The following is a 57,671-nucleotide window of genomic DNA, read 5'->3' as shown; positions in this document are numbered from 1 at the left end:
GGTGACGACGGGCGTACGGCCCACGAACTCGGGGATCATGCCAAAGGCGTTGAGGTCCTGCGGGAGCACCTGACGCAGCAGGTCGTTCTCGTCGACCGAGGTGGGGCCGGCGATCTCGGAGTTAAAGCCCACGCCCTTGTTGCCCACGCGATCGGCGATGATCTTGTCCAGACCCACAAAGGCACCACCGCAGATGAACAGGATGTTGGTCGTATCGATCTGCAGCAGCTCCTGCTGGGGATGCTTGCGGCCGCCGGTGGGCGGAACGCTGGCCACCGTGCCCTCAAGGATCTTAAGCAGCGCCTGCTGAACGCCCTCGCCCGAAACATCGCGGGTAATGGAGAGGTTCTCGGCTTTGCGGGCGATCTTGTCGATCTCGTCCACGTAGATAATGCCCACCTGAGCGCGCTCAATGTCGCCATCGGCAGCATTGATGAGCTTGAGCAGGATGTTCTCCACGTCCTCGCCCACGTAGCCGGCCTCGGTAAGCGCGGTGGCATCGGCGATGGCAAACGGCACCTCGAGGATGCGCGCAAGCGTCTGGGCGAGCAGGGTCTTGCCGGTACCGGTGGGACCGAGCAGCAAAATGTTGGACTTGGCGAGCTCCACCTCGTCCATATCATCGTCGAACTGCGAGCCAACGCCGTCGTCAAAGGCAGACACCGCGGCGCCGCCCTCGATCACGCGGCGATAGTGGTTGTACACGGCCACCGACATGGCGCGCTTGGCGTCCTCCTGACCCATGACATAGGCAGAAAGCTCGTCATAGATCTCGTGCGGCGTCGGCACGCGTGTGATGACCTGGCGGTCGTCCTCGAGCTCAAAACCCTCGGTCTCGGGATCCACGGCGGGCTGGGATGCAGCCTGGCCGTGGTCGTTGAGGAAACCCGGCAGCTTGCCGTTGCGGGCGGCGTCCATAAAGTCCGAAGCCAGCGACTCCTCCAGAATCTCGGAACAGGCGGCGACGCACTCGTCACAGATAAAGATGTTGGTCGGGCCCTTTACGAGGCGACGGACCTGGCCCTGCTCTTTTCCGCAGAAGGAGCAGCGGATGGGGTTGCCGTTCTCGTCAAAGTTGTCCTGCATGTTTCCTGCCATCCTAGGCGTCCTTCGCGGCGAGATCGCGCGAGGTGACAATACGGTCGATCAGACCGTAGTCGAGGGCCTCGGCAGCGGTCAGGTAGTTGTCGCGCTCGGTGTCGGCCTGGACCTTCTCGATGGGCTGGCCCGAGGCGTCGGACAGGATCTGGTTGAGCTCGCGGCGAGTCTTCTTGATCTCCTCGGCAACAATCTCGATCTCGGTCTGCTGACCCTGGGCACCGCCGCTGGGCTGGTGAATCATGACCTTGGAGTGCGGCAGGCAGAAGCGCTTGCCCTTGGCGCCGGCCGAAAGCAGCACGGCGGCCATGGACGCGGCCATACCGACGCAGATGGTGGAGACCTGCGGCTTGATAAAGTTCATGGTGTCCAGAATCGCCAGGCCGGAGTAGACCTCGCCGCCGGGCGAATTGATGTAGAGCGAGATATCCTTCTCGGCATCCTGGCTCTCAAGATGCAACAGCTGGGCAACGACCAGGTTGGCGCTGACGGAGTTGATCTCCTCGCCCAAGAAGATGATGCGATCGTTGAGCAGGCGCGAATAGATATCGTAGCTGCGCTCGCCGCGCGGCGTCTGCTCGATAACGTATGGCACGAGGGCGGAATCGAACTTAGCGATCATACGCATCTCCATTTCTCTCTTGCGGACCAAATTGGTTCTAGATAAACGTACGGTGCCCGCATGCTATGCATTGGCTGGCACCGTACGAAGCAACCGGATAACCGGTGTATAACTTTACCCCATCACGGGCGCACCCATGCGCTCGCGGGCAAGGTGGCGAGAATTACTCGGCGTCCTTGGCGGTCTCGTCGACCTCGGTCACCTTGGCGTTCTCGACCAGGTGGTCGACGGCCTTGGAACGACGGATGGACTCGCGGACGGCAGGCATGCGGCCATCAGCGATGAACTCAGCCTTGGAAGCCTCGACGTCCTTGACGCCGGCCTTCTCGAACTCGGCGTTGATGTCGTCCTCGGTGACCTCAATCTTGAGCTCGCGGGCGAGGGCGTCGAGGGCCAGGGACTCACGGGCAACGTCGTTGGCCTGCTTGTGCAGGTCGCCGATGAACTGCTCCATGGTCAGGCCGGAAGCGGGCAGCCAGGTGTCCAGCGTCATGCCGCGGGCAGCGAGGTTGGACAGGAAGTTCTGGCCGAGCTCCTCAAAGACGGACTGCTCGTAGTCCGCGTCCATCTCGTCGAGCTGCAGACGCTCGGCGAGAGCGGAGACGCAACGGTTCTCCTTCTCGGCCGGCAGGCGGGAAGCCTTGTCCTGCTCGATCTCGATCTTGATGGCGTCGCGCATGGCGTCGATGCTGTCGAAGCCGAAGTCGGACTTGACAAGCTCGTCGGTGAGCTCGGGGGTGTTGCGGACCTTGATGCCCTTGACGGTGACCTCGACGGTGTGGGTCTCGGCCTCCTCGCCCTCCTCGACCTCGTCGGTCCAGGTGACGGACTTGACGTCGTCAACATTAGCGCCGATCAGGGCCTCGTTGAACTCCTTGGGGTTGCTGTCGCTACCGGCGATGAGCATGCGGCCCTCGGCGGCAAAGTTGTCGGCGTTCTCGACGGCCTTGAGGTCGACGGTGACGTAGTCCTCGGCCTCGACGGCGCGACCCTCGACGTCCTCGAAGGTGGCACGGTAGTTGAGAAGCATCTCAACCTGGTTGTTGATCTCGGACTCGGTGACCTCAGCGGGAGGCATCTCGATCTCGACGGCGTCGAAGGAGGAGAGCTCAGCGGCGGGACGCAGGGAGAACTCGACGGTGTAGGTGTAGTCCTCGTGATCCTTGGCGAGGTCGAGCTCCTTGTAGTCACCGCTCTTGGTGGGGACGATGTCCAGCTCGTTGAGGACGGCGGGCTCGTTGGCGGCGATCAGGTCGTTGGTGGCCTGAGCGAGGGTAGCCTCGGCGCCAAGAGCGGAGTCGATGACCGGACGGGGGGCCTTGCCGGCACGGAAGCCCGGGAAGCGGTACTTCTTGGCGGTGTCCTTGTAGGCCTTCTTGATCGCAGCGTCGACGTCGGCGGCCGGGATGGTGACCGTAGCGGTGAGCTTGGCGTCCTTGACGTCAGAAGCGGTGATGTTCAACACGTTCCTCCTCATACTGCCCAGCTTATCTGAGGTGCTGGTACCTTTATGCAACAAAGAGTCGCGACGGCCGAAGCCGACGCAGATGCGTTGGTGCGGGCGAAAGGACTCGAACCTTCACGGGAATCCCACCAGAACCTAAATCTGGCGCGTCTACCAATTCCGCCACGCCCGCATGAACGCACAGACTAGGAATGATAGCAGATACGAACGACAAGCGCACGCACACCTTTTACAAGCTCACGACCTCACCACGAGTGCAAAAGGCGGGACGAGTTGCCCCGCCCCGCCAATTACGACTTGTAAGACTTGTTCGCCGACCCGCTACTCCCCCAGCAGGGCCTTCTCGGGCGTGATCGGAAGCGAGCGGACCTGGTGTCCGGTGGCGTGCGCCACTGCCGAGGCCACGGCGGCGAGCGGCGTGTTGATGACGACCTCGCCGATCGACTTGGCACCAAACGGGCCCGTCGGCTCGTAGCTCGGCTCAAAGGCCACGCGAATGCTGCCGATATCCAGGCGCGTGGGTAGCTTGTAGCTCATAAAGTTGCCGGTGCGCAGGCGACCGCGGTCGTCGTGCTCGACGATCTCGTAGAGCGCATGGCCTATACCCTGGGCAATGCCGCCCTCGGCCTGGACGCGCGCGAGTGCCTCGTTGATCACGGTGCCGCAGTCCACAGCCGCCGCGTAGTCCACCACAGTCACCTTGCCGGTGGCCTTGTCGACCTCGACCTCGGCAATACCGGCCATAAACGGCGGAGGCGATACGGGCAGGCAGGCAGAGGCGTGCGAGGTCAGCGCGTCACCGCCCGCGATGTTCTTGACGCACAGGTTGGCAAAGTCGCGCAGCGTGAGGTAGCGGTTCTGCTCGCGCGCGGCGCGCTCGTCGGACAGGCGCACGTACTGACCATCAAAGACCACATCGGTGGCATCCACATCCCACATCTGGGCGGCCTTGGTGCAGATCTTCTCACGCAGCTCGGTCGCTGCGTTCTTGGCGGCAAGGCCCGTCACGTACGTGCCCGAGCTCGCGTACGAGCCGGCGTCGAACGGCGACACATCGGTGTCCACGCCGCGCACCACGATAAGCGAGCTCTCCACGCCCAGCTCCTCGGCGGCGACCTGCGCCAGAATCGTGTCGACGCCCATGCCGTTATCGGTGGCGCCGGTGCCGATGGTAATGAAGCCGTCCTCTTCCAGGCGCATGTCGATGCCGGCGATGTCGACATTGGAGATACCCGAGCCCTGCATGGTGAGCGCACAGCCCAGGGCGCGCACGCGGTCGCCCAGGTCCACGGCTAGCGGCTTGTCGCGCCAGCCGATCATGTCCATCGCGCGCAGCAGGCAGCGGTCGAGCGCGCAGGCGTTGAGCTTTTCGTTGTAGTACTGCGGCATGACCTCGCCCTCGCGCACAATGTTCTTAAGGCGCAGGTCGGCGGGGTCCATGTGCAGCATGTCGGCGAGCTCGTTGACGGCGCTCTCCACGGCAAACTGGCCCTGGGTGGCACCGTAGCCGCGATATGCGCCGCCGCGGTTGGTGTTGGTGTAGACGGCGTCCCACCTAAAGCGGCTCGCCTTCACGTGGTTGTAGATGGGCAGGCTCTTGTGACCCGAGAGGCCGATCGTCGTGGTGGCATGCTCGCCATAGGCCCCGGCGTTGGACAGCGTATGCAGATCGATGGCCGTGATGGTGCCGTCGTTCATGGCGCCCAGCTTAACGGTCATCTGCATCTGGTGGCGCGAGTTGCCCGCGGTGATGGTCTCCTCGCGGGTATAGCAGCAGTAGCTCGGACGGCCGGTCTGCTGGGTGACGAACGCCACGAAGATCTCGCAGCAGCCCGTCTGCTTGGAGCCAAAGCCGCCGCCGATGCGCGGCTTAATGACCTGCACCTGCGACTGCGGGATATCGAGCGACTGAGCGACCATGCGGCGCACGTGGAAGGGCACCTGCGTAGAGGTGGTCACCGAAATGCGGCCGAACGCGTCGGTGGTCGCGAAGGCACGGAAGGTCTCCATCGGCGCGGTCTGGGTAGCCTGGCTGGTGTAGGTGCGGGTGAAGACGATGTCGCTCTGGGCGAAGGCCTCGTCCAAGTCGCCAAAATCGCTGGTACCGCTGCATACCAGGTTACGCGGAACATCGCCGCCCTGCGGGAACATAAAGGTCACGTCGCCCTCGGGGTGGACCACGATGTCGTTATCGAGCGCCTTGGTAAAGTCGAGCAGGGGCTCGAGTACCTCGTAGTCGACCTTGATGAGCTTGAGCGCCTTGTCGGCGGCCTCCTCAGTCTCGGCGGCGACGATCGCCACCTCCTCGTTTTGGTAACGGACGAGGTTCTCGAGAATCAAGCGGTCGTAAGGACTCGGCTGCGGATAGCTCTGACCGGCGATGGTAAAGCGGCGCTGGGGCACGTCCTCGTAGGTGTAGACGCCCACCACGCCGGGCACCTTCAGTGCGCGCGACGTATCGATGGAGCGAATCTTGGCGCGGGCATAGGGGCTGCGCTTGAGTTTGACGATGAGCGCACCGGCAGGTACCAGGTCGCCCGTGTAGACGGGACGACCCTCGAGCAGTGCCTTCGAGTCCTTCTTGGGCTGCTTGTGGGTAATCTGCTTGTACGCGACACCGTCGGAGCTCGTGTCGTTGACGGGCAGCTCGGGCATCTCGAAGCCCACCTTCACGCCGGACTCGTTGAGAAAGCGGACGATGGCGCGCAGCTGACTCTCGTAGCCGCTGCAACGGCAGAGGTTGCCGGCAAGCTGGCGCGACAGCTCCTCGCGCGTGGCGACGAGGCTCGGGTCCTCCTTGGCGGCGCGGGCAAGCGCCAGCACGTTCATGATGAGGCCGGGGGCGCAAAAACCGCACTGCTCGGCGCCTTCGGCAGCCATCGCACGGGCCAGCGCCTCAGACTCGGCTTTGAGGCCCTCGAGCGTGGTGATGGTGTGGCCCTCGACGCGAGCGGCGGGAACCGAGCAGCTCAGCACCGGGTCGCCGTCGAGCCACACCGTGCACAGGCCGCAGTTGGTGGTCTCACAGGCGCAGCGCACCGACGCACAACCCTGCTCGCGCAACAGTGCAAAGAGCATGGTGTCGGGGGCAATCTGAACCTTGACCTTACGGCCGTTGAGCGTAAAGGAAAGATCGATGAGTTTGGCAGCCATTAGCGCACCTCGCTAGAATCGACGCCGGGCACGCGGCGGCAGGAATACTCGTCCGTGGCGAACTTAGGGATCTGCACGGTCTCGAGCTCGCGGGCAAGCGCGGCAGAAAGCTCGATGCCGGCGGCGCGGCGCACGGCCTGAATCGCCAACGGTGCCGAGATGCGGCGGCGGTAGTCGGCCGAGCCCCACAGGTTGGTGCCGTAGCCCAGCGAGCGCACGGATGCGGCCAGGGCGCGAAGCTCGTCCTCGGAAGGATGCTCGTTGGTAAGGCCGCACGCCTCGCCCTGCAGCAGGGTCGCGCGCAGCGGGCGAGCGCCCACGGTGACATGCCAGCTGTTGTCCCACCAGGCGGCAGTGACGTTTAAGGAGGGGAAGTCGGTCGCGGCCTTGCGCACGGCCTCGTAGCTTGCACGGTAATCGTGCTTAACGACTACGATGTGCTCGATCACGTCGCGCACATAGCCCATGTCCGCGAACTCGGCGAGCGGCACGCGGCCGGCGCCTGTCAGCTCAACATAGGAATCGAGCGCCAGGAAAGCCGAGAGCACGTCCGAGAAGCCAAAGCGGCCGTAGATGCTGCCGCCCACCGTGGCGGTATTGCGCAGCTGCACGCCCACGATATCGTGGACGGCGAACTCAAAGACGTTGTTGACAAGCGCGTTGAGCCCGGCATGGCGCTCGAGCTGGCGCAGGGTGCACATGGCGCCGATGCGAAACTCGGTCTCGGTCTCCTCGATCTGATCGAGTCCGCAGGCCGAAAGGTCAATCGCCGTCGCCACGCGACGCGAACCCAGGCGCATCCAGATGCCGCCGCCCACAATCTTGTTGTTGCGGTTCTTCTGTAAGAGCTCATAGGCTTCGGCCGCGTTTCCAACACGGACGTAGGTACCGAACTTGAGCACGTTCTCCCCCATCTCTTCACTTGTCCAGTACTTTTAAGTGTACCAAACGAGGGGCCGCACACCGTTTTAGGACAAAATCCACCCACCCATCCATAACTTGCGGTGATATACGGACTGATTAGCCGTTCTGGGACGCTTAACAGTCCGTATATCACCGCAAGTTATGAGGAGTCCTCCGGGATAGAAAAGGCTCCCAGCCGGAATGGCTGGGAGCCTCATCACATGCTATGTCGAGCGTAGATTTAGCAGACGCCCTGGGCGAGCATAGCGTCGGCGACCTTCAGGAAGCCGGCGATGTTGGCGCCCATGACAAAGTTGCCCTCCTGGCCGTACTCCTTGGCGGTGTCGTCCACGTTGTGGAACATGCCGCGCATGAGCTGCTCGAGCTTGCCGTCGACCTCATCGAAGGTCCAGGACAGGTGCTCGGCGTTCTGGCTCATCTCCAGGCCGGACACGAGCACGCCACCGGCGTTGGCAGCCTTACCGGGCATAAAGGCAACGCCGTTCTCCTGGAAGTAGGTCGTGGCCTCGATGGTCGTGGGCATGTTCGCGCCCTCACCGACCACCTTGCAGCCGTTGGCGACGAGCGCCTGGGCGTCCTCGAGCAGCAGCGTGTTCTCGCGAGCGCAGGGCAGCGCGATGTCGCAGGGCAGCTGCCACACGCCGCGGCCGTCGCCCTCGTGCCACACGGCGTTGGGCTTCTCGTCAACGTACATAGCGAGCGTAACGCCCTTGTCGTGGCCAGAGCGCTTCTTGTTGTAGATGTGCTCGAGCACGGTGTAGTCGATGCCGTCGGGATCCTCGACCCAGCCGTGGGTATCGGAGCAGGCGAGCACCTTGCCGCCGAGCTGAGTGACCTTCTGGACCGCGTAGATAGCGACGTTGCCGGAGCCGTGAACGACGACGTTCTTGCCCTCGAAGGAGTCGCCGCGGCTCTTAAGGTACTCGTCCACAAAGTAGGCCAGACCGTAACCGGTGGCCTCGGTACGGGCGAGCGAGCCACCAAAGGAGAGGCCCTTGCCGGTAAGAACGCCGGTCCACTCGTTGGTCAGGCGCTTGTACTGACCGAACAGGTAGGCAACCTCGCGGCCGCCAACGCCCAGGTCGCCGGCGGGAACGTCGGTGTTGGGGCCAATGTGGCGATAGAGCTCGGTCATGAAGGACTGGCAGAAGTGCATGATCTCGTTGTTGGACTTGCCCTTGGGGTCAAAGTCGGAGCCGCCCTTGCCGCCGCCCATGGGAAGGGTGGTCAGGCTGTTCTTGAGGATCTGCTCCAGACCCAGGAACTTGAGCATACCCAGGGTGACCGTCGGGTTAAAGCGCAGGCCGCCCTTGTAGGGTCCAATGGCAGAGTTGAACTCGACGCGGTAGCCGCGGTTGACCTGGACCTTGCCCTGGTCGTCGACCCAGGGGACACGGAACATGACGATGCGCTCGGGCTCGACGAGACGCTCCAGCAGGGCGGCCTCCTCGTACTCGGGGTGGGCGTCGAGCGCCGGCTGAATGGTGCCGAGGATCTCGGTCGCGGCCTGGATGAACTCAGGCTGCTCGGGATAGCGGGCCTTGAGCTCTTCGAGAACTTTCTGCGTGTAGCTCATGCTTCCTCCAATAATGGGAAACGAAAATGTTGGTCGCGGCACCCTATGCGCCGCGAGCTTTATCGTGTATGGATAATATCGCACTGTTGCGGCAAAGTTTCGCATAAGCCGACGAGCAGATGTTTCATTTTGATTACGATGCAGGTAGAAGCGTTTTTGAGTGTCTGACGCGCAAAACCCGTGTTTCAAACCTGTTTCGTCCACGTGTTCCAAACCACCACATTGGGGACAGGTACCTTTGTGGTGTGGGTGGTTAGAGGACGAGCTGATGGTAGTCGGCGGGGGTTATGCGGCCTTCGGTGGCAGCGCGGAAGGCGGCGAGTGCATCGCCCGAGAACGGCATGGCCCAGCACAGCCCGCAGCCGGCGGTGATGGAGCCGGGCAGTGGCATGATGCGCCCGGGCACACCGGCGGCAAGACACAGCTGTTCGCATTCCATCACATCGAAGGTGCTATCGAACGAAACGATAATCTTGCGCTCGTGGTCGAGGGCATCACCGGACGGGCCTTCGTGATGTGCCTCGCGATACGCCGCGGCGGCCGCTTCCTCTTCCGCAGTATGTCCACAGCCACCGCAGCCGCAGGTACAGGGCTCGGAACCATCGCAAGTGCAAGGCTCTCCCGTGTCGGGACAAATATCGTGAGACATGGCAACTCCAATCGTCTAGGCGAGTAACTCGGCCGCCGCAAACTCCTCGGGCGTATTGACGTTTTCGAAGCAGAGCGTGGAACCGGCAACCTCGACAATCTGGGGCTCATCCAGATAGCCGGCATGGACCTGGTCGATCAAACAGCGGATGCGTTGGCGGTCCTTGTCGAGCAACTCACGGGCAACCGGCGCGCAAGTCTGGCGGCGCCACACGGCGCAAAGCGGCTCAATCCCCCGCTCCTCGCGCGGCACGCACACATCGAGCGCCTCGGCCTCAACATGATCGGCAAGCGCGCCGATGAGTTCCGGCGAGACAAACGGCATATCGCAGGCGACGATCGCCACGAGCGGCAATCGGGCCGCGGCCAACGAGCTCGCGATGCCGCGCATGGCACCCGCCGGCCCCTCAAGGTCCGACACTATTCGCGGCACCAGACCGCCAAACGCGCGCTGCTCAAGATAGACAAGCTCGCTGGGACGCGAAGTCGTCACGACTAACTCGCCGGCAACTGGCGCCAGCCGACCCAGCACGCGCTCGATGAGCGGCTCGCCGCAAAACAACATCCGCGCCTTGTCGCAACCCATGCGCGACGACAGGCCGCCCGCCTGGACGACGCAAGAAAGATCGGCTCGTCTTACGGTAGTCATACGGCAAAACACCCCCATCGGCATGCTCGAAACCCGGTGCACGAAGCTAAATGCAGCCGCCGAAATAGCGGCGCTACGAAAAGCTCGTGCAAAAACAAAACAGCGCCTTTGCGGCACGCAGCAAGACCGCGAGCACAAAAGCGCTGGTAGCGTATGGCGGGAACGTATGTGAATCGAACACATCCAAGACGTTTTGCACGCCTCGCAACGGTTTTGAGGACCGCGGAGCCCACCGGAGCCCATCCGTTCCCAAGTGCGCCGGTATTTTACCAAACCGAGCAGGCCCCATCCCAAAAAGACGAACAAGAAGTTGCGGTGGAATAGTTCCTGTATTTGCTGCCAAAGCCCCCAACTAGGAACTATTTCACCGCAACAGAGGAGACGGGGGCAGGTGACCGGCCTAGCGCAGGGAGCGCAGGCCGCCGGCATCCTTGTCAAGGACTGTGAAGCGTACGGCATCTAGATGCTCAAGGATGCTGATGGCGCGCTTGCGCGACACGCCCAGGGCCTCGCGCAGCACGCTCGTGGTGGCTGCGCCGCCGGCTGCCTCAATGGCGGCTGCGACGAGCTCACGCGCATGCGACTCCGCGGTGGCGGACAAGGCAACGTCGCGTTCGACCTTAACAATCGAGCGGTTAAGCGAAAGCTCGCGCAGGGCGCGCGTCATGGTGTCGCGATCGAGCTGCAGTTGCTCGCCCACCTCGGGCAACGTCGGTGCATCGAGGCCAGTTTCGTCCAGCAAGGAAACGATCCGCTCGCAAGCCTCTCGCACCACGCGTGCCGCCGCGGCGGCCGAATGCGGATCGAATACCTCGGCGCCCTCGGCGGCACACACGCCACGCGAGCAGCCCTCGGCAATCAGAGCCGCGGCAACGTCTTCGTCAGCGGTAGGCCACGCAGCATGGGCAACGGCGCCAGGCGTAAAGCCCGTCTCCTTGGGAGACGCCGCATGCATGGCTGACAGGGTCGCCGCCAGTGCATCCATCGCGGCGTCGAGCACCACGGCGTCCGCCAGGAGGTCCGCATCACCCACGACAAGCTTGCGAACGGAGCCCTGCGCCACCAGCCCGCGCAGTGCGGCATCGACCTCGCCGACACCAAGATCCAAAGCCTCGGCAACATCAACCGCCGTAACCGGCAGCGTCTGCAACGCTAGCCAAGCGCCCACACCGCCCGCGATATCGCCGGACTCGAGCGCCGCGTACAGCATGCACTCCCCCTCAGTAAGCTCGCGCGAGCGACGGCAGCGCGACAACAGCACGCGCCCGCCGCCAACAAGCATCACGGGCGAATAGGACAGCACCACGGCATGGTCCCCGGCACGTAGCGGCAGCGAGTTTTCCAAGCGCACCTGAACGATACGAGTCTCGCCCACCGCCATGGGGGCCTCGCCCTCCATGAGCATGATGCGGCCGACGACCTCGGCCGTACCGGCCATCACGTGCACGCGCGCACCCGACTCGAGCACACGCGGCTTGGCGCCCTCGCGGCCCAGGTAGGTGAACGTCATCAAAAAGCGCAACGTCTGACCAAAGCGGTCCGCCACGCCCAGCATCTCGCCACGGTCAAGCGCCGCGATACCGTCACCAACCAGGTTGAGCGCCACGCGTTGCCCAGGCAGCGCGCGCGGCGTATCGCCATGAACCTGAATCCCGCGTACGCGGCAGGCCGTTCGCGACGGCAGTGCGACGAGCTCATCGCCCACCGCAACCGGCGCATCGTGCAGCGTTCCCGTCACCACGGTGCCGGCGCCCTTGATCGCAAAGCAGCGGTCGATGGGCAGACGCGGTGCGCCATCGGCGAGCTCGGCACGGGCACGGCAGGCATCCCAGCAAGCGGCAACCTGCTCGTCGAGCGCAGCCAGCAGGTCATCGATTCCCGCGCCGGTCTTGGACGACACAGGCACGATCGGCGCGTCCGCAAACACGGTACCCGACAAAAAGTCATCGACATCGAGCTCGGCAAGCTCGGTCATCTCGGCGTCGGCCAGGTCGCACATCGTCAGCGCGACCACCATGTGTGTGACGCCCAGCAGCTCCAGCACATGCACGTGCTCGCGGGTCTGCGGCATCACGCCTTCGACGGCCGATACCACCAGCACAGCAACGTCGATGCCCGTGGCACCCTGCACCATGGCGCGCAGATAATGCGCGTGGCCCGGCACGTCGACCAGGCCAACGATCTTGCCACTCGGCAGCGCCAGCTCGCCAAAGCCAAGCTCAACGGTCATGCCGCGACGGCGCTCAACCTCCAGACGGTCGGGGTTTTTGCCCGTCAGTGCCTCGATGAGCGCCGACTTACCGTGGTCGACATGGCCCGCCGTGCCAACGATAACGGGACACTCCACCAGCACTTGAACCTCACTCATCGTGCAACCGCCTTCTCAACGCACGCGACGAGCGTCGATGCCGCCGTCTCGATATCGCGGTCGCCCACGAGTGTGCGCACATCAAACAAAATGCGGTCGTGCGAGGCGCGCGTGACGACCGGCGTATCGAAGTCTTGGACGAGAGAGCGCTTGAGCGCGTAGAGGGACAGGCGCCCGTCGACCGGGCAGACGGCCACGCACATCGTGGGCAGCTCGACGGTAGGCAGCGAGCCGCCGCCGGGAGTCGACGACTCCTCGACGATTTCCACCTGCACGGCGCACGGGCAACCCGCCTTATCGAGGCCCGCCACCATCAGCTCGCGTAGTTTGCGTGCGCGACGCTCCAGATGAGCCTGCGGAAGCGTGAGCATATTGAGCACCGGCACCTCGCGATGGGCCACATCCGCCCCATCCATGTAAATGCGCAGTGTAGCCTCGAGCGCCGCCAGCGCGAGCTTGCCCGGGCGCAGGGCACGCATAAGCGGATGCGACCCGCAGGCCTGGACCAGATCGCGACGGCCCATGATAATGCCCGCTTGTGCGGCACCGAGCAGCTTATCGCCCGAGCACGACACGATATCGAGCCCCGCCGCGACCGAAGCCGGCGTGGTTTCTTCGCCGCCGCGCACCAAGATGTCGTCGGGCAACAGCGCGCCCGACCCCTGGTCCTCGTAGAACAACAGACCATGCTTGTGGGCCAGGGCGGCGAGCTCCCTTGAGCTCACTTCCTCGTGAAAACCCTCGATGCGATAGTTGGAAGGATGAACCTTGAGGATCATTGCCGTTTCGGGCGTGATGGCGCGCTCATAGTCGCTCAAATGCGTGCGGTTGGTGGCCCCGACCTCAACGAGCTTGGCACCCGAGGCCTCCATAACATCGGGGATACGGAAACTGCCGCCGATCTCGACAAGCTCGCCGCGGCTGACGATAACCTCTTTGCCCGCGGCATGAGTCGCCAGCACTAGCAGCACCGCGGCGGCGTTGTTGTTGACCACGAGCGCGTCCTCGGCACCGGTAAGCGAGCGGATGAGCTCCGCGGCATGTTCCTTGCGCGACCCGCGCGAGCAGGTGTCCACGCTGTACTCGAGCGTGCTGTAGCCGCGCGCGACCTCGGCCACGGCCTCGGCGGCCGACTCCGCGAGCGGAGCACGGCCCAGGTTGGTATGGATGACCACACCCGTGGCGTTGACGGCGGGACGCAGGCTCGGCAGCGCGGAGCGATGCGCACGCCACTCGATGGCCGAGGCCAGCTCGCGCCTGGAACGCGGGGCGGCACCGGCGCGAATGGCGGCGCGCTCCTCGTCGAGCTCGGCCGTGACGGCAGCATGGACCACCGCGTCGCAGGTCTCCCCCGCCGCCTTCACCACCGGCCACTCGGCAAGCAGCTCGTTGACGGAAGGAATGGCGCGCAGGCGGTCGCGCACCTCATCGGACATGTTCTGGCTATCGCTCATGTGCAGCCTTTCAAAAGAAACGTGGATCAGTCGAATACATCAGCTGAGTCAATTACTCGTCATTATCCCCGCGCGCGACAATCTTTTCCACGCGAACGGCGTTTTCCTGAGTAAGCGCGGCACCCGTCAACGGGTCCCAGCGCAGCGGTGTGTGGTCGAGCGGCCCGACGCCCAGGGCCTGCCGGCCACCACTCTCAGCACCCAATGCGCGCCCACCGGGAGCAGCCGACGTAAAGATGCACGCCGGATGCAGATACGGCGTCGTCTCCACACGCACGCGGTCGCGGCCCATATCGCTCACGAGTTCGACGATCTCGCCGTCGGCGATGCCCATATGCGCAGCAGCATCGACATTCATCTGCACGGCATCCAGGTCCGACCCAGCCTCGGCGGCACCTTGGGCTGCAAGCCTTCGCGAGGTGTGCGACTCAAAGGGACGGTTGCCGCTAATGAGGCGAAACATCCCCGGGCCAGGCTCCACCATGGGAGCGATCCAGTTGGGTACACGACACAGGCCGGCTCGTTCCCATACGTCGCTTGCCAGCGCAATTTTGCCGCCGTCCAGTGGAATCACGGGCTCACCTGTGCGCGGCGGCAGCGGCACGCCCGTATCGACCCAACCGCGTTCCTTGAGCTCGTCCAGATCGATCCCAAAGGGCGCCACCTGGGCAGCCGCAAGGTCGTCCGGCGTAAAGTCGAAGTACTCGCCTACGCCGCAGGCCGCAGCCAACCCGGCAAAGATCTCCAGACCGGGACGCGTGTCGTTATGCAACACGGGCAGCACGGCGTTGCGGTAGAACAGGCGCGCATCGTTGGCACCTGTCACCGTTCCCACGCCACGGTCGGCCTCCAGATACGTCACGTCGGGCAGCACGAAGTCAGAAGCACGCGCCGTCTCGGACCAGCGAATATCAATCGTCACAAGCAAGTCGAGCCGCTGCAAAATACTCAACCAAGCCTGTGCATTGCCATAGCCCGCACCGGGGTTACTGGCATAGACGATGAGCCCACGCAAATCGCCGGCAAGAATCGACTGACCGATGGTCGTGCACAGGCCGCGCACCGGATCGACCAGTGGATAGCGCTCGGACCCCAGCTTGGGCCCACGCGGCACCGGCGGCGTCGCGAAACGCACAGGATCCAAGTCGCCCAGCGCAAGCGGTGTAGGTGGATTGAGCGCGCCGCCCACATGCCCGATACAGCCCAGCAGCACATCGACCAGACAAATCGCGCGCGCAGTCTGGGTGCTATTGGCATACGCGATACCGATGCCGCCATGAAAGCCCGCATCCACCACAGCGGCGGGCACGGCGGCAGCCAAATCACGCGCAGTCGCACGGATATCGTCCGCCGGCACGTCGCACATCGACTCGGCCCACTCGGGCGTCCAAGCACGGGCCGCCAGCGCCAGCTCGTCAAAACCCGTGGTATAGCGGGCAACGAACTCGTTGTCGTACAAGTCCTCGGCAATGAGCACATGCGCAATGCCCAGCAACAAGGCCAAGTCACAGCCCGGGCGCACGCGGAGCCAGCGATCGGCAAGCGCGGCGGAGCCGCTGCGCCGGGGGTCGACCACGATGATCTTCGCCCCGCGCCGGCGTGCATCGTTGAGCGCATCGACAGCCCCCATCGTCGACGAATCGACGATGGAACGCCCCAGATACATGATGCAATCGGTATGCGCCAGGTCGGAGGCGGGACTATAGCCCAGGCTGTGTTCCCAACCGGTAAGTCGGCTTACCTCGCAGGCGCCATCGGCACCGTATACGTTGGGCGAGCCCAGCGCATGCATAAAACGATACGCCCAGTAGCGGTCGAACGAGGGCACGCCGAGCGTCATGCCCAGCGCACGAGGCCCGCACTCGTCAACAATCCCCAAAAGACGCTCGGCAATCTGAGCAAACGCCTCGTCCCAGGTAATCGCATCAAACCCCGAGCCATCCCGGCGGCGTCGCATGGGGTGCACAATGCGGTCGCGCTCGTCAAACGGCATTGCCAGGCGATGCCGTCCGCGGGCGCAGAGGGCACGCGCCGCGCACGGATGCCCCAGCACCGGCAATTCGGCCACCACACGACCATCCTCAACGCGTGCCGCAAAGGCGCAATCGGCATAGCATCCCCCGCATGTGGTCACCACAGCGCGACCGTCACGCTCCACAGCAGATGCCATCTCGATTACCCCTTTCACAGGTCAAACACAACAGGCCAGCAGCACGCCAACGAGCCCCAGACCCAAAAAGCCTCCCGCACGGCAACGCCCCGCGGGAGGCCCAACGTCAAACAGACGGTACCTTACGCCTCGGACTTCTTGGCGTAGACAAACCAGTAGCCGAGCGCGATCAGAACCGCGCCGCCCACGATGTTGCCCAGCGTGGCGGCGGATAGATTAAACGCAATACCCGCGACGTTGAGTGCATCGGCGCCGGCGACCTTGGCACCATAGCCGCACGCGTGCATCACGGCACCCATGGGCAAAAAGTACATGTTGGCAACGCAGTGCTCAAAACCGCAGGCCACAAAGGCGGCGATGGGCAGCAGAATGCCCACGACCTTATCGACCACGGTCTTGCCGGCGGTACCGATCCACACGGCCAGGCACACAAAGATGTTGCACAGGATACCGCGGAAGAAGATCGTCACCCAGTCGATCGTCACCTTGCCGGCGGCGACGCTCACCATGGAATTGGCGACCGCCTCGCCGTTGAGCTTATAGATGCCGGCCATGTACACCAAAAAGACGATGAACAGGGCACCGACAAAATTGCCGACCCACACGACGACCCAGGCCTTGAGCATCTGAGCCAGGGTGATCTTTTTGCTCTTGAGCGCGCAGACCATAAGCGAATTGCCGGTAAACAGCTCGGCGCCGCACACCAGCACCAGCACCAGGCCCAGGCAAAAGCACAGGCCGCCCACGACGCGCTGGGCACCCCAGCCCAGCGTGCCGTCGCTCAAAAACACCGTAAAGAACAGGCCGCCGAAGGCGATAAACGCGCCGGCGAACATTGCCAACAGAAAGGCCTTAGCGACCGGCAGGTTAGCCTTGGTCACGCCGGCGGCCTCGGTCTTGGCCTCGATCGCGGCGGGCGCCAGGCAATCGGGAGCGGGGTACTCCACCTTGGAATCTGCCATGTCAATCACTTCTTTCCTAATCAGCAGGGACAAGCGCTCCTATTGCTCTTGCCCCAAGCGGACAAAGTGGGAAAAGTCGTTGGCGGCCACGGCGTCGTACACGGCGTCGACGGCCTCAAAGACCTCCGGGGACATGGGGTTATAGAACTCCGTATCGCCCGGCTGAATCCCTATGAAGACGATATCTTCGCACGATTGCTCGATTTCCTCGATCAGAATCGACAAAGGGAGCGAATGCGTGGTGAACATCGACTTGCGGGCCACGTCACGTTTGTCGAGCAAGCGGATGGCGCCGACGGGCAGCGCCATGTCGGCGGCATCGACCAAAACCAAACGCGGCGGACGTTCACGCTTAACCTCGATGATGTCGTCCTCGGGCGTTTGCCCGCCGTCGATGGTGTACCAACCGGCGATGGGCGCGTCCTCCATCTTTTTGGAGAGCACGGGGCCGGCGGCATCGTCGGCACGCAGCACGCTTCCCGCCGTGAGCACGATACCCGCAAACGGGGCGCCGTTCACACGTCCATCCACAACGCGATCCATTACTGCAACCTTCCCGTCAGATACACACCCGACACATCGCGCACGCGCTCCACCAAATCGCAGAACTTCATTAAGAACGCGACCTGCTGGGCATGCAGGCCAAAGTCGTCGTCGAACACCGAGATGCCGGCCTTGGCCGACCCGCGAAAACCGCGCTCGTCGAGCAGCGCATCGCAGGCCTCGAGCAGCGACGGCACCGCCGCCTTGTCGAGCTGGCACTCGCCAAAGGAGCGGATGGCCTCGAACTTGGTTTTGGCCTCCCCCTCCGGCAGCGCGTCGACGAGCGAATAGAACACGTTCACCGGCACCGACAGGCGCGGCTCAAAGCAATCGAGCACGCCGGTGTGGTGGCCCACGGCGAGCGTGTAGTACAGCACGTCGCAGGCCTCCTGGGGAACGTCTTCCTCGGTCTCCACAAACTTACGCGTGAGCTCATAGAAGACCACCTGGTCGGGCGCATGGCCCAGGCAGGGGTCGGCGACGCCCTCGGCGGCCTCGTCGCTTGCGCGCGAGGCATCGCCAAAAGAACCGCCGAGCATGCCGGGACCCGCAAAGTAACCAGAGCGGTCCGTGAGCTCCATCTAGCGACCTCCGGCCAGCACCAGATCCTGCAGCGCCGAGTACACCTCGACGCGGCGCGGATCGTCCTGCTTGTCGATGAGCAGCGCCATGGCACCGCGGATATCGCCCTTGGGCGCGCCCTCGAGCGTATCCATAAACTCGTTGGCCAGATCGCGGCCGTAACGGTAGCCGCTCATGGCGCGAGCCTCGCGCTCGATGGCAACGCGCAGCTTGTACGGCACGCCGGGGTGCAGGATATCGGCCTGCTCGCCGGCGGCCTCCACCGTGGTCTCGGCATGGAGCTTTTGGTCCAGCAGACCGAGCGCCATGGCAAAGCCGTAGACGGTCTGCGCAGGGCTGGGCGGGCAGCCGGGAATGTAGACGTCGACCGGCAGAATCTTATCCGTGCCGCCCCAGACGCAGTAGTTGTCGTAGAAGATGCCGCCGGTGCAGCCGCACGCGCCATAGGACACCACGATCTTGGGATCGGGTGCGGCCTCAAACGCGCGCAGGGCCGGCATGCGCATGGCACGCGTCACGGCGCCGGTGTACAGCAGCACATCGGCGTGACGGGGCGAGGGCACGACCTTGATGCCAAAGCGCTCGACGTCGAAGACGGGCGTGATGGAACCGAAGATCTCGATCTCGCAGCCGTTGCAGCCGCCGCAGTCGACACGGTAGACGTACACCGAGCGCTTGATCTTCTTAAGAAGGGTCGCCTTGGCCTTCTCGATGCTCTCGTCGAGCTCGATCTTGGTCGGGCGGTACTGAAGCCGCTCGGGCAAAAGCGTGGGTTCGGCCATGGTTACTCCTCCTTCGTTTCAAAATCCATGATGATGCCCTCGACCGGCGCCGGACCGGCGGGAATCTCGGGCGCATCGGGGTTGAGCTCGCGGTCGATATACTCCGGGTTCACACCGTGGCCGCCCAGATACTCCATGCCGGGGCCCTGGGGCTCACCGGACGCAAGCGTCTCGTTGGCAGCCATGCCGTGCGCGTTGCCGGTCTTTACGGCCGAGGCGGCGCGCAGGGCGTCGAGCTCGCGCTTACACTCCTGGCACATACCGACGGTACGGGCGGCCTGCTCGGCCTCCATGCCGCCGGCCTTTTGCAGCAGGCGCTTGGCGTAGTCGATCTCCTTGTGCGGGGCGAACGGCTTGCCGCAGCGCGAGCAGTGCTCGAGCGTGTAGACGCTCTTGCTGGTGAGGTCGTCCTTGCTCATGACGGCCAGCTCAAACTCCTCGGTGAGCTTGATGGCCTCCATGGGGCAGGCTTCCTCACAGCGGCCGCAAAAGATGCAGCGACCGTAGTCGATCGACCAGGTGATGGTATCGGCCGCAAGGTCGGTGTCCATGCGAATGGCATCGGCCGGGCACGCCACGCCGCAGGCTCCACAGGCGATGCAGAGCTCGGCATTGTGCTCGGGCTTGCCGCGCATGTCCTTGTTAGTGGGGAACGGCGCAAACGGGTACTTGACCGTCGCGTCACCGGCCTTGGCGTTAACCTTCCAAAGCTTCAGCATATTAGAGCGCCTCCTCATCGAGCGGAGCGGCCATGGTGCCCTCGCCCGCAAGCGGCGACTTGTCGCGCCAGACGTTCTCGAACTGCTCCTTGTCGAGCACGTGGTCGCGCTTGGCGGCGACATCGGTCACCGTCACGCGGTCGGTGCAGGAGTAGCACGGGTCAAGCGAGCCGACGATCAGCGCCGCGTCGCCCACGGTGTTGCCGCGGAACATGTAGCGCAGGACCGGCCAGTTGCTGTACGTGGCCGCCTTGGCGCGCCAGCGGTAGCACTTCTGGTTGTTGCCGAGCATGGCCCAGTGCACGTCCTCGCCGCGCGGAGCCTCGGTGGCGCCGATGGCGTACTTGTGCGGGGTGTACTCCCAATCCGTGGTGAGGATGGGGCCCGACGGGCAGTTCTCGAGCATGGTCTCGATCATGTCGATCGAATCGTAGACCTCCTGGATGCGGACGGCGGTGCGGCCGAAGGCATCGCAGGTGTCTGCCGTGGCAGCATGCATCTTCTGAACATCCGGATCGGCGTAGCCGTCGAAGGGATGGTCGAAGCGCACGTCGCGGGCATAGCCCGAGCCACGCATGAGCGGGCCGACCGGCGAGAAGTCACGTGCGATCTTGCGGTCCAAGATGCCGATGCCGCTCGTACGCTCAATAAAGTTGGGCGTGGAGAGCAGCATGTCGACGAGTTCCTGAACCTCGGAGCGCAGCTGGTGGATGGTCGTGAGCGTGGAGAGCTTCTGCTCGGCCAAAATGTCGCGACGCACGCCGCCGATCACGTTGAGGCCGTAGGTCTTGCGGTGACCGGAGAGCTTCTCGGCCAGGTCCATGGACTTCTCGCGGACGCGGAAGAACTGCTGGAAGCCGGAATCGAAGCCCGTGTAGTGCGACGCCAGGCCAATGTTGAGCAGATGCGAGTGCAGACGCTCGACCTCGAGCATGATGGCACGGATGTACTGGGCGCGCGACGGGACATGAATGCCCTGGGCGCGCTCGACGGCCTCGGCATAGGCCACCGAGTGGGCGCAGCCGCAGATGCCGCAGATGCGGTCGGCGAGGAACGTCACAGCGTCATAGTTCAGGCGCGTCTCGGCGACCTTCTCCATGCCGCGGTGCACATAGAACAGACGGTAGTCGGCGTCGACGATCGTCTCGCCCTCGGCGAACAGGCGGAAGTGGCCGGGCTCGTCGGAGGTAATGTGCAGAGGGCCCATGGGGACGAGCGTGGTCTCCTTGCCCTTGGTGTCGGCCAAGAACTCGTAGTTTTCCATGTCGCTCGCGGGAGCGGGACGGAAGCGGTAGTCCATGGAGTCCTTGCGCAGCGGGTACAGGCCGCTGGGCCAGTCATCGGGCAGCACCAGGCGGCGACGATCGGGCAGACCTTCGGGGATCAGGCCGAACATATCGCGCAGCTCGCGCTCGCCCCACACGCAGGCGGGGACGAACGGCGTCACGGACGGGAACGTCATCTTGGCGGGATCGACCTCGGTGCGGACGGTCACCCAGCCGGGATCCTCCCCCTCCATGGAGATGACGTAGTACACGGCGTAACGGCCGCACAGGCTGCGCTCATCGTTGCCGATGATCACGGGAATCCAGCCGTAGCGCTCGTAGTACAGGTAGTGGACGGCCTCGGGCAGCTTGTCCTGCTTGACGGTGATCATCAGCTGGTCCTCGCACTGCCACTCAACCTTCTCGATAGCGCCCGGCACTGCGGCGCGCAGGGCCTCGACGTGGCTTTCGCAACGACGAGCGTAGTCCTTCTTTTCAGGTTCTGCCATGGTGCTAATTCACCTCGCTTGTCTTGGTCTGGGAACTGAACACCATGCGGTAGAGAGGAGCCTCGTGGAGCTCTTCGACGCTCTGGTTCAAAACGACGGACGTTGCATCCTCGACGCCGCTCGTGATGGCGACCGGGGTGGCGATACCGAACCACATGACCACGATCGCGAGGGCGATCTCGGGGATGATCATGAGGGCGGGCACCTCGTGGCGCTTCATGCCCTCGGGCGCCTTGCCGAAGATGGACTTGAGCGCGATGCCGGTAAGGGCAAAGTACACGCCGGTGAGGCCAATGGCCACGAGCACGACCACCCAGATGGGACCGGACTGGACGCCGGCCACGAAGGTGAGGAACTCGGAGATGAACAGGGCGAACGGCGGGAAGGCGGCGAGCGCGAGCAGGGCGATGATGGTGAGCGCTGCCGTGACGGGAGCGATCTCGACGACGCCCTTGATCTTGTTCAGGTCGCGGGTGTGGTAGATGTGCTGGATGTTACCGGCCATGCAGAAGGCGAGCGCCTTCGTGAAACCGTGGAAGATGCAGTGCAGCAGGCAGGCGGCGATACCGAGCGGACCACCGATACCCAGGCACAGCGCGACCACGCCGACGTTGTCGACGGAGGAGTACGCGAAGCGGCGCTTGATATCGTCCTGCTTAAAGATGCACAGGGCGGCCACCAGGATGGACAGCGTGCCCAGGATGAGCAGGAGCGTACGCGGATAGGTGTCGCCCACCGTGATGATGGACAGGGAGTAGAAGCGGATGATCACCAGCATGGCGCACTTGAGCAGCACGCCCGAGAGCAGCGCGGAGACCGGGCTCGGAGCCTGGGAGTGCGCGTCGGGCAGCCAAGTGTGCATGGGGAACAGGCCCGCCTTGGTGCCGAAGCCGATGACGATGAACGCGAACGCGAGGCGCACGAGCATCGGGTCGAACTGGTCGGCGTAGGGCATGATGGAGGTGAGGAAGGCGGCCTCATGCGCGTTGGGCATGATATCGGCGGCGTTCGCGTAGATGAGCAGCGTGCCGAACAGGCCGAAGGCCACACCGGCGGTGCAGACCATCGCGTACTTCCAAGACGCCTCGAGCGCCTGCTTGTTCTTGTAGATGCCCACGAGGAACACGGTCGACAGCGTAGTGGCCTCGACCGCCGCCCAGGTGAGGATGATGTTGTTGGACAGGCAGGCGAGCAGCATCGTGAAGACGAACAGGCTGAACAGCGCGTAGTACTGCTTGGTGCGCTCGGCCGGCATGGTCTTCTCCTCGATATCGATCTTGATATAGGAGATGGAGTACACGCCGGTGATGAACCCGATGATGCCTACCAGAAGGACGAAGATCGACGAGAGCGAATCGAGATGGAGCCACAGGCCCAAAGCGTCGATATTCTGCCCGCTCGAGAGCATGGTTCCCGCGGTGACGACCGAAAGGACAAGGGTCGCCGCGACGGAGATGGTGTTGAGCCCCGCGAAGACGTTGTAGGACGTCGTCTTGGGGAGCGCAGCCATAATCAGGGAGAACACGAGAGGACAAGCGAGCAGGGCGACCGTCAGCATTGAAACATCCATGGCCTACCCCTTCAATTCGGTCAGGTCGTGGGAGTCGAGCGACTTGGTGTCGTTCCAAATCCTCACGACGACGGCGGACATGATGATGACGGCGAAGATGGCGTCGGTGGCGATGCCGATCTCGATGATCTCGGGGGCCGTGGGCGCGAGCAGAGCGAGCGTCACGTGGCTACCGTTCTCCATAAGGCAGTACCCGAAGATCTGCTTGAGGATGTTGCGCTGGGAGATGATGCACGTGAGGCCGACGAAGAAGTGCGCGAAGCTGATGGCGAGGGCCGGAGTGGCCACCTCGGCGGTGGGCAGGCTCAGGCGCGTGACCACCGCGAAGCAGACGGCCACCTCCAGACCGGTGAGGATGATGGTCCAGGCCGGCTTGATGGAGGAGGTCAGCGTGCTATCGGCAGGCGAACCCATCTTCTTGTAGGCACGGTTGAGAATGAACGGAACGAGGATCACCTTGGTGACGAAGGCCGACGCGGCCCACATGAGAAGCTCGGTGGCACCGGTGGTGAGGCCCAGGGTGAGCAGCACGCCCACCAGGACAACCGACTGGATCGCGTACCACTTGATGGCGGACGGGATGGTCTTCGAGACGACCACCATGGTGGAGGTCACGATCAGAAGACCGCCCAGGATATTGACTAACGAATAACCCATGTCCTACCTCCTAACCCATCCAACTAGAGGACAGAGGACCGGCGACGACGACCATGATCATGAGGACGACGAACACGAACGCCATGGCGCGCGGAAGGGGCTGGCCGGCGGCCACGGTCTCGCTCGGCTCACCGGGCAGGACCTTACCCATCCAACGCAGGAACCATGCGAAGGTGGCGACGGTCTCGACGACCATGACGCACACGAGGACAAAGATGACCGTGTTGGTAGCACCAACCGCGAAGCCACCGGAAATGATCTGGAACTTGGAAAAGAACGTGCTCATGGGGGGCACGCCGGCGATAGCGGTCGCGGCGACCGCAAAGCCCACGCCCGTGACCGGGTACTTCTTCATGAGGCCCTGGATCTTGGGCAGCATACGGGTTCCCAGCGTGAAGCTGAGAGAGCCAGCGATGAGGAAGAACAGGGTCTTGGTGAACGCGTGGTTGAAGATGTGCTCGACGGCGCCGTTAAACGCCATCTGGCTTCCGAACACGGAGAGGCCCAGGCCAAAGAACACGTAGGCGAGCTGCGCGATCGTCGAGAAGGCGAGCAGGCGCTTCATATCCTTCTGGGGCAGGTACATGAGGAAGCCGAAGAGCATGGTCACGACGGCGTCGATGATGGCGACCCAACCGACGATCTCGGGGATATCGCCGGCGCTCGCAAGAGCGCGGGCGAACACGCACACGCCGACCTTAACCATGGACGCGCCATGAAGGTAGGCGGAAACGGGCGTGGGGGCCTCCATTGCGGAGGGCAGCCACATGTAGAGCGGGAACTGGGCGGACTTGGCCCAAGCAGCGAACAGGATGAGCAGCAGCACGACGGTCTTCATACCGGAATCGAGCTGGGAGATCGCGCTCAGCGCGAACGTGCCGGTTCCGGCGAACAGGAAGGCCGCGCCGATGTAGAGTCCCAGAGCGCCGATATGGGTGATGATGAGCGCCTTCATACCGGCCTTCTTGGCCGTGGGCGTCATGTAGTAGCTGATGAGGCCCCAGGAGCACACACCGGTGATCTCGAAGAAAACGAGCTGGCCGACGATGGTGGAGCTGTAGGCGAGACCGGCCATGGCGCCGATGAACGTGGAGAAGTACACGTAGAAGCGACGACGGGGCGCGTCGGGATGCTCCTTATTCTTATCGCTCATGTACGGGAACGAATAGATGACGACGAGCAGGCCGATAGCGACGAACGCGGGTGCGAGCAGCGTGCTCATCCGGTCGAATATGAAGCCCATGACCAAGGTCTGGCCCATACTCGCCCAGGTTACATCGACCGCGTTCATGCCGTTTCCGGCAAACGTCGCGGCCAAGCCAACGGAAGCGACCGTGGCGATGCCGCCGGCAAAGGCGCAGATCCATTTAGCGTAGGGACGCGGCAGCATGACGATGAGCAGGGAGCCCAGCATGGGGACGGCGATCGCCACCATGGCAAAGAGGGACAAGCTCGATTCGATTGACATAGTTTCTCCCTTCTCCCTACACGCCTACGACGACGAAGACGAACGCGAGGACCGCGATGCCGACGACGGCCCAGGTCTGGTTACCGAGCACCTTGAAGCGCGAACGGGAAACGGAGTTCTCGAGCACGCCGCAGACGACGAAATCGACCAGGCACTTGACGAGGAAGACGACGGCGCCCACGAGAGCGGTGACGCCGATGGTCGCGGGCTCTCCCCAGGGGATGAAGATGGAGGTGAACCAAGCGACGACCACGACCTGCTTCATGCCCATGGCGAGCTTCATCATGGCCAGGGACGGGCCGGAGAGCTCGGCGAGCGGGCCCTCCTGGAGCTCCTGCTCGGCTTCGGCCTGATCGAACGGAAGCTTGCCGAGCTCCATGTAACAGGCGGCCGCGAAGGCGACGCCGGCGAGGATAACGGCGACGACGCTCGAGACGTTGCCCGTAACGATGTGCTGACCCATGGTCGCAATGTCCGTGGAGCCGCACACGATGGCGACGGTGAACAGCGCGATGAGCATGGACGGCTCGATGAGCACGCTCATGAGGAGCTCGCGGATACCGCCGAAGCCCGCGTAGGCGTTGGAGGAATCCACGCCGGACAGCGCGAAGAAGAAGCGGGACAGCGCGAGCGCGTACATGATGGTGATGGCGTCACCAAAGACGGGCATGGGGCTCTGGAGCGTGAACATGGGCAGGCCCATGGCGAGCATAAACGACACCGCGAGGAACAGCGGCGGCATGATGCGCAGCACGAAGCTCGAGTCGGAACTCACGGACTCGGGACGCGCCATGAGCTTCGCGAGGTCCCGGTAATCCTGAAGGATGGACGGACCGCGGCGATTGTGCATCTTCGCGCGAATCACACGGGCGAGGCCGGAGAAGAAGGGCGCGACCAGCATGACCACGAGGCCCTGCGCCATCGCAAGAACGATGTTCATAATATCCTCTCCCCTCTCTAGACCATGACCACGGCGAGCACGAGGAAGACCACGAGCGCCGCGACGATGTAGCAGATGTATACGGAGTAGTTGCCGCCCTCGATCTTGGAGGCGAGGCCGGCCAGCTTGTCGGCACCCTCGCTCGGTGCATCGACCAGGAAACGGTCGGGCAGGGGCTCGACGCCCTGGGCGACACCGGTGAGCTTCTGGAACACGTGCGCGATGGACCAGCAGATCTTGGTGCATACCTCGCGCAGGGTGTATAGCGGGCCCATGAAGAGTTCGACGTCGGACGCGAAGCTCGTGGCGACGACGGGCATGTGCTCGTTGGGCTCGTAGCCGCACGCCCAAGGGTCGGTCTTCTTAGCGGGGGCCTTGGCGCCGAGGCAGGACCTCAACGCGAACGCGAGGCCGGTGAGGACCACGAGCGCGATGGCGATCGCGGGGGTGGAGGTGGCGGCACCGGAAATCTCGTTCACGAGAGACACGCCCGAGGTGGCTGTGATGGCAGAGCCGGCAAGCACGCTCTGGGCGACGTCGCCCAGAACCGGGGCGATGACCGGGGAGCCGATTCCCAGTACCACGCAGATGGCCGCGAGGAGCATCTGCGAGAACAACATCGGAGCCGGGGACTCCTTGGCGTTCGCGGCCTCCTGGGAACGAGGGCTGCTCGCGAACGAGACGCCGTAGGCCTTCACGAAGCACGTGACGGCCAGGGCACCGGTGATGGCGAGGGCGGCCGCGGAGGCGACGGCGAACACCATGACGACCGGGTCGGAGAGCGTCGAGATGTTGAACAGGGACTGGTAGGTGAACCACTCGGAAACGAAGCCGTTGAGCGGCGGGATGGCCGAGATGGCAAGGGCACCGATGAGGAAGCAGACGGCCGTGACCGGCATGCGGCGGAACAGACCGCCCATCTTCTCCATGTTGCGCGTACCCGTGGCATAGAGCAGGGAGCCCGCGCCGAGGAACAGCTCGCCCTTGAACATGGCGTGGTTGAGCGTGTGGTAGAGGGCGGCCATGAGCGCGATCGTCGAGATGACGTCGTTGCCCAGGGCGTGCGCCGTCATGGACGCGCCGACACCGAGCAAGATGATGCCGATGTTCTCGACGGAGTGATAGGCAAGCAGGCGCTTGATGTCGTGCTCGTGGAGGGCGTAGACGACACCCAGGACCGACAAGATGGATCCGAAGACCAGGACCATGAGGCCCCACCAGAGCTGGACGCCCGAACCCGCGAGCAGGTCGAGACCGACCTTGAGGATTCCCAGGATGCCGATCTTGATCATGCCGCCGGACATGAGGGCGGACACGTTGGACGGCGCCTCGGGGTGCGCCTGGGGCAGCCAGGAGTGCAGCGGAATGATACCGGCCTTCGCGCCAAATCCGAAGAACGCGAGGACGAAGCACGCGGAGGAGACGGCGGGTCCAAAGTCATGCGTACGGAAATCACTGAAGCTGAAGGAACCGCCCACGCCGTTGGTCATGAGCAGGAAGCTCGCCATGATGAGAACGAAGCCCACGTGCGCGATGACGAAGTAGAGCCAACCGCCCCTAATGGAGTTCTTGTTCTCCTCGATAACGACAAGGAAGTAGCTCGTAAGGGACATGAGCTCAAAGGCGACCAGGAACCAGAACACGTTGTCGGCGGTGATGACGAGCATCATCGAGGCGACGAAGGTGTTCATAAAGAAGCCGGCGCGCCCGACCTTGCCCGGGTACTCGTCGAAGTAGGACAGACCGTAGATGAAGCCCGCAAAGGCGAGAATCGAGATGAGGACCACGATCAGGCCCGCAAGGCCGTTGAGCAAGAGCTCGAGACGGGCGAACGGGAAGACAAACTCTTTGGCAAGACTCATATGGACTTTACTGACTGTCTGCTTGCCGCCCGTACCGCCATCTACAACGATGATGTCGTGAGCTTTGGCAAGCCCATCATCCAAGGCATGATCGATTACCGCAACAAGCGCCAAACCGCCGCCGATGCTCGCGACCGCGCCGCCGAAGCCCACAGCCGAAGCACCGACTCCACCATCGACAAGCTCCGCCACCAATCCCGCCACTAGCCCCATCCCACCCTAAGTTGCGGTGAAATGGTTCCTGTTTTCAAGCTTCCACGGGCCTTTTAGGAACTATTCCACCGCAACTTCCAGGTTGGCCATCCGAAACCGGCAGCCTTGGACCGCGAATCCTACTGTTCGCCACGAAATGGGCCTATCTACTACGTTTAACCGATCGCCCTCGACCATACCGAAATCCGAAATATCAAAACCGCTGGTAGACGGCTTGCCGATTTTACAAAAATGCTGCCATTGTCGACCCCTGCGGGCCAAACGTAGTAGATGGGCCGCTTTCGTGGCTCAGCACCAGACCAGTCATTTTGGAACAGGGCTTTTTGACCACATTTGCCAGCCGATCGCTAGAGTAAGTCAAAAAGCCCCATCCCAAATTAGCTACCCCGGCCTTCAATGGGTTCGCAAAAGCCAAACGACAGTCCATATTTCAACGCTACTTAGGTGGGGCGCGGGGCGGCATCGATTCCGTCACCCTGTGCACTTACGAAAATGGCTCTGGTCCCAAAAGGAACCAGAGCCATTCATCTATCTTGTGGAGCGGGCGACGGGAAGTCCAAGGGTTTGCTTCGCAAACCCTTGTTTCGCTGCGGGCCATTGGCCCTTGCGTGCTGCGCTGGAAAATGCTCACGCATTTTCACAGCTTCGCACCCTGCCGAGTTCGATTCCCGTCGCCCGGCACGCTAATGAAAACGGCTCTGGCACCAAATGGAGCCAAAGCCGTTAAAACTATCTTATGGAGCGGGCGACGGGAATCGAACCCGCGTCATCAGCTTGGAAGGCTGGGGTTCTACCATTGAACTACGCCCGCAAGATATGGTCGGGACGACAGGATTTGAACCTGCGACATCCTGCTCCCAAAGCAGGCGCGCTACCAAACTGCGCCACGTCCCGAAGGTGTTGAGCAGCTAAGGTCTAAACCTTGCGTGTCCCAAAGCGAAGGAAATTATAGGGGAGACTCCCCGCCTGTGCAAGCGCAGAAACCCTAGCTCCTCGAATGTGCGACAAACTGGCTATGGGCCAGGCCGATCACAAACGCCACCACGGCAACCGGCGCCCACGCGGCACCGATGTCCGCCAGCGGCAGCGCATCGAACGGCAGCCACGTGCCCGCAAAGAACGCGTCGCGAACCGAGGTGATCACGCTCTGCACCGCGACAACGCCGCCGACCCAGACCCACACCTGCGGATGCGCGTCACAAAAGCCGTGCACCAAGCCCATCAGTACCAGCACGATGGCAACGGGATACAAGGCGTTGAGCATAGGTACTGAGAACATAAGGATCACGTCGAGGCCCACGTTGGAGAGCACGCACGAAAACGCCGCGAACACAAAGGCGAGAATCGCAAAGGGACGGCGCATGGCCTCCTCGGAGGCCTCCGCTCCCCCTTCGACCACATAAGTCTCGCAGAAGTAACGCGAGCAGCAGCTGATGAGGCCGATGCACACGTTCATGCAGGCGAGGAAGAAAATCGCAAATACCACAACCGTGCCGGCAAGGCCAAAGTGCATGGAGGCCGAGCGAGCAAGGATTGCAGCGCCGTTAGTGGCGTCGGGCATCACGGTGCCGAGCTGCATACCGGCAAGGGCCAAGCCGCAATAGATGATGGCCATGAGCACGCCGGCGATCACACCCGAACGCGAGATCTCGAAGGCCACGCGCCTATCGTCGGTAACGCCCAACTCGTGGATGGTCTCGGCGATGATGATGCCGAAGGCGAGCGACGCGAGCAGGTCCATGGTCTGATAGCCAGTCAAAAAGCCCTGCACGGCGGCTCCTGCATCGTAGGGAGCCTGAGGCGCGGCAGCCGGTCCCAGCGGCGAGATCACGGCAGCACCCACGACCAGCACGATAAGCGCAATGAGCGCAGGGCCCGTAATGCGACCGAGCACGCGCGTGATGACGCCGGGGCGCAGCGTAAGCACAAACGCGACTACGAAGAACCCGATAGCAAACACCAGACGTGCCGTACCGAGCGAAACGCCCTCGGGCAGCAGCGGCACCAGCATTTCGAACGCCGTAGAGCTTGTGCGCGGAATGGCCAGGCACGGGCCGATGGCCAGATAGACCGCCGCAACGAAGAATTCGCCAAACTTGGGATGCACGCGCCCAGCCAGCTCGCGGGCCGTGCCGGCGAGCGCGACGGCGATAAATCCCATAACGGGCAAACCGATAGCGGCAATCAAAAAGCCGATCATGGCAAGCGGCGTAGCCGTGCCGGCCTGAAGTGCCAGCAACGGTGGAATGATGAGGTTACCGGCGCCAAAGAGCATCGAGAACAGCGCAATGCCGACGGTGACGACATGGTCGGAGCGCAGACCGCGCGGAGCGGATGAGGCCATAGGCACACCTTTCGGGTCGAAACAAAAACGGGACGGGCAAAAGACCCGTCCCGCAAGTATATACGCTCTAGCAGGCTAAATCGCGCAAAGCGTCGATCGCGGTGTCGACTTCCTCGTCCGTGTTGAAATACCCAAACGAGAAGCGAACCACGCCTTGGCGCTCGGTCCCGAGCGCGCGGTGCATGAGCGGAGCGCAATGGGCGCCGGGGCGCGTCGCAATCCCCCACCCTTGCATGAGCGCGTCCGAAATCTCGGCAGAGTCGATATCGCCCACGTTGAGCGACACGATCGCCGAGCGCGCGGGTTGGTCAAAGGCACCGTAGAGCTTAATCCCCGGAATCTTTCGAACACCGGCGAGGAAGCGCTCTGCAAGCGAGCGCTCATGCGCCGCAATCGCCTCGACCCCGCCTTGGGCCTCGATAAAGTCGAGGCCGGCAGAAAGTCCCGCGATGCCGTGGCCGTTGAGCGTGCCCGCCTCAAGGCGCGTGGGCCACTCCATGGGCTGCAACGTATCGAAGCTGTGCACGCCCGTGCCGCCCATGGCCCACGGCGCCACGTCAATGCCCTCCGCCACGGCCAGCCCGCCGGTCCCCTGCGGACCCATGAGCCCCTTGTGGCCAGTAAAGCACACAACATCGAGCCCCATGGCATTCATGTCAATCTTCGCCGTACCAGCAGACTGCGAGGCATCGATGATCACCAGCGCGCCGGCCGCATGGGCCATGGCAGCCACGCGTGCAACGTCGACCGCGTTGCCGGTCACATTGGAGGCGTGCGTCACCACCACGGCACGCGTACCGGGCGTGACCAGCCGCTCGAGCTCGTCGTAGTCGAGCACGCCGCTCGCATCGCAACCCGCATGCTCAACCGTCACACCCTGCTCCGTCGCCAAGCGGTTGAGCGGACGTAGCACCGAGTTGTGCTCAAGCACCGTCGTGACCACGCGATCGCCGGGGCGCACCACGCCATTGATGACGGTGTTGAGCGCCGCCGTGGAGTTGGGCGTAAAGCACACATGGTCCGCCCTCGGGCAACCCAAAAGGCGCGCGAGCTTGGCACGGCAGCCATGAATCGTACGAGCGGCATCGAGGGCACCCGACGTGGCGCCGCGCCCGGCATTGCCGAGCGAACACATCGCCTGCGTCACGGCATCGATGACCGTCTGCGGCTTGTGCATGGTCGTCGCCGCGTTATCTAGGTAGATCATCGCACGACCTCCCACATATCGATCACGGTATAGCCCTCGGTAGGAACGCCCGCCGCGGTAAGCTCGCTGCGCAGCAGCTCCTCATCGGCAGGCAACGCCTTCCACGCCAGACCGCAGCCGGCAGCGACCTCCCCGGGCACGGGAATTGTTCGCCCGGGAAGGCCGCGCTCGATGCATAAGGTCTCGCACCCCATGGCGGCCGCCGTGGTAGGAAACGTGATAACAAGCGCCGGGCGCTTCTCCCTCATGGCAACTCCAACCAATACGCTACGGGCGCACGACGCGCACGGCCTGCTCCATCTTCTCCACGATCACGTACATGTTGGTGACTTCGCCCACCGCAAGCTGGTCTTTAATGCCATAGTGATCGAGGCAGGTACCGCAGGTGAGAATCTCGACACCCTGCTCGGCCAAGCCCTTCAGGTCATCGAGCACCGGCGAGCCCTCGACGGTGAGCTTGGCGCCGCCGTTGTAGAACAGCATGGTCGCGGGCAGCTCCTCCTGCTGCGTCACGGCAAAGATGAAAGCCTTCATGAGCTTGTGGCCCAGCTCGTCGTCGCCGCGGCCCATGCAGTCGGTGTAGACGGAAATGACGAGCTTGCCCTTGCCGGCGCTGGCGTCGCAGAAGGCAGCGCCATCCTGCTCGGAATCGGCCACGGCAACGGCGCCAGAGGTCGCCACGGTCACGTGCCACTCGTCGTCAGAAACCTTCTCGACCGAGGCTGTGCAGCCCTTTTCCTGCGCCATCTTGGAGATGTTCTTGACGGCGGTCTCGTTATCGACCGAGGTCACGACGGTGCCCTCGCCATCGAGCTGCTTCAGGGCTTTGAGCGTCTTGACGACGGGCAGCGGGCAGGCATCGCCCATGGCATTGACTTCAATCTTGGTAGACATAGCAAATTCCTTTCGAAAGAGCCGTTCTAGAGAACGGCAAACAGTTACATAAACGTGCGGGCTAGCGAACAACGCGAACGGCAGGACCGCCCGGCTCCGCCTCGCACACGCGCCCGACAACGGCCGCGATGCGCCCCTCGGCATGCAGGCGACGCGCAAGCCCATCCACATCGGCAGCAGGCGCCGCGATGAGCAAACCGCCCGATGTCTGCGGATCGTACAGCGCATCCAACATGCCCGGCTCCAGGTCATCGTCAGCCGCCACGCGCGGGCCAAAGAAGTCCTGGTTGCGGTAGGAGCCCGCGGGGATAATGCCCAGACGCGCCATGTCGAGCACCTGGTCAAAGAGCGGCACCGACCCCGACGCAAGCTCAATCTGCACGCCCGAACCCTCGGCCATCTCGCACGCATGCCCGATCAGGCCAAAGCCCGTAATGTCGGTGCAGCCGTGAAGTTCGAGCCCCTCGGCCAAACGGATCGGGGCCTCGTTGAGGGCGCGCATCGAGTCAAACATGGCTGCGGCCTCGTCCTGCTCGATGAGCTCGCCCTTAATGGCCGTGGTGATGATGCCCGAGCCGATCGCCTTGGTCAGCAGCAGAACATCGCCTGCGCGTGCGCCGCTGTTGGCGAACATGCGGTCGAGCGCGACAAAACCGCTCACGGACAGCCCGTACTTGGGCTCGTCGTCGTTGATGGTGTGGCCGCCCGCGATGGAGCAACCCGCCTCGACGCACTTGTCGGCGCCGCCTGCCAGAATCTGACCGGCAACTTCAACGCCCAGACAACTGGGTATGCAGAGCAGGTTCATAGCATGGCTCGGCCGCCCGCCCATGGCGTAGATATCCGACAGCGAGTTGGCTGCGGCAATCTGGCCAAACAGAAACGGGTCGTCGACCATCGGCGGAAAGAAGTCGATGGACTGCACGAGGCCCAGGTTCTCCCCTACGCGGAAGACGCTCGCATCGTCAGAGGTATCGAACCCCACGAGCAAGTTGTCGTTATGCACATTGGGTAAATCGCCCAGGACCTGGGCGAGGGCTCCGGGGGCCAACTTAGCGGCTCAACCGCTCGCGGCCGTCATAGACGTGAGCTTAATCTGATCGTCAGCCATCGATACCTCCTCTCAAACACAAACAATGCATCCCAGTATACGCATGAACGCGCTTCCACGGCCGATACATCACCCTAGCGCCTGTGCGCGAATCGCCGCGCCGATCGCTCCGGCAAAGCGAGCCTGGGGCGAGGTGGTCACCGGCGACCCCAGTAGCTCGCCCAACCGTTCAACGACATAGGCGTTTTCGCACAGGCCGCCGGTCAGATAGTACGGGGCGCCCGCGGCCTGCCCGGCCATGGTCGCCACGCGCGAAACCACGCTGTCGATCACGCCACGCGCAATGTTCTCGCGCGGCTCACCGCGACCGATCAGGCTGATAACCTCGCTTTCGGCAAACACCGTGCACATGCTGCTAATCTTGGTGGGCTCGCCGGAACGCGCCAGGTCGGCCATCTGCTGCTGGGAAATGCCTAGGCGGTCGGCCATGATCTCCAGAAAGCGCCCCGTGCCGGCAGCGCACTTGTCGTTCATGGCAAATTTGACCACGCGGCCGCCTTTAAGCTGGATGACCTTGGTGTCCTGGCCGCCCACGTCAATCACCGTGCCGTGATCGCCAAACAGGCGCACGGCACCGGTGCCGTGGCAGGTGATCTCGGTCACGACCTTGTGCGCATAGGGCACGGCGACACGGCCGTAGCCGGTCGCGACCACACGCACATCGTCGCCCGTCACGTCATAGCCCGCCGCTGCCAGTGCCTCGCGCAGCCGCTCGGAAGCATCGACCGAGGAGAACCCGGTTGGCTGCACGCACGTCCACGCCACCGAACCCTCCCCATCGACCACAGCGGCCTTAGCCGCCGTAGACCCGATATCGATCCCGATCCCTATCATGGCTCTCTTCCAATCTAAACATCAAAGGTAGCGGCGCGTTCAGGCGCCTTAGCTCTAGGTTTCTCATGTGCCGGAGATTGCCCCGAAAGAGGAGCGCAGCGTACTTTGGGTACGCAAGCGACGGTTTGAGGAGCAAGATCCGGCGCCTGAGGAAGCTAGAGGGTTTCGATGAAGGCGGCGATGCGGGTCTCGATCTGGCCCATGTCGCCGTTGCTGTAGTCGGTCTCAATCTTCATGTACGGAATGCCCGCACCCTCGACGGCCTCCTGCATGCGCGCACTCTCAACGTTGAAGGTGTGGCACGCCTGGAGCACGCTCTCCACCACGCCATCGACGTGATACTTCTCGCACATGGCCAGCGTGTTTTCCATACGGCCGTCGTTGGGCGTCATGACCGAGCAGTTGATATCCAGGTAGCGGTCGGCAATGGCGCGCAGGATGTCGGGAGCCTCCGAATCGATCATCATGGCCGCCGTGCGCTCGCCCGAGCAGTCGTCCATGCACACGACCACGCCGCCGTTGGACTCGATGGTGCGGCCGATTTTGTTGATCACGCCGCCCACCGGGCAGCCGGTAATCAGAATGCGCTTGGCATCCGCCGCAACCGGGCGCTCGCCCGCGTCGTAGGCCTCGCGCAGCTTGGCGACCTTTTGCTCCAGCTGCTGCGTATAGGCCTCGATATCAAAGCTAAACGTACCGGCAAACATAGTGCTCATCAGGTCGACGCCGCTCATGGCCGCCGGCTGGTTGGCCTGCAGCGCAAACATCTCGAGCTGGGCAGCACGCAGGCGATTGCGACGACGGACGGCAGCGCGCAGGTCGTCATCGGTGATCGTAATACCGTAGAAGTTCTCGAGCTCCTCCTTGAGCAGACGGCACTCCTCGTACCAGCCCTCGCGCTCGTAGGCGCGATCGCGACCCTGTGGCAGGTGCAGAATGTGCGTGCGCTTGAGCTCGTTAAGTAACTCGTACATCTTCTTCTTGCCGTCGCAGGTGGTCTCGCCGATGATCATGTCGCTAAAGTACGTAAACGGGCACTTTTGTGAATAGGCAAAACCGTACGTCGACTTGATGAGCGGACACAGATTTGCCGGCAGCACCTTCTCGGCCTCGGGAATTACCTCGTCGGATGTGCCGCACAAGGCCACACTTGCAGCGCCCGCGGCATCGATAATCTCGAGTGGCGTATAGCTGCACAAAAAGCCGACCAGGCGATTGCCGGCCTGTTTGTAATCCTTAACGCGAATAAACGCGGCCTTGCGTTGCTCGTTGAACTCCTCAAACGTGCGCGGCAACGGCTGCTCAATATATTCCGACATATAACTCCTTAACAAACCTTTTAACCAACCAAGGAGACGGCTTTCCCAGGTGCCCGAGGTTGCCGTGAAAGAGGAGTCGCCGCGTACTTTGGTACGCAAGCGACGGTTTGAACGGCAAGATCGGATGCCTGGGGAAGCCGCCGGGACGGATATAGCCCTAAATGGTTTCCAAGAAAGCCTCAATCCTGGTTTGCAGTTGGCCTGCATCCTCGCCGGCGTAGTCGGTGGTGATATGCATAAACGGAATACCGGCCTCCTCGGCGGCCTTCTCCACGGCAAACGACTCCATCTCGTAGAGCGTGCAGAACTGCAGGGCCACGTCGACGATGCCGTCGGCATGCAGGTCCTTGGCCATCTGAACGATGTCCTTCATACGCTGGTCGTTGGGCGTAAAGACGGCGCAGTTGATCTTAAAGTAGCGCTCGGCGATGGCGTCGAGCATCTCGTCGACCGTCTCGCCGGATTCGTCGACCAGGTCCTTGTAGTAGCGTGAACCCGTGCAGGATTCCTCGCCTACCACGACGCCGCCGGCCTTCTCGATAAGGTTGAACAGTTTCCAGTTGGGGACGGCCATGGGCGTACCGGTGTACAGGATGCGCTTGGTGCCCTTGGGCGCCACACCCTCGCCGGCCTCGACACGCTGCTCGCACTCGGCGGCCATCTCGTTGATGGCTCCGGTCAGACGCGGCGTGTCGTCCATAAAGGCGGCCTGAACGGTCAGCAGGCTGTCGAGACCGCTGATGGGCGCCGGATCGGCAGCGCGCGTGGCAGCCAGACGCTGCAGGGCGCGACGCTTCTCGTTGACGGCGTGGATGGCAGCCTTCAGGCGCTCGGGCGTAATCTTGACGCCGCACTCTTCCTCGATCTTGGCGGCAAGCTTTTTAACCTCGGCCTTCCAGGTCACGAGTGTCGACTCGTCGTGCACGTTGGGGATATCCATGACGTACATGTTCTTTTGCGTGGCAAAGAACTCGTAGGCCTTCTTCTTGCCATCGCAGGTGTTCTCGCCCACCACCAGATCACTCGACTCAATGTAGGGGCAGACCTCGCCCAGCTTAAAGCCGGCAAAGCTCTTGATGAGCGGGCAGGTGTTGCGCGGCAGATGTTCCTCGACCTTGTCGGTCGCCCAGTCGGCACCCGAGCACAGGCCAACGGGGATGCCATCGCAGGCAAGCACGATCTCCTCGGGCACGTACACACAGAACGAACCGACGATCTTGGTGGCCTCGGCGGCCTCCTTCTTGTCGAGCATCTCCTTAATACGGCCGCTGTGGATGTTGGTGGCGACAAAATCCAGGTAGGACGTGGACTTGGGGCGATTGTTCTGCGTCAGGAACATATCGCCGTACATCTGGCCCACAGCGCCCAGCAGCATGTCGTGATCGGCAAGATTCATGCCGAGGCTCTCCCACATCGGATGGAAATCGAATTCTTCAGCCATGACGGTTCCCCTCTCGAACCAAATACGGATAACTACGGTATTGCTGCACGGTGGGCGGCGAAAACCCAGCCGTGCCTAAACCCGGAATTTTGGGGAACCTGCTTTGCAGCTGATTATTTAGTTGTGCGTCGTCTCTCCCGGAGCCGTGAACATACCTGCTCATATGCGGCTCCGAGCCATATACAGGGCGCGCGCCGCAACGCGACGCGAATATGTCTTCTGCGGCATCAGCGCGCCCTCCTTTTCTCGTCGAAGGTAACTATATCAACGGTTGTCGTCCAGACGAACACCGCCGACATGCGTACGACAGCGTCGGGATGTGAGCATCTCACTGTCTGATAATTAATTATCAGACTGATAAGGTTTAGTCATGTAGAAATCGGCGAACGGCGAAGTGAAAACAAAGCGGTCGAGGACTACCTCCTCGACCGCATCGCCCCCGCATTATCGGCAAACGAGATGAATCCTGCTTGCATCAAAATGCATGCGCAGAGTCTCACCCGCCTGCGGCAGCTCTTCCACGGGTACACTCACCTTATTCACCTTCCACTGCAGACGCGTGGGCGCATCAACACGCGGCACGTCCAGCAGCACCAGCCGCTCAAAGCGCGAATCGCTCACACGGGCCACGTGCAAATCGTAGCTGTTGCGACCGCGCTCCGCGCGATTGTCAACATGGAAGTAGCTCGCACGAATACCGAGGTACGTCACGTTATCGGGAACCTCATGGCCCACGTTAAAGGTCATGCCCCAGTCCAGGGCTTCAACTTCCTGAGGCCCAATCTTGCGCGCCCGGCTTGTGTTCTTGCAGCCCGTCAGACGCAGTGCCGCCAGCGTCTGCGGACGGCGGACCACGTCCTCGACGGAGCCGGTCTCCTCAACATGCCCGTCGTGCATCACGCAGATGCGCTGGCAGAGGCGGCATGCTTCGTCGATGTCGTGGCTCACGTAGAGCACGGTGCGGTTGCACACATCGAACAGGTCGAGCATGTTCTGCTCGAGTGCGCTCTTAAGATAGGAATCGAGCGCGCTCATGGGCTCGTCAAACATAAAAATGCCCGGATGCGCCGCCACCATGCGCGCAAGCGCCACACGTTGCTGCTGACCGCCCGAGAGTCGCGCGGGATAGCGGTCGGCAAAGTCGGCCAGGCCGAAAATGCCCAAATAGCACTCGGCAAGCTTTTTGCGCGCCGCGGCGTCGCCCGCGTCCTTTACGCCGGCACATACGTTATCGGCCACCGTCATGTTGGGAAACAGCTGATAGTTTTGGAAGAGCAGGGCGCATTTTCGCTCCTGGGGCGACAGGTTGATGCCCGCGGCCGAATCAAAAAAGGTCGCGCCGTTGACGACGATTTTGCCCTCGTCGGGCGTCTCCACACCAGCAATGCAACGCAGTGTGCAGCTCTTGCCACATCCGGAGGCACCGAGCAGCGCCACACGCTCCTCGCCGGCCTCAAGCTGCATGTCGAGCATAAACCCGGGGTAGTGCTTTTTGATATCCAGAACGAGCGACATGGCTTATCGACCTCCCTTTGCGGCCGTGTCATCGCGCATAAGCTCGGCCAGCGCCTCGCGATCGATACGCAAGGCATCGCCGCCGACTGGGTCGAGCGAATCGGTCTGGCCGCCCAGCCGCTTGGCCTGCTTGCGCTCCGCGCGGGACAGGCCGCGCTCGCGATACTTTTGCGAATACGCCGTGTACATATTGATGAATAGGATGACCAGGAAGCTGAACGCAATTACGACCACGACCCAAAAGAGGGCTACCGATGTGTTGCCGCCCATCCACTCAAAGTAGATGGCGATGGGAATGGTCTGCGTAATACCGGCGTAGTTGCCCGCAAAGAACAGCGTGCAGCCAAACTCGCCCATCGCGCGGGCAAAGGCGAGCACCGTGCCGGCGGCAATAGAAGGCCAGCCAAGCGGCATCATAAGCTTGGTAAAGATGCGACGCTCGGACCATCCCAGCGTGCGCGCCGCATCGAGCATCTGCGTGTCGAGGCTCTCGAAGGCTCCGAGTGCCGTACGATAGACGAGCGGGAACGACACCACCACGGCAGATATCACCGCCGCGGGCCACGTAAAGACGATTGAGATGCCGTGCGCGATAAGCCACTGTCCAACACTGGTCGAGCGACCAAACAGCATAAGCAACAAAAAGCCGCAGACCGTGGGCGGCAGCACCATAGGGATGGTAAAGACCGAGTCGAGCAGGCCCTTGATGCGGCTCGAGGTACCCATAGTCTTCCACGCGGCGAACAGGCCCAGCGCAAAGGAGATCAGCAGGGCAAGGCCGCTCGTTTTTATGGACACCCAAAACGGGCGATAGTCGATGTCGCACAAAAAGGAGGTCAGAGAGGTCCAGGGGCCCTGCTCATCCCGCAATACGACAGACGATGCTTCTACCATTTGAGCGCTATCAAGCCAACGCGCGCCGCCCTTGGCATCACCCGAGGCTGATGCAATCACCACATAGCGGTCCCCATCCGCACCGCGCTCGTCAAAGCCATAGGTATACCCGCCGGAATCAAACGTTGTTTCCGCCGTGACATACCAAGGAAGATCCACGTCCCCCAGCTGCGCACCTCCCATGCAGTTTGCGCTGTCGAGCTTACAGACGAGGGCCTTGAGACCCGATACGCACTCGTTGTCCTGCGGATCCAATCCATACTTCTCGACCGCCTTGGGCGATATCCACACCACAACGCGATCGGCAGCAGGCGCCACCACAAGGTCCACGTCCTCGTCAACGGGAAACCGGTAGCCCTCAGGCTGGCCCTCCATGGCACGAGCGGTCCCCTTGGCCAACCGCTCAAAACCCTCGATCCCATAGGAAAGCCCATGAGCGGTCGCAGCAGCCTGGGCCCCGTCCTCAGCGTCCCCAGCAAACGCAAATCCCGGCACCCAGCAAAGCGCGAAGGTCAAAGCACAGGCGACAAGCATGCGGAATCTATTAAGCACGAAAAGCTCCAAGCGAATACAAGGACGGAGTGAAACACAAAACGATGGAATTATCGCGCCAAGCCGCACTACGCGGAAAGCTCAAAGCCGTACTTGGCCCAAATCTTCTGAGCCTTCTTGTTGGTCAGGCAGAAGTCGATGAACGCCTTGGCCTCGTCGGCGTGCTCGGAGCTCTCGGCAACGGCACCCGGGTACACGATGGGCTTGTGCGAGTCCTCGGGGCACACGAAGGCCTCCTCGATGCCGTCGTAGCGGTAGATGTCAGAACTGTAGACAAAACCGGCCACGCAGTCGCCTGTGGACACATAGGCGGCGGCGGTGCCCACCTTATCGGCCAGTGCGACCTTGTCGGCAATCTCGGGAGCATACTCACCGTCGTCGCCCTCGGTGCCGGTGTAGAGGCCCACGGAGGCCAACGCCTGGTTGGCGTACTTTCCGGCAGGGACGGTCTTGGCGTCGCCGATGGCGATCTTGCCGTCCAGATTCGCGACGTCGGCGATGGCCTCGACCTTGGTGTCGGAGCCCTCGGCGCGAATGATCACAAGGTCGTTGACGAACATGTCCTCACGCGTGTCGGCGTCGACGAGCTCGGCGGCCTCGGCGTCGTCCATGGTGCCCTTGGAAGCCGTGATGAGCACGTCGACGGCGGCACCGGCGCGCATCTGCTCGACAAGGTCGCCAGACGCCTTAAACTGCGTGTCGGCAAACGTGGTGCCGGTCTGCTCGGTGTAGAACTCCTGAACCTCGGGCAGGGCCTTCTCGAGCGAGTTGGCGGCAAAGACCTGCAGCTCGACAGCTTTCTTCTTAGAGGAAGACTTGGCGGAGCCGGTATCGGAACCAGCGAGCTCGGACGTCTTGTTGCCCGAGCAGCCAGCAAGGCCAAGGCCGGCGGCAGCGGCAGCAGAAAGCGAGACAAAACCGCGGCGAGAAACCATATCGAACATATTCAACCCTTTCGGACCTTGTGCCCGGGTACCCCACCGCGGGCTTTAATCTGCAATCAGATTATACTTCTGCGAGAATAATGATAGTGAGAAATTATTCTCGTCAGAGAATATAGTTTCAAGTTACCGTGCACCTCGGCGTCGCTTCGGCGGAAAACAAAGGCGGAGCAGCCGTTCAGGTCGCCCCGCCGCAGGTAAACCACCTAGTTGGTATGTCCGCCGCCCGCTGTCATCTGAGCCGCATGCTCCAGCTGGTCCGCTATGGCCTCCCAGCTTTCGCGGGCGGCCTTCGTAGAACCGGGAAAGTTTGCGACAAGTGTATGACCTCGTTGCATGCAAATAGCACGCGAGAGCATTGCGCGGCGCGTCTTGGTCATCGAGTACGCGCGAATCGCCTCGGCAATACCCGGCACATCACGGTCGCAGACGGCACGCGTCGCCTCGGGCGTCACGTCGCGCATCGAAAGCCCCGTGCCGCCGCAGGTGAGCACGACATTGGCGTGGCACTCATCGGCGGCTTCCGCAATGGCATCACCAATCTCGCTGACGTCGTCGCGCACGACCACATGCGAGGCGACCGCCCAGCCCTGTGCCTCGATAAGTTCCTCGAGTGCGGCTCCGGCCTCATCCTGCAAAAGATCGCGTGTGTCCGAGCACGTCACGATCGATATCTTCAGCTCCATAGCATTCCCCCTACAACACGGCGCCCTCGGGCAGGTCGACGCGAACAACGTCCACGGCATCTCCCACCTTGAGCTCGCACGGTCCTTCGTCAATACGCAACAGGCAGTTCGCACGCTGCATAGTTCCAAGCAGCGCCGAATTCTGCGTCTTGGCCTCGGTCACCAACAGCTCACCGGTCTCGGGGTCGCGCGAAACCGTGGCGCGATCGAAGAAGCGTCGGTCCTGGCGCTTTTTCACACCGTGGGTAAGAACCGCTCGCTGCACGGGGCGCGCCCCCTCGGCAAAACCACGCATCTTGCGCATCGCCGGGCGCGCGAGCATCTCAAAGCCCACATACGCCGCGGCCGGATTGCCTGAAAGCCCCAGGTAGGGCTTACCCCCGAGCAAGCCAAACGTGATGGCCTTGCCCGGACGCATCGAAATGCGGTCAAACAGCACCTCGCCCTCGCGCCGGACGAGCGCCGTCACGTAGTCGTAATCGCCCGCCGAGGCGCCACCGCTCGTAATGACAAAATCGCACTCCTGCACGGCGCGATGCACCAGTTCGGCAATCGCCTGCTCATCGTCGGGCGCAATGCCGTAGAACACGGGCTCGGCTCCTGCATCGAGCGCCTCGGCCATCAACGCCGAGGAGTTGGAGTCGCGAATCTGCCCGCGCGCCGGCACGTTACTCGGTGCGACCAGTTCCGTGCCCAGCGAGATGATGCCCACACGCGGGGCAGCGTGCACCTTCACGTTCGCGTATCCGGCGCTTGCCAGCAGACCCGCGCCCGCCGGAGCCACGACCTCGCCGGCGCGCATCACAGCATCGCCGGCATGGGCCTCCTCGGCGGCAGAGCGAACGTTCTCCCCTACCTTGGCCGGCGCCGAGAAGCGAACGTGCGAGCCCTCGTTGCCATCGCCGTCGAGCACATCGACGATCTCGTATTTCACCACGGCGTCGGCACCTTCGGGCACCGGCGCGCCTGTCATAATGCGGACCGCCTCGCCCGCGCCGATAGCGCCCTCAAACACATGGCCCGCGGCCTCGTGTCCGATAACGTCGAGCGTCACCGGCGCCTCGCCAGATGCCTGCGCCAAGTCCGCCGAGCGCACGGCATATCCGTCCATAGCGCTGTTGGCAAACGGCGAGATGTCGATATCGGCCACCGCGTCCTCGGCCAAGGGAAGACCGGCGGCCTGCCACACGGGAATCTCGACGAGATTGGTCGGAGCAACGTGCGACAGGACAATCGACTGTGCGTCATCCAGCGGAATGAGTTTCTCTGCCATATGCACCTCTTAATGTCACGGCGCACAACAGGGGCGCCGATTCTTTATGCTTTTCTCAGTATAATCCCCCGACGCACGACCGCGACTCAGCCTGTACCAGTAAATACACCTGTCGGCCGCAAGCCGCGAAACAGAATGGAAACCAACCCACCGGCTCGTCGCGTTTGCCGCGTTTTATAATGCTTGCGTTGCAACCTAAAAGAGGAACGTATGGCTCATAACGACAAACCCGAAAGCGCAAACGAAACGCAGGATCATTCCCAGCCGCTCGACGATGGCGGCTTTTTCTCCCTGAACGACGTCATCACGGCAGGCAGGCATCAACTTACCCGCTCCGAGCAGCTCTTGGCTGCCGACACGCGCCGCAACGCCCGCAACCTACTCGCGAGCGCCAAGTTGCTCGCGCTCGTCGTCATTGTCTCGCTCGCCATGGGCGTTACCGCTTGGGCGTTTTTGGCCTCGCTGAATATCGCCACCGACTATCGCGAGCACCATGCGTGGATTTACGCACTGCTTCCCGTTGTGGGCGTTGCCACCGCATGGGTGTACAAAAACCACGGTCTTGCCGCCAAACGCGGTAACAACCTGGTCATCGACTCCGCTCTGGGCACACGCCTCATCCATATGCGCATGGCCGTCCTCACCTTCGTCTGCTCCACGCTCACGCACCTAACGGGTGGATCGGCCGGTCGCGAGGGAGCCGCGGTTCAGATTGGCGGCACCATCGCCAGCAACATCTCGAGCCTCGCCCACCTTAAAAAGCATGACCACCACGACCTCATGCTCGCCGGCATCTCGTCGGCCTTTGGCGCCGTATTCGGTTCGCCCCTTGCCGGAGCTTTCTTTGGCATGGAGATGTGCTTTATCGGCAAGATCGACTACACCGCGGGCATCTACTGCCTGGTCGCCTCGTTTACCGGCTACTTTACATCACTCGCCCTGGGTACCGAGTACGAGGCGAATGTTATCGCCAGCGTTCCCAACATGACGCCACGGACGGTTGTCATCGTTGTTATCAGCGCCATTATCTTCGGTCTGACGGCACGCCTCTTTGCCTGGTCAGTTCGAACCGTCAAGAGCCTGTACGGTCGCTTTATCACCAATTACCTCGTTCGCGCACTCATAGGCGCACTCGTGGTTTTGGCCGCCTATGCCCTTCTCGACGCCTGGGACTACGCCGGCCTTTCCACGTGGCTTTCCGGCGCCGGATTTGCCGGCAACACCACCCTGGCGGACGCAGCCATCAAGTTGGTCGTCACAGCGCTTACCCTGGGTGCGGGCTTCCAAGGCGGCGAGGTCACGCCCCTGTTTGGCATCGGTGCGGCGCTCGGCGGCTGGATCGGTTGCCTCGTCGGAATCGACCCCAGTTTTCTGGCGGCTCTCGGCATGCTCGGCGTGTTCTGTGCCGGCCTCAACGTGCCCATCACCACCTGCATGATGGCCATCGACCTGTTCCACGGCACGGCAGCCGGGTTCTTTGTCATCGTGGCCTTTATCAGCTACCTAACTGCCGGACACCGCGGCGTGTACCCCGCCCAGCGCATCATCTCGCCCAAGCGCCGTTCGCTTATTGTGGATGAGGGCGGTACGGTAGCGGATGCTATCGAGCGCCACAACGACCTGATAGAGTAGACGTAAGTATTCGACGTGCAGCCACAATCGGGGGCAATTCGACCTGAGCGCGACCGCACCGTCACGTCATACGCCGGGAGTCGCCCCATGCACGCAACTGATTTTGGCCGCACGCTCATCATCGCCAACCCAGCCGCCCAGTCGGGTGCGGCGCACGAAGTTGCCGAGCGCCTGCAACGCTTTTTGGACATGACTGCACGCGCATCCCAGTTTGACCTGGTGCTAACCGAGCGCATGGGACACGCCAAGGAGCTGGCCGCACAGGCCCAGGGCTATCGCACCGTTATCGCCCTTGGCGGCGACGGCGTGATCCACGAGGTCGTCAATGGGCTTATGACGCAAAAGGAGGACGCCCGCCCTGCTCTTGCCGTCCTGCCCGTTGGCTCCGGCAACGATTTTGCCCAAACGCTCGGCATCGACGATTTCTCCGGCAAGGATTTTGGCGCACTGCTCACCTGTGAGCTGCAGCGTCAGGACATCGGGCGCATTCGCTCATGGAACCCCGCAAGCGGCAGCGGCGAGGCTACCGTTGAGTACTACGACCAGACGCTTTCGGTCGGCATCGATGCCGCCATCGGCCTGGGCACCACCGAGCTACGCAAAAAGACCGGCTTGACGGGCGCTCCGCTCTACACTCTCTCGGGACTTGAGCAGTTTGGCCTTCGCTATCGCAACTACCCCATGACCATCAGCTTTGACGGCGCGCCCGCCGAGCGCGTAAGGGCGATCATCATGGCGATTCAGCTGGGCCCCACGTATGGCTCGGGCTATCGCATCTGCCCCGATGCCGACCCCTGCGACGGCATGCTCGACGTCTGCTACGCCTGCGGCCCCGTCCCTCGCGCGGTAGCCCTACCTATGTTCCTTTCGGCCAAGGACGGCCATCATACCAAGCTGCCGCCGGTTCGCATGCGTCGTTGCCGTCATGCCGAGCTCACGTTCGAGGAGCCCGACTACCCCATCCAAGCCGACGGCGAGCCCGTTGTCGCCTCGCGCATCGAGGTGGACATCCTTCCCGCCGCCCTCCACGTCTGGCACCCCACCCGCTAACCCCACCTAAGTTGCGGTGAAATAGGGACTGTTTATGCAGCTAAAGCCGCAAAACAGTCCCTATTTCACCGCAACTTATGAGAAGGCTATTCTTCGCTGCCCGGCTTGCGTCGGTTGGCTTTTTTAATCGCGTTGAAGTGCTTGTCGTAGAGCCTGCGCTGACGCGAGCGCTGGGGCACCTTGGTCTTTACGCGTCGGCGCGGCGGACGGCCACGACGCTCAAGCTCTGCCCTCAGCTTACGCAGACAGCTTGCACGGTTCTGGAACTGGCTGCGGCTCTCACGCGCCGTCACGACAATCCCCGAAGGGATATGTTTCATGCGCACCGCCGAGTCCGTCGTGTTGACGCCTTGTCCGCCCGGACCCGTCGCGCGAAACACCTGCACCTCGCAATCGCGCGCCAACTCCTCGGCCGACATCTCGGCATAGCGCGCATACTCGCGCCATCCCATCTTGTTCTCGTCCATATCAACACTTCCCCTCATACAAAAAATGTGACAAAGGGAAAGTCCCTTTGTCACATCGCATACCAATCGCTTGTGTTGCGCGCTTAGGCGAAAGTGATCTCGCCGGTCTCGCAGTCCATATCGGCGATACGGGCCAGGCTCTCAACGCGGAAGCCGCGCTCGCGGAGCTTATCGCCACCGCCCTGGAAGCCCTTCTCCACCGCAATGCCAATACCGGACACCTCGGCACCCGCAGCCTCGCAGATCTTGATAAGACCCTCGAGCGCGCAGCCGTTGGCCAGGAAGTCGTCGATGATCAGGACCTTGTCGCCCTCAGACAGGAAACGCTTGCCAACGATAACCGGGTACTCCTTCTGCTTGGTAAAGGAATAGATGGTCGTGGCATACTGCTCGCCGTCGAGGTTGATGGACTGCGCCTTCTTAGCAAAGACCACTGGCACGCCGCCAAAATGCTGGGCTGCAATGCAAGCCATGCCAATGCCCGAAGCTTCGATCGTCAGGATCTTGTTGATCTCGACACCCTCGAAAAGACGGGCCCACTCGGCACCCATGTGGTCGAACAGCTCAACGTCGCACTGGTGGTTGAGGAAGGCATCAACCTTAAGGACGTTACCGGCCTTTACGATGCCGTCATGGCGAATACGATCCTCAAGCTCCTGCATGGCGCAACCCCTTCTCGCGGCAACGATACCGCGCGATTAATAAACGTTGTTCGATAGTCTACCACGGACCGACCCCCGCCCGCCCCACAAGCCGCATCGCACCACAAACCAGTCTTTTTGGGACGGCGCGAATCGTGGCAGACAGCCTCCCAACACGCTAATGGCGGGAGCGCATCCTCACCAAACGAACCATGGCAAGCGCAAAGCCCACGGCGGCCACAACCATAAGCACGTAGAACACCGAGCGAAAGCCGAATAGGAATACATCCGGACGGCCTGCAACAAAACTGGTCACAGCCTCGCCCATCGCCACGCTCATCTGCCCATACAGGATATTCGACGCCACCGTAATGCCGAGTGCCATGCCAGCATAGCGCGCCAGGCTACCCAGGCTGCCCGCAAAGCCGAGCGCTTCGCGCGGAGCCGAGCCCATATACAACGAGTTGTTGGGGCTCTGGAAAATCGACGTACCGCACGACATAAACGCGACGCAGCAGACGATCACAGGGATAGAAGAGTGCTCGTCGAGCGTGCTTACCGCAAAGAGACCGCATACGTACACGCCCAGGCCGACCGCCGTGGGGCCCTCGCAGCCAACACGGTCCGAAACCGTACCCGAAAGCGGGCCGATAAAGGCATTCACCATTGGCAGCGCCAAAAAGAGCAGTCCGGAAATGTCAGAACCAAAGCTGTGGGCGTCCTGAAAATAGAACGGCAGAATAAACTCGGATGCGCCGATGCCAACGAACACGATGAGCATGCAGGCAAGGTTGATGGTGAAGGCCGAATTTGCAAAGCAGCGACGAGCGGCCTCGATCAGGGACATGGGGCGCTCGCCGGCCTCCGGCTTAACATGCGGCAGCGTGTAGAGCCCCACGATAAACGAGATGACGCCAATGGGCAGGTTGATGAGGAAGATGCTCTCCCAGGGAAAGCTTGCCACCAGCATGCCACCGAGCACGGGGCCACACATCATGCCGAGGGCCACGAAGGTCGCAAGAATACCCATGGCACGGCCTCGTTCGCGCGCCGGAAACGACTCGGTGATGATACCCATGTTGTTAGCCATGGCCGCCGCGCAACCTATGCCCTGAACAATGCGTGCCAGGATAAGAACCTCGAGCGAGGCCGAAAGGCCGCACAGCAGCGAACCGACCGAAAAGACGATGACGCCCAACTGGAACACATTCACCTTGCCGCGCACGTCGCCCAGACGGCCAAACGGCAACATAGCCACGCAAGTCGCAAGCAGATACACCGAGCTTACCAGCTGAATGCGATCGAGGCCCACGCCCAGCTCCTTTTGCATCACGGGCAGCGCCACGGTCACGACGGTCGAATCCAGACACACCATAAACGTCATGATGAGCACGGTAAACAGAATCGCCCACTTGTTCTTTCCATGGGTGTCGCCCTCTAGGGCAATGTGCTCGCGGCGCAGCTGCTCTGCAGTTTTCTCCATATCCATCCTTTCGAGTGGCCCAACGCAAAAAAACGGGGCCCCAATCGCATGCAAACAGCCGCGATTGGGGTCCCGCCTACGGAATCGGAACGAAAGGTCACCGAAGCTTTCTGCCAGCATCGGCGCCTTATGCGAACGCTAGCCTAGCACTGCTCAAGCGCCTGCTCAAGGTCGGCAATCAGATCAGCCGTGTCCTCGAGGCCGCACGACAGGCGCACCATGTCGGCGGAGATGCCACAGGCAATGAGCTCCTCATCGTTCATCTGGCGGTGCGTGGCATTAGCGGGATGCAGGCAGCAAGTGCGGGCGTCGGCCACGTGCGTGGCGATCTGGGCGAGCTTAAGGCTCTTCATAAAGGTCTCGGCAGCCGCGCGACCACCGTTAAAGCCAAAGCTCACCACGCCGCAGGTACCGTTGGGCATGTACTTCTGAGCCAGGTCATAGTACTTATCGCCCTCCAGGCCCGGATAGCTCACGAAACGCACCTTGGGATGGCTCTGCAGGAACTTGGCAACGGCCAGGCCGTTCTCGCAATGACGCGGCATGCGCACATGCAGGCTCTCGAGCGAGCTGTTCAAGAAAAACGCCGCCTGCGGGTTCTGCATGGGGCCGAGGTCGCGCATGAGCTGAGCGGTTGCCTTGGTGATGAAGGCGCCCTCGCGACCGAACTTCTCAGCATAGGTCACGCCGTGGTAGCTGTCGTCTGGCGTGGTGAGACCCGGGAACTTGTCTGCATGGGCCATCCAGTCAAACTGGCCGTGGTCGACGATTACGCCACCCAGGTAGGCCGCATGGCCATCCATGTACTTAGTGGTGGAGTGCGTGACGATGTCGGCGCCCCACTCAAAGGGACGGCACATCACGGGCGTCGGGAAGGTGTTGTCGACCATCAGCGGTACGCCGTGGTCGTGCGCGGCCTTGGCAAAGCGCTCAATATCGAGCACGGCAAGGGCGGGGTTGGCGATCGTCTCGCCAAAGACGAGCTTAGTATTGGGCTCAAAGGCTGCCTCGAGCTCCTCATCGGTGCAGTCGGGGGCAACGAACGTGCAGGTAAGCCCCATACGGCCCATGGTGTGGGCGAGCAGGTTGTAGGTACCGCCGTAGATGGCAGAGCTTGCGACCACGTGATCGCCGGCACCGGCCACGTTAAAGATCGCGAGGAAGTTCGCAGCCATGCCCGAGCTCGTGAGCATCGCTGCGGTGCCGCCCTCCATCTCGCAGATCTTGGCGGCAACCAAATCGCACGTGGGATTCTGCAGACGGCTGTAGAAATAGCCCGACTCCTCCAGGTCAAACAGCTTGCCCATGTGCTCGGACGTGTCGTACTTCCACGTGGTGGACTGGTAGATGGGCACCTGGCGCGGCTCCGCATCTCCCGGGTGATAGCCGCCCTGAACACATGTCGTACCGATGGTCTGCTCGCTCATATCTAGCTCCCTTGCCTGGGTTACGTTTCATTCGGTTCACGATACCGCTACCCTGCACCCCTCTCAACCCATCCCCAAGGTAGGTTATTGGACAAATTGATCAGGGGTATTTATCTCAAGCCTTGGGCATTTGCTCGATAGATAAAAATGAGGCATACATGAAGCTCTCGATGATTACACGCACCGTCACGGGTACCATAGGCGGGTACACCGTGACCAAGGAGACAACGATGAAGCAAATCGATACGGCCCAGCTCGACATCACCGCCTGTCAGGCTCAGGCTGCCGAATACCACGCCCGTGGCTTTAACTGCGCCCAGGCCGTCGCCTGCACGCTCGCGCCCGCCGTCGGGCTCGACCCCCAGGTCGCCTTTACCCTCACCGAGGGCTTTGGCGCCGGCATGGGCGGCATGACCGAAACCTGCGGCGCCATCTCGGGCGCCGTGGCCATCATGGGCTTCGTGATGAGCGACGGCATGGAAAACCCCAAGACCAAGGGTCAGACCTACAAACTGTCGCGCGAAATCGCCAAGCGTTTTGGCGAGAAGAACACGACGACCGTCTGCGGCACGCTCAAGGGCATTGGATCGGATAAGGGTCCGCTCCGCAGCTGCCCCGGCTGCATCGACGATGCCGTCGAGATCGCCTGCGATATGCTAAAGCAGCTTGCCGAGTAAACGGCAGCAACAGAAAACGACGGCCGGCGCGCTTGGGATCCATCCAAAAGCACGCCGGCCGTCGCCGTTAGAACTCGGCAAATTCGGGAGCGCCGACCTCAATCTCCTCGCGCCCCGCCATAAGCTCGCGCATCTTGGCGCAAAACGACTCCTGCTCCCCTGCCTTAAACACCAAGTGAAGTGTCACGGTATCCGCGTAATCGGTATCCGAAACCTTGGCACCCGAATCCTGGGCCAAGCGAAGCACCTGCTCATACTGCGGATAGGCCACATGCACGACAACCGGCACGACACTCGTCATCTCGACGATCTGCCCGGACTCCTGAGCCGAGGCCACCGCCGCCTGCGTCGCCGCGGTATAGGCGCGCACCAAGCCACCAGGACCCAACAGCGTGCCGCCAAAATAGCGCGTCACCACGCAGCAAACATTTTTGAGCCCCGCGCCGCGCAGCGCCTCGAGCGTCGGCATACCGCTCGTGCGGCTCGGCTCACCGTCATCGCTCTGGCGCTCGCGTCCATCGACCAAAATCCACGCGGGCACATTATGCCGAGCGTCGTAATGACGCTTGCGAACCATCTCGATAAAGGCATTCGCCTCGTCCTCGGACTCAATATGGACCAGTTGGGCAATAAACCGGCTCTTGCGGTCCACAAACTCGCCCGAAGCCTCAATATTCGATTGCAGAGTAAAATAGCTGTCCAACAAAGCCCCTCAACAACAAGCAAAGCAACAAACAGCCTCAATAATACGGCAAAGCCCGTACCGTTAACCCCGATAAATAGAACGGCAACGCCAATGACCAGCCAAAGACAGCGAGACGGCGTCAGCTGAGTCGATTTGGCCCGAAAGAGGAGGGAGCACGCCTTATGGCGGCGACCGACGAATGAGCGCCAAATCGGCCAGCTGACGCCGTCGAAGGCGAGAACCCGTCAGCGCGAGCAAGGTGCCTTGAAAGACGAGGGCATTGACCTTATGGTCATGCCCGAAGGCTTGAAAGGCAGATTGCCGCGCTGACGGGTTCGCAGCGTCAACATAGTTGCTGAGTGGGCCTGTAAGCCGGGTTCTGTCGTGAACGGTCATTTATCTTGTCTGCACGTTACCGTACAGCTCCACGCACGCTACCCGAACGCGGACCGGGCCGGCCCATAGCGTTCCTATTCGCGCTTGCTCCGGATGGGGCTTGCCAAGCCGCCGTGTCGCCACGGCGCTGGTGGTCTCTTACACCACCGTTTCAGCTTTTCCCTTTACGCCTTGCGGCGCAGGTGGGAGTCTTCTTTTCTGCGGCGCTTTCCGTCGGATCACTCCGCCCGGCCGTTAGCCGGCATCCCGCCCTCTGGAGCCCGGACTTTCCTCACGCGTGCCGCAAGCAGCACATCGCGCGACCGTCTGGCCCACTCAGCAGTGCAAGAGTGTAGCACACCGTTGCCGCAGGCAATGGCACAACACAAGCGTTCGACACGATAAACCAAGAACCACGCTATGCAGTACAATAGTATCGTCGATGGGCAACGTCGTCAGTCGAGACGCGACCGCGCTCCGCACCCCTCCGTCTACTCGGTGCGTTCCCGCCTCCTCCCCGAGGCGGGATGTCGGCATTTTTCATGCACCGACAACCCAATAGTCTGCGAACAGCCAGGGCAGCATTGCACACGGGAAGCATCGCGCACCTCATCAGCAAATGCAAAAAGGGACCCGTCCATTGCGGACGAATCCCTTAAAACAAGTGATCGTCAAACCGATTTACTCGGCGTCGGTCTCCTCGTCCTTCTTCTCGGAAGGCAGCGGGGTGACCTCGATCTCAACGCCCAGAGTCTCAGCAGCAGACTTCATGGACAGGGAGATACGACGACGGTCGAGGTCGATCTCCATGACCTTGACCTGAACCTTGTCGCCCACGTGGGTGACCTGAGAAGGCTGATCGACGTGCTTGTTGGCCATCTCGGAGATGTGCACCAGGCCCTCGATGCCCTCGCCCAGGTCGACGAAAGCGCCGAACGGGACAAGCTTGGTCACAGTGCCCTCGACGATAGCGCCGACGGGGTACTTCTTGACCAGTGCGCGCCACGGATCCTCGGTGGTCTGCTTGAGACCCAGGGAGATGCGCTCGCGGTTGAGATCGACGTCGAGAACCTCGACCTCGACCTCCTGGCCGACCTTGACAACCTCGGAAGGATGGTTGACGTGGTTCCAGGAGAGCTCGGAGATGTGGATGAGGCCATCGATACCGCCGAGGTCGACGAAGGCGCCGAAGTCGACGATGGAGGAAACGGTGCCCTGGAGACGCATGCCAGACTTGAGCTTGGACAGGATCTCGGAGCGCTCGGCCTTACGGGACTCCTCGAGCACGACGCGACGGGAGAGGACGACGTTGTTGCGGTTGCGGTCCATCTCAATGACGCGAGCCTCGATGCGGGTGCCCATGTAGGAGGTGAGGTCCTTGACGCGACGGAGGTCGACGAGGGAAGCGGGCAGGAAGCCACGCAGGCCGATGTCGAGGATCAGGCCGCCCTTGACAACCTCGATAACCTCGCCCTCGACGTTCTCGCCGGAGTTGAACTTCTCCTCGATGCGGTTCCAAGCACGCTCATACTCGGCACGCTTCTTGGACAGGACCAGACGACCGTCCTTGTCCTCCTTCTGGAGAACCAGAGCCTCGATGGGATCACCGAGTGCAACGATGTCTGCAGGGTTAGCGTCCTTGCGGATGGACAGCTCGCGGACCGGGATAACGCCCTCGGACTTGAATCCGATGTCAACGAGCACCTCGTCATGCTCGATCTTAACGACAGTGCCGTTAACGAGATCGCCCTCATCAAAGTCGGTAATCGTACCGTCGATGAGGTTGTTCATCTCCTCCTCATTGACATCGTCAAGAGAGAAAATGGACGAGTTCTGAATCTCACTCAAAGGTGGACCCCTTTCGAACTACGGGGCCCCGATTGCTAGGACCTACAGAAGGGTGCGACAAGCACACAACGTTTAGGAACACTCGGGAGCCGACAGATACTAATGTGACGCTTATGCAATCACGTTCGTATAGGTTACGGGGAAATGAGTTCGATTTCAAGCGTGAACTGCGATATTTTACTCGTGTGGAGACTTTTTCGTAATCTTATGGACAGCCGCCTCCACAACTTGACGATAAGCAGTTTGCCCATACGCCTTTGAGGTAAAGTATCCGGAGCCAACGATTCTGGAACGATTTTTCGAGAAAGGTGCCCGCGTGCTCAAAGCAGTCGTTTTCGATATGGACGAAACGCTTCTTAGCATCAACCTCAACGCGTTCATCCTTCGCTATTTTAAGGATGTCTCGTCGATGCTCGCGGATATCGGTCGCCGCAGCCGCGGTGGCACGATGGCACGCCTCGGCACCATCTTGGTCGACCTCAACGCCAATCGCCGAAGCGGCACGGATAATCGCACCAATCTGGAGTTCTACCAAGAAGAGGTTGAGCGCCGGTGCGGCATTTGCCTCTCGGACCCACTTATCTACGAGGCGTTTACCTACTACGACCGCGAAGTTCTTCCGTACAAGAACGACGATGTCATCAACGCCCACGCCATGCCGGGCGCACACGCCGCGCTTCAGGCCGTACAGGACGCAGGACTGCGTTGCGCGCTCTTTACCAACCCCAGCTTTCCTCAGGGGGCCATCGAGTGCCGCATGGGTTGGGGCGATCTGGCCGACGCCCCCTTTGAGCTCGTCACGCACATGGGAAACACCACCCGCTGCAAGCCCGATGCCACCTACTATCTAGAGCAGCTTCAGGTGATGGGGCTCGAGCCGCACGAGGTCCTTATGGTAGGCAACGACCCCAAGCGCGACTTCCCCAGCCCCGCCTGCGGCATTCAGACTGCCTATGTAGGCCAGGGCAAGCCCAGCCGAGCCACCTGGCGCGGAACCATGGAAGACTTCGCCCGCAACTTCAACGCCGTAGTAGAAGCCTTCTACGAACACCAAATAGCCGACGAACTGTCCTAACAGACTCGAGTCTTGCCGATCATGATGTTGAGGATCTCGACGTCGGTGTCCTTCATGCCCACACGGCCTACATAGCCCATGCTGGCGATTGTCTGCTCGACGGTATCCTGGATCAGGCCCTCACCGGCACGGAAGCCGCGGCCCTGCATGGCCATATCGTGGCCCAGAATCGCCGCATCAACGGCAGCGGAAATCTTGGCGGCACAGCTTGCCTTGGCGCCATCGCACACGATGCCGCCCACGTCACCGAGCGTGTTCGAAACCGTCGCGCCAATCTGCTCGCGCGTGCCACCACACAGCCAGGTAATCGCGGCACCGGCACCGCATGCGGCGCAAATAGCACCGCAAAACGCCGAGAGCGCACCAATATAGCTCTTGATATGCACGGCGATCAGATCAGACAGCATCACGGCGCGCACCAGGCGATCATGGTCGCAGCGCAAATACTCGGCATACTCCATAACGGGCAAGGCACAGGTAATGCCCTGATTGCCCGAGCCGCACACGATGGCGACCGGCAGCGCGCAGCCGTTCATGCGGGCATCGGACCCGGCGGCCGCACGGGCACGGGCACGGCAGGCGACGTCATCGGCACGAGCGCCCAGCAGCGTACGGCCCACCTCGGCGCCCCAAGCGTGCGCCAGGCCCTCGGCACTGATCGCACCGTTCAGCTCAATCTGACGCTCAACGGCAGCGCGGGCGTCCTCAATGTCACCGTCCTCGATAAAGTCGATGATGGACTCAATGCTCATAGGGGTATCGGCGTTATCTGCCGCACGCTCGGCCACGACGCGCTCGGCGCAGGCGGCACACTCCCCCGCCGACTTGCCGCATACCGGAATACCGTCGAGTGTATGGCACGTGACATTAGTGTGGTGATCGGTAATCTCGACGACCGCGGTATGGCCCCCGGCCGTCGCAGTCACCTTGATGTAGAGGTTGGGCACACCCTCGACAAGCGACACATCGCAGTAACCGGCATCGGCGAGAAGCTCGGACACGCGAGCACGGTCTTCGTCGTTAACGCTCTCGAGCACCTCGAGTGCGCTCTTGGCGTCACCGCCCACGGCACCCAGCACGGCCGCCGCTTCAATACCGTGCATGCCGCCCGAGTTGGGCACGGTCACGCTCTTAACGTTCTTGATGATGTTGCCCGAGCAGGCAACGTCCATATGATCGGGTTCGCAACCGAGCGTCTGGCTCGCCAGCGCCGCTGCATAGGCAACGGCAATGGGCTCGGTGCAGCCGAGCGCACAGACAAGCTCGCGGTTTAAAACATCGCAAAACGCGGTATCACGAAGGGAATCGGCAAGCATAGGTATCTCCTACTTGTATAAAGGGCTGGGCTCTCGATAATAGTTAGCTCTTTTATTTGATAACAATGCATCAAAAACCGCAACCCAAGTTCCGGCGGACGGCGTTCAAGCGCAAACTGACAGCATTAATACATGAAAAGCTAGTCTTGTTACATGCTAAAGCGTTTGACCAAAAAACGCCCGAGCGTTTACACAAAAGTCGCGCTATCATGCAGTCGAACGCGGTAAAACCTTTAGCAATTCCGCCGCACGGACCAGAGAGGAACCACTCATGAAGATTGGTATCGGTAACGACCACGCCGCCGTCGAGCTCAAGAACATCATCTCCGAGCACCTGAAGGAGCGCGGCTGCGAGGTCGTGAACTTTGGCACCGACACCTCCGAGAGCTTCGATTACCCCATCGCCGGCTACAAGGTGGGTAAGGCCGTGGCCAACGATGACGTCGACCTGGGTATCCTGATCTGCGGTACCGGCGTCGGCATCAGCCTGGCCGCCAACAAGGTCGAAGGTGTTCGCGCCGTCGTATGCTCCGAGCCCTTCAGCGCCAAGCTCTCCCGCATGCACAACAACACCAACGTGCTCGCCTTTGGCGCCCGCGTCGTGGGCTCCGAGCTCGCCAAGATGATTGTCGACGAGTGGCTCGACGCCGAGTTTGAGGGCGGTCGTCACGAGCGTCGCGTTAACCTCCTCAACGAGATCGACCACACGCGCGGCCTCAAGGTCGTCGACGAAGCCTAAACTACTCAGTGCCACAAGCTAACAGCAGGGGCCCGCTCGGAACTCATGCCCCGAGCGGGCCCCTTCATAGATTTTGGAATAAAAGGGCGCCGCGGATGGAATCCCGCGGCGCCCAAGCCACACGCTAACAGCTTTAAGGAGTCAAAGCTGGTTTAGCCAAAGAAACGCTTGATCTCGATCTCAGCGTTCTCCAGGCAGTCGGAGCCGTGGATCACGTTGGCGTTGACATCGACAGCGAAGTCGCCGCGAATGGTGCCGGGGGCAGCATCAAGCGGGTTGGTAGCGCCCATAAGGGTGCGCATCTTGGAGACAGCGGAGAGACCGGAAACGACCATCTTGACGACCGGACCGCTCGTCATAAAGTCGCAGAGACCGCCAAAGAAGGGCTTGTCGGCCAGATGGGCGTAGTGCTCCTCGACGGTAGCGCGCTCGAGCGTGGTCATCTCCATGCGCTCGATGACAAGGCCGCTGCGCTCAATGCGAGCAACGATCTCGCCGATTTTGCGGTCGCGCACGGCGTCGGGCTTAATCATGATGAAGGTCTTCTCGATAGCCATAAAAGTAGCCTTTCAAGTAGGTTCGCGCGTGCCCAAGTCCCATTCCGGCACCCGCCTGGACTGCATCGTAACAGAGTTTTAGCTGCAGTTAAACAAAAAGCTGTTTATTGAAACGCTGCAATTTATTAAAGCGCTCCATATGTGTCACTTCTGTTTCGAAGCCTGATTAGAGTACCATCCGACCGCCTATCAACCGCACCGAACAGAGCAGACGGTCGGTTGCCACCCGCGAACGTACCCCCTTCACAACCTGCCCAAAGGTCCTACAGAAGTTCTCGACAAACCCCTCCCCCCTAGCAACAAAATACGGGCGCCCACCGTAGCGGGCACCCGTAAAGGCAAGATATGATGAACACACCAGACAGACGCATCCAATAAGCTAATTAACCCCGTGACCCATCTCGACGACCTTGGTCAGCGATCCAAACACGCCCTCGTCGGCCACGAGCTGTGCCTCGGCACGCTGCAGCTGCACGGAAACGGCGGCAG

49 protein-coding genes, 4 tRNA genes, 1 other RNA gene and 1 pseudogene (2 of these 55 cut by a window edge) are annotated in these 57,671 nt (G+C 62.1%); 6 read left to right on the top strand and 49 right to left on the bottom strand.

Annotation, left to right across the window (positions count from 1 at the left end; all coding sequences use genetic code 11):
- From clpX to RX395_RS00990, 24 genes are all read right to left on the bottom strand, one after another.
- Positions 1-1,098 carry the 5' portion of an ATP-dependent Clp protease ATP-binding subunit ClpX gene (clpX, locus tag RX395_RS01105; RefSeq protein WP_316364840.1) on the bottom strand. Its footprint begins 309 nt before the window's first position, so only the first 1,098 of its 1,407 coding nucleotides appear in the window; the start codon lies at positions 1,096-1,098; its stop codon lies beyond the left edge, outside the window.
- 1 nt (position 1,099) lies between these two features.
- Positions 1,100-1,720, bottom strand: a complete 621-nt coding sequence (locus RX395_RS01100) for an ATP-dependent Clp protease proteolytic subunit (RefSeq protein ID WP_022095182.1) — start codon at positions 1,718-1,720, stop codon at positions 1,100-1,102.
- 163 nt (positions 1,721-1,883) lie between these two features.
- Positions 1,884-3,185, bottom strand: coding sequence for a trigger factor (tig, locus tag RX395_RS01095; protein WP_271758105.1), 1,302 nt, complete (start codon positions 3,183-3,185; stop codon positions 1,884-1,886).
- Positions 3,186-3,273: 88 nt separating this feature from the next.
- Positions 3,274-3,357: transfer RNA gene (locus RX395_RS01090), tRNA-Leu, on the bottom strand.
- Between the two features lie 149 nt (positions 3,358-3,506).
- Positions 3,507-6,338: a molybdopterin-dependent oxidoreductase gene (locus RX395_RS01085; RefSeq protein ID WP_316364835.1), complete on the bottom strand. Its 2,832-nt coding sequence runs from the start codon at positions 6,336-6,338 to the stop codon at positions 3,507-3,509.
- Complete coding sequence (locus RX395_RS01080; protein ID WP_316364833.1) at positions 6,338-7,240, bottom strand: FAD binding domain-containing protein; 903 nt, start codon at positions 7,238-7,240, stop codon at positions 6,338-6,340. Before RX395_RS01080 ends, RX395_RS01085 begins: the two co-directional genes overlap by 1 nt.
- A 242-nt stretch (positions 7,241-7,482) precedes the next feature.
- Positions 7,483-8,838, bottom strand: a complete 1,356-nt coding sequence (gdhA, locus tag RX395_RS01075) for an NADP-specific glutamate dehydrogenase (protein WP_316364832.1) — start codon at positions 8,836-8,838, stop codon at positions 7,483-7,485.
- Between the two features lie 253 nt (positions 8,839-9,091).
- The gene (locus RX395_RS01070) at positions 9,092-9,487 is read right to left on the bottom strand and encodes a DUF3343 domain-containing protein (RefSeq protein ID WP_316364831.1); all 396 of its coding nucleotides are present in this window, start codon (positions 9,485-9,487) and stop codon (positions 9,092-9,094) included.
- A gap of 15 nt (positions 9,488-9,502) precedes the next feature.
- Positions 9,503-10,135: a molybdenum cofactor guanylyltransferase gene (mobA, locus tag RX395_RS01065; RefSeq protein WP_316364829.1), complete on the bottom strand. Its 633-nt coding sequence runs from the start codon at positions 10,133-10,135 to the stop codon at positions 9,503-9,505.
- A 154-nt stretch (positions 10,136-10,289) separates the two neighbouring features.
- Positions 10,290-10,386: transfer RNA gene (locus RX395_RS01060), tRNA-Sec, on the bottom strand.
- A 149-nt stretch (positions 10,387-10,535) separates the two neighbouring features.
- On the bottom strand, positions 10,536-12,503 hold the full coding sequence (gene selB, locus RX395_RS01055) for a selenocysteine-specific translation elongation factor (RefSeq protein ID WP_316364827.1): 1,968 nt from the start codon (positions 12,501-12,503) through the stop codon (positions 10,536-10,538).
- Positions 12,500-13,957, bottom strand: a complete 1,458-nt coding sequence (selA, locus tag RX395_RS01050; protein ID WP_316364826.1) for an L-seryl-tRNA(Sec) selenium transferase — start codon at positions 13,955-13,957, stop codon at positions 12,500-12,502. Before selA ends, selB begins: the two co-directional genes overlap by 4 nt.
- A gap of 52 nt (positions 13,958-14,009) precedes the next feature.
- Complete coding sequence (locus RX395_RS01045) at positions 14,010-16,127, bottom strand: molybdopterin-containing oxidoreductase family protein (protein ID WP_316364825.1); 2,118 nt, start codon at positions 16,125-16,127, stop codon at positions 14,010-14,012.
- 122 nt (positions 16,128-16,249) lie between these two features.
- Complete coding sequence (locus RX395_RS01040; RefSeq protein WP_316364823.1) at positions 16,250-17,089, bottom strand: formate/nitrite transporter family protein; 840 nt, start codon at positions 17,087-17,089, stop codon at positions 16,250-16,252.
- A gap of 39 nt (positions 17,090-17,128) precedes the next feature.
- Positions 17,129-17,632 carry a hydrogenase maturation peptidase HycI gene (gene hycI, locus RX395_RS01035; protein WP_316364821.1) on the bottom strand — a complete coding sequence of 168 codons (504 nt, stop codon included), beginning with the start codon at positions 17,630-17,632 and terminating at the stop codon, positions 17,129-17,131.
- Positions 17,632-18,213 carry a formate hydrogenlyase maturation HycH family protein gene (locus tag RX395_RS01030; protein WP_316364819.1) on the bottom strand — a complete coding sequence of 194 codons (582 nt, stop codon included), beginning with the start codon at positions 18,211-18,213 and terminating at the stop codon, positions 17,632-17,634. Before RX395_RS01030 ends, hycI begins: the two co-directional genes overlap by 1 nt.
- Positions 18,214-18,996: an NADH-quinone oxidoreductase subunit B family protein gene (locus RX395_RS01025; protein WP_006234107.1), complete on the bottom strand. Its 783-nt coding sequence runs from the start codon at positions 18,994-18,996 to the stop codon at positions 18,214-18,216.
- A gap of 2 nt (positions 18,997-18,998) precedes the next feature.
- Positions 18,999-19,715: a formate hydrogenlyase complex iron-sulfur subunit gene (locus RX395_RS01020; protein WP_196022398.1), complete on the bottom strand. Its 717-nt coding sequence runs from the start codon at positions 19,713-19,715 to the stop codon at positions 18,999-19,001.
- Position 19,716: 1 nt separating this feature from the next.
- Positions 19,717-21,489 carry a hydrogenase large subunit gene (locus tag RX395_RS01015; RefSeq protein ID WP_316364817.1) on the bottom strand — a complete coding sequence of 591 codons (1,773 nt, stop codon included), beginning with the start codon at positions 21,487-21,489 and terminating at the stop codon, positions 19,717-19,719.
- 4 nt (positions 21,490-21,493) lie between these two features.
- Positions 21,494-23,059 carry a hydrogenase 4 subunit F gene (locus RX395_RS01010; RefSeq protein WP_099431575.1) on the bottom strand — a complete coding sequence of 522 codons (1,566 nt, stop codon included), beginning with the start codon at positions 23,057-23,059 and terminating at the stop codon, positions 21,494-21,496.
- A 3-nt stretch (positions 23,060-23,062) separates the two neighbouring features.
- Complete coding sequence (gene hyfE, locus RX395_RS01005) at positions 23,063-23,716, bottom strand: hydrogenase 4 membrane subunit (protein WP_099431574.1); 654 nt, start codon at positions 23,714-23,716, stop codon at positions 23,063-23,065.
- Between the two features lie 10 nt (positions 23,717-23,726).
- Positions 23,727-25,184: a hydrogenase 4 subunit D gene (locus tag RX395_RS01000; protein ID WP_006234112.1), complete on the bottom strand. Its 1,458-nt coding sequence runs from the start codon at positions 25,182-25,184 to the stop codon at positions 23,727-23,729.
- A gap of 16 nt (positions 25,185-25,200) precedes the next feature.
- A complete protein-coding gene (locus tag RX395_RS00995) occupies positions 25,201-26,124 on the bottom strand; it encodes a respiratory chain complex I subunit 1 family protein (RefSeq protein ID WP_006234113.1) in 924 nt (307 codons plus the stop codon).
- A 17-nt stretch (positions 26,125-26,141) separates the two neighbouring features.
- Positions 26,142-27,986 carry a proton-conducting transporter transmembrane domain-containing protein gene (locus tag RX395_RS00990; RefSeq protein WP_316364812.1) on the bottom strand — a complete coding sequence of 615 codons (1,845 nt, stop codon included), beginning with the start codon at positions 27,984-27,986 and terminating at the stop codon, positions 26,142-26,144.
- Between RX395_RS00990 and RX395_RS00985 the strand changes: the two genes are divergently transcribed.
- Complete coding sequence (locus tag RX395_RS00985; protein WP_316364811.1) at positions 27,987-28,193, top strand: hypothetical protein; 207 nt, start codon at positions 27,987-27,989, stop codon at positions 28,191-28,193.
- A gap of 743 nt (positions 28,194-28,936) precedes the next feature.
- Here the strand turns inward: RX395_RS00985 and RX395_RS00980 are convergent.
- The 15 genes from RX395_RS00980 to RX395_RS00910 form a co-directional block, all read right to left on the bottom strand.
- A tRNA-Gly gene (locus tag RX395_RS00980) sits at positions 28,937-29,010 on the bottom strand.
- A gap of 6 nt (positions 29,011-29,016) precedes the next feature.
- Positions 29,017-29,093 (bottom strand) — tRNA-Pro (locus RX395_RS00975).
- Between the two features lie 91 nt (positions 29,094-29,184).
- Complete coding sequence (brnQ, locus tag RX395_RS00970; RefSeq protein ID WP_316364810.1) at positions 29,185-30,543, bottom strand: branched-chain amino acid transport system II carrier protein; 1,359 nt, start codon at positions 30,541-30,543, stop codon at positions 29,185-29,187.
- Positions 30,544-30,610: 67 nt separating this feature from the next.
- Positions 30,611-31,750, bottom strand: coding sequence for an aminotransferase class V-fold PLP-dependent enzyme (locus RX395_RS00965; RefSeq protein ID WP_316364808.1), 1,140 nt, complete (start codon positions 31,748-31,750; stop codon positions 30,611-30,613).
- Positions 31,747-31,998 (bottom strand): DUF3343 domain-containing protein, encoded by a 252-nt coding sequence (locus RX395_RS00960; RefSeq protein ID WP_117746402.1) that lies wholly within the window; start codon positions 31,996-31,998, stop codon positions 31,747-31,749. Before RX395_RS00960 ends, RX395_RS00965 begins: the two co-directional genes overlap by 4 nt.
- 19 nt (positions 31,999-32,017) lie before the next feature.
- The gene (gene yedF / locus RX395_RS00955; protein ID WP_316364806.1) at positions 32,018-32,644 is read right to left on the bottom strand and encodes a sulfurtransferase-like selenium metabolism protein YedF; all 627 of its coding nucleotides are present in this window, start codon (positions 32,642-32,644) and stop codon (positions 32,018-32,020) included.
- A 61-nt stretch (positions 32,645-32,705) separates the two neighbouring features.
- Positions 32,706-33,755 (bottom strand): selenide, water dikinase SelD, encoded by a 1,050-nt coding sequence (gene selD / locus RX395_RS00950; RefSeq protein WP_316364805.1) that lies wholly within the window; start codon positions 33,753-33,755, stop codon positions 32,706-32,708.
- A gap of 69 nt (positions 33,756-33,824) precedes the next feature.
- Positions 33,825-34,589 (bottom strand): acyl-CoA dehydratase activase, encoded by a 765-nt coding sequence (locus tag RX395_RS00945; protein WP_316364803.1) that lies wholly within the window; start codon positions 34,587-34,589, stop codon positions 33,825-33,827.
- 155 nt (positions 34,590-34,744) lie between these two features.
- Entirely contained in the window at positions 34,745-35,908 is a 1,164-nt protein-coding gene (locus tag RX395_RS00940) for a double-cubane-cluster-containing anaerobic reductase (RefSeq protein ID WP_316364802.1), read from the bottom strand.
- A 157-nt stretch (positions 35,909-36,065) separates the two neighbouring features.
- Positions 36,066-37,349, bottom strand: a complete 1,284-nt coding sequence (locus RX395_RS00935; protein ID WP_316364800.1) for a double-cubane-cluster-containing anaerobic reductase — start codon at positions 37,347-37,349, stop codon at positions 36,066-36,068.
- A gap of 444 nt (positions 37,350-37,793) precedes the next feature.
- Positions 37,794-38,864: a sulfate/molybdate ABC transporter ATP-binding protein gene (locus RX395_RS00930; protein ID WP_316364798.1), complete on the bottom strand. Its 1,071-nt coding sequence runs from the start codon at positions 38,862-38,864 to the stop codon at positions 37,794-37,796.
- Positions 38,865-38,867: 3 nt separating this feature from the next.
- Complete coding sequence (modB, locus tag RX395_RS00925; RefSeq protein WP_316364797.1) at positions 38,868-40,310, bottom strand: molybdate ABC transporter permease subunit; 1,443 nt, start codon at positions 40,308-40,310, stop codon at positions 38,868-38,870.
- 68 nt (positions 40,311-40,378) lie between these two features.
- Positions 40,379-41,254 carry a molybdate ABC transporter substrate-binding protein gene (gene modA, locus RX395_RS00920; protein ID WP_316364795.1) on the bottom strand — a complete coding sequence of 292 codons (876 nt, stop codon included), beginning with the start codon at positions 41,252-41,254 and terminating at the stop codon, positions 40,379-40,381.
- Between the two features lie 203 nt (positions 41,255-41,457).
- On the bottom strand, positions 41,458-41,937 hold the full coding sequence (locus RX395_RS00915; protein WP_316364794.1) for a MogA/MoaB family molybdenum cofactor biosynthesis protein: 480 nt from the start codon (positions 41,935-41,937) through the stop codon (positions 41,458-41,460).
- Between the two features lie 10 nt (positions 41,938-41,947).
- Positions 41,948-43,210, bottom strand: a complete 1,263-nt coding sequence (locus RX395_RS00910; protein WP_316364792.1) for a molybdopterin molybdotransferase MoeA — start codon at positions 43,208-43,210, stop codon at positions 41,948-41,950.
- Positions 43,211-43,420: 210 nt separating this feature from the next.
- Between RX395_RS00910 and RX395_RS00905 the strand changes: the two genes are divergently transcribed.
- Positions 43,421-44,842 (top strand): chloride channel protein, encoded by a 1,422-nt coding sequence (locus tag RX395_RS00905; RefSeq protein ID WP_316364791.1) that lies wholly within the window; start codon positions 43,421-43,423, stop codon positions 44,840-44,842.
- A gap of 87 nt (positions 44,843-44,929) precedes the next feature.
- On the top strand, positions 44,930-45,892 hold the full coding sequence (locus tag RX395_RS00900; protein ID WP_316364789.1) for a diacylglycerol/lipid kinase family protein: 963 nt from the start codon (positions 44,930-44,932) through the stop codon (positions 45,890-45,892).
- 86 nt (positions 45,893-45,978) lie between these two features.
- Here RX395_RS00900 and RX395_RS00895 read toward each other — a convergent pair.
- The 4 genes and pseudogenes from RX395_RS00895 to RX395_RS00880 all read right to left on the bottom strand — a co-directional run.
- A pseudogene (locus tag RX395_RS00895) lies at positions 45,979-46,290 on the bottom strand (peptide chain release factor family protein); the annotation flags it as partial.
- 152 nt (positions 46,291-46,442) lie between these two features.
- Positions 46,443-47,021, bottom strand: a complete 579-nt coding sequence (locus RX395_RS00890; protein WP_022095227.1) for a xanthine phosphoribosyltransferase — start codon at positions 47,019-47,021, stop codon at positions 46,443-46,445.
- Between the two features lie 157 nt (positions 47,022-47,178).
- A complete protein-coding gene (locus tag RX395_RS00885; protein ID WP_316364788.1) occupies positions 47,179-48,483 on the bottom strand; it encodes an MFS transporter in 1,305 nt (434 codons plus the stop codon).
- Between the two features lie 143 nt (positions 48,484-48,626).
- Positions 48,627-49,910 (bottom strand): O-acetylhomoserine aminocarboxypropyltransferase/cysteine synthase family protein, encoded by a 1,284-nt coding sequence (locus RX395_RS00880; protein WP_316364786.1) that lies wholly within the window; start codon positions 49,908-49,910, stop codon positions 48,627-48,629.
- Between the two features lie 230 nt (positions 49,911-50,140).
- On the opposite strand from RX395_RS00880, the gene RX395_RS00875 reads away from it, so the two are divergent.
- Complete coding sequence (locus RX395_RS00875; protein WP_115596185.1) at positions 50,141-50,587, top strand: C-GCAxxG-C-C family protein; 447 nt, start codon at positions 50,141-50,143, stop codon at positions 50,585-50,587.
- Positions 50,588-50,654: 67 nt separating this feature from the next.
- Here the strand turns inward: RX395_RS00875 and RX395_RS00870 are convergent, their stop codons facing one another.
- The 3 genes from RX395_RS00870 to rpsA form a co-directional block, all read right to left on the bottom strand.
- Positions 50,655-51,293 (bottom strand): YigZ family protein, encoded by a 639-nt coding sequence (locus RX395_RS00870; protein ID WP_316364784.1) that lies wholly within the window; start codon positions 51,291-51,293, stop codon positions 50,655-50,657.
- Positions 51,294-51,624: 331 nt separating this feature from the next.
- Positions 51,625-51,986, bottom strand: an RNA gene (gene rnpB / locus RX395_RS00865) — RNase P RNA component class A.
- 342 nt (positions 51,987-52,328) lie between these two features.
- Positions 52,329-53,495 carry a 30S ribosomal protein S1 gene (gene rpsA, locus RX395_RS00860; protein ID WP_022095232.1) on the bottom strand — a complete coding sequence of 389 codons (1,167 nt, stop codon included), beginning with the start codon at positions 53,493-53,495 and terminating at the stop codon, positions 52,329-52,331.
- Positions 53,496-53,811: 316 nt separating this feature from the next.
- Here rpsA and RX395_RS00855 point away from each other — a divergent pair, with 316 nt between their 5' ends.
- Positions 53,812-54,570 carry an HAD family hydrolase gene (locus RX395_RS00855; protein ID WP_316364781.1) on the top strand — a complete coding sequence of 253 codons (759 nt, stop codon included), beginning with the start codon at positions 53,812-53,814 and terminating at the stop codon, positions 54,568-54,570.
- Here the strand turns inward: RX395_RS00855 and RX395_RS00850 are convergent.
- On the bottom strand, positions 54,567-55,886 hold the full coding sequence (locus RX395_RS00850) for an L-cysteine desulfidase family protein (protein ID WP_316364779.1): 1,320 nt from the start codon (positions 55,884-55,886) through the stop codon (positions 54,567-54,569). The genes RX395_RS00855 and RX395_RS00850 overlap by 4 nt on opposite strands.
- A 271-nt stretch (positions 55,887-56,157) precedes the next feature.
- On the opposite strand from RX395_RS00850, the gene rpiB reads away from it, so the two are divergent.
- Entirely contained in the window at positions 56,158-56,625 is a 468-nt protein-coding gene (rpiB, locus tag RX395_RS00845) for a ribose 5-phosphate isomerase B (protein ID WP_316364777.1), read from the top strand.
- Positions 56,626-56,777: 152 nt separating this feature from the next.
- On the opposite strand, the gene ndk is transcribed toward rpiB, so the two are convergent.
- Positions 56,778-57,182 (bottom strand): nucleoside-diphosphate kinase, encoded by a 405-nt coding sequence (gene ndk, locus RX395_RS00840; RefSeq protein WP_055251725.1) that lies wholly within the window; start codon positions 57,180-57,182, stop codon positions 56,778-56,780.
- Between the two features lie 379 nt (positions 57,183-57,561).
- Positions 57,562-57,671, bottom strand: the end of a protein-coding gene (gene argH, locus RX395_RS00835; protein ID WP_316364774.1) for an argininosuccinate lyase. 1,321 nt of this gene lie beyond the right edge of the window; the window shows 110 of its 1,431 coding nt (coding positions 1,322-1,431); its start codon lies off the right edge, out of view — the gene reads right to left on this strand; its stop codon occupies positions 57,562-57,564.

This window comes from Collinsella aerofaciens, assembly GCF_032584215.1.
In the GTDB taxonomy this organism is placed as follows: Bacteria; Actinomycetota; Coriobacteriia; order Coriobacteriales; family Coriobacteriaceae; genus Collinsella.
Note: the sequence above shows the minus strand (reverse complement) of the source record. Positions and strands in the feature narration are given on the sequence as shown.

Excerpts from the sequence above, each read along its gene's own strand:
- RX395_RS00915 (WP_316364794.1), bottom strand. The coding sequence starts at position 41,937 with ATGGAGCTGAAGATATCGATCGTGACGTGCTCGGACACACGCGATCTT.
- RX395_RS01010 (WP_099431575.1), bottom strand. The coding sequence starts at position 23,059 with ATGGATGTTTCAATGCTGACGGTCGCCCTGCTCGCTTGTCCTCTCGTG.
- hycI (WP_316364821.1), bottom strand. The coding sequence starts at position 17,632 with ATGGATCGCGTTGTGGATGGACGTGTGAACGGCGCCCCGTTTGCGGGT.
- ndk (WP_055251725.1), bottom strand. The coding sequence starts at position 57,182 with ATGGCTATCGAGAAGACCTTCATCATGATTAAGCCCGACGCCGTGCGC.
- RX395_RS00960 (WP_117746402.1), bottom strand. The coding sequence starts at position 31,998 with ATGAGGGAGAAGCGCCCGGCGCTTGTTATCACGTTTCCTACCACGGCG.
- RX395_RS01025 (WP_006234107.1), bottom strand. The coding sequence starts at position 18,996 with ATGGCCGAACCCACGCTTTTGCCCGAGCGGCTTCAGTACCGCCCGACC.
- RX395_RS00875 (WP_115596185.1), top strand. The coding sequence starts at position 50,141 with ATGAAGCAAATCGATACGGCCCAGCTCGACATCACCGCCTGTCAGGCT.
- modA (WP_316364795.1), bottom strand. The coding sequence starts at position 41,254 with ATGTTCGATATGGTTTCTCGCCGCGGTTTTGTCTCGCTTTCTGCTGCC.
- RX395_RS00935 (WP_316364800.1), bottom strand. The coding sequence starts at position 37,349 with ATGGCTGAAGAATTCGATTTCCATCCGATGTGGGAGAGCCTCGGCATG.
- RX395_RS01100 (WP_022095182.1), bottom strand. The coding sequence starts at position 1,720 with ATGATCGCTAAGTTCGATTCCGCCCTCGTGCCATACGTTATCGAGCAG.
- RX395_RS00900 (WP_316364789.1), top strand. The coding sequence starts at position 44,930 with ATGCACGCAACTGATTTTGGCCGCACGCTCATCATCGCCAACCCAGCC.
- brnQ (WP_316364810.1), bottom strand. The coding sequence starts at position 30,543 with ATGGCCTCATCCGCTCCGCGCGGTCTGCGCTCCGACCATGTCGTCACC.
- RX395_RS00890 (WP_022095227.1), bottom strand. The coding sequence starts at position 47,021 with ATGCAGGAGCTTGAGGATCGTATTCGCCATGACGGCATCGTAAAGGCC.
- gdhA (WP_316364832.1), bottom strand. The coding sequence starts at position 8,838 with ATGAGCTACACGCAGAAAGTTCTCGAAGAGCTCAAGGCCCGCTATCCC.
- RX395_RS00905 (WP_316364791.1), top strand. The coding sequence starts at position 43,421 with ATGGCTCATAACGACAAACCCGAAAGCGCAAACGAAACGCAGGATCAT.
- RX395_RS00995 (WP_006234113.1), bottom strand. The coding sequence starts at position 26,124 with ATGAACATCGTTCTTGCGATGGCGCAGGGCCTCGTGGTCATGCTGGTC.
- RX395_RS01030 (WP_316364819.1), bottom strand. The coding sequence starts at position 18,213 with ATGGAGCTCACGGACCGCTCTGGTTACTTTGCGGGTCCCGGCATGCTC.
- selA (WP_316364826.1), bottom strand. The coding sequence starts at position 13,957 with ATGAGCGATAGCCAGAACATGTCCGATGAGGTGCGCGACCGCCTGCGC.
- RX395_RS01040 (WP_316364823.1), bottom strand. The coding sequence starts at position 17,089 with ATGGCAGATTCCAAGGTGGAGTACCCCGCTCCCGATTGCCTGGCGCCC.
- RX395_RS00885 (WP_316364788.1), bottom strand. The coding sequence starts at position 48,483 with ATGGAGAAAACTGCAGAGCAGCTGCGCCGCGAGCACATTGCCCTAGAG.
- RX395_RS00880 (WP_316364786.1), bottom strand. The coding sequence starts at position 49,910 with ATGAGCGAGCAGACCATCGGTACGACATGTGTTCAGGGCGGCTATCAC.
- RX395_RS01045 (WP_316364825.1), bottom strand. The coding sequence starts at position 16,127 with ATGGCATCTGCTGTGGAGCGTGACGGTCGCGCTGTGGTGACCACATGC.
- RX395_RS00930 (WP_316364798.1), bottom strand. The coding sequence starts at position 38,864 with ATGTCGCTCGTTCTGGATATCAAAAAGCACTACCCCGGGTTTATGCTC.
- RX395_RS01085 (WP_316364835.1), bottom strand. The coding sequence starts at position 6,338 with ATGGCTGCCAAACTCATCGATCTTTCCTTTACGCTCAACGGCCGTAAG.
- yedF (WP_316364806.1), bottom strand. The coding sequence starts at position 32,644 with ATGTCTACCAAGATTGAAGTCAATGCCATGGGCGATGCCTGCCCGCTG.
- mobA (WP_316364829.1), bottom strand. The coding sequence starts at position 10,135 with ATGACTACCGTAAGACGAGCCGATCTTTCTTGCGTCGTCCAGGCGGGC.
- RX395_RS01020 (WP_196022398.1), bottom strand. The coding sequence starts at position 19,715 with ATGCTGAAGCTTTGGAAGGTTAACGCCAAGGCCGGTGACGCGACGGTC.
- RX395_RS01015 (WP_316364817.1), bottom strand. The coding sequence starts at position 21,489 with ATGGCAGAACCTGAAAAGAAGGACTACGCTCGTCGTTGCGAAAGCCAC.
- RX395_RS01070 (WP_316364831.1), bottom strand. The coding sequence starts at position 9,487 with ATGTCTCACGATATTTGTCCCGACACGGGAGAGCCTTGCACTTGCGAT.
- RX395_RS00985 (WP_316364811.1), top strand. The coding sequence starts at position 27,987 with ATGGACTTTACTGACTGTCTGCTTGCCGCCCGTACCGCCATCTACAAC.
- RX395_RS00850 (WP_316364779.1), bottom strand. The coding sequence starts at position 55,886 with ATGCTTGCCGATTCCCTTCGTGATACCGCGTTTTGCGATGTTTTAAAC.
- rpiB (WP_316364777.1), top strand. The coding sequence starts at position 56,158 with ATGAAGATTGGTATCGGTAACGACCACGCCGCCGTCGAGCTCAAGAAC.
- hyfE (WP_099431574.1), bottom strand. The coding sequence starts at position 23,716 with ATGGGTTATTCGTTAGTCAATATCCTGGGCGGTCTTCTGATCGTGACC.
- RX395_RS00940 (WP_316364802.1), bottom strand. The coding sequence starts at position 35,908 with ATGTCGGAATATATTGAGCAGCCGTTGCCGCGCACGTTTGAGGAGTTC.
- RX395_RS00910 (WP_316364792.1), bottom strand. The coding sequence starts at position 43,210 with ATGGCAGAGAAACTCATTCCGCTGGATGACGCACAGTCGATTGTCCTG.
- RX395_RS00990 (WP_316364812.1), bottom strand. The coding sequence starts at position 27,986 with ATGAGTCTTGCCAAAGAGTTTGTCTTCCCGTTCGCCCGTCTCGAGCTC.
- RX395_RS00965 (WP_316364808.1), bottom strand. The coding sequence starts at position 31,750 with ATGATCTACCTAGATAACGCGGCGACGACCATGCACAAGCCGCAGACG.
- selB (WP_316364827.1), bottom strand. The coding sequence starts at position 12,503 with ATGAGTGAGGTTCAAGTGCTGGTGGAGTGTCCCGTTATCGTTGGCACG.
- RX395_RS01000 (WP_006234112.1), bottom strand. The coding sequence starts at position 25,184 with ATGTCAATCGAATCGAGCTTGTCCCTCTTTGCCATGGTGGCGATCGCC.
- RX395_RS00945 (WP_316364803.1), bottom strand. The coding sequence starts at position 34,589 with ATGATAGGGATCGGGATCGATATCGGGTCTACGGCGGCTAAGGCCGCT.